The sequence below is a fragment of the Actimicrobium sp. CCI2.3 genome (assembly GCF_035019065.1).
Taxonomy (GTDB): Bacteria; Pseudomonadota; Gammaproteobacteria; order Burkholderiales; family Burkholderiaceae_D; genus Actimicrobium.
In genome coordinates, this window is sequence record NZ_JASJWR010000020.1 from 1 (window position 1) to 57,671 (window position 57,671).

Sequence of the window (57,671 nt, forward strand, 5' to 3'; positions counted from 1 at the left end):
AGTAGCTCAGTTGGTAGAGCGCAACCTTGCCAAGGTTGAGGTCGAGAGTTCGAGCCTCTTCTCCCGCTCCAGATTAAAAGGGAAGCCGTTAAAAGCTTCCCTTTTTATTCTCGAAAAATGCAATCAAGCTTTTTCCGAGAAAACCAGGTCGAAAGCAGCATGCATCCGATTTGGTGGTTACAATATCGACCACGGCGGGGTAGCAAAGTGGTTATGCAGCGGCCTGCAAAGCCGTTTACGCCGGTTCGAACCCGACCCCCGCCTCCAGTTTTTAAGATTTAAAATCGACGACTTAGCCCTCCACTGCGAGGGTTTTTTATTGCCCAAAATAAACGAAAAAGTGTCTAGAAGTGACTCGTGTTGCGTGCACCGCCTGCGGCAAGACCGCGCAATTCGATGTGCCTTGGGCACTGCCTGGTAGCGGTTTCACTTTGCTGTTCCAAGCACTGGCATTGTCGCTGTGCCAGAGCTGGCCGGCGGCGCAGGCGGCTGCGCAATTGCGGGTCGCCTCGAAATGTTTGTGGCGAGGTATTGCTCACAATGTACCTGCGTCGCGCGAACAGGAAATCATGACGGATGTACATAGTGAGCAATGCGTCAATTCAAGGACGACCTGTCGGCCCATGGCGGCAATCCGGATGTGATTAATCACGTCGTCATTGACATGAGCGCGGCGTATGCAAATGGTGTGGCGGAAGCGCTGCCAAAAGTGCAGATCAGCTGCTGCGTATTCCGGTCAACGTGACCGCTCATTCTGGTCGAACATGACTGCGGTGCATGGCACGGAGTTATGCACAAACTTATTCATCTGACACAATGGCACTTGGTGAATGCGCGACGTTGACGTTGCCAGCTTAGAGAATGGACCGGGCATGACGACAGCATTGTTGGTCTGGGGCATGTTGTTTGGTGCAATAGGTCTCGGTTATTTTGTCTACGGAAAAAAGCAGGGCGCGCTGGTGCCGCTGTTCTGCGGGCTTGCGTTGATGATCTTTCCGTATTTCATATCAGATGTGTATCTGCTGGTAATCATCAGTGGCGTGATCGCAGTGTTGCCTTATTTCTGGCGAGAGTAGTCATTGTTTCGCGCATGGAAAAAAGTCAAAGACGCTGGGTTACCCCACTGACAAGAGGCGTCAATTCCGCGTAACGACGTGTCACTTGAAACGATTCTCAGCGCCGACGAACAATAATTTGGCAGCCTATTGCTGGTTCAGCATCCATTGCTTGAGGCCCGTGACCCAGCCCTTGGCCGGGAGGTTGAGACTACTCTTGATCGCGGCAGCCCGTTCGTAAAGCAGGTTGAATTCGAGCAGCGGCGATTGCTTGAATGCGATGACGACGATATTTTCATCCTCGGCTTCGGGCACCCAGACCACGGCATCAAAGATTGACGCGATCGTCTGCAGATTGCTGTCATAGCTGGAAAATTCACCAAAAACATTGGTGAGCATCATGCCCTCGGCGTGCAGACAGTCGCTGCAGGCCTGATAAAACTCGGGCGTGTCGAGCACCGGTCCACGCGCGTCTTCATCGTACAAGTCGACCTGCAGGATGTCGATGCTGTCTTGATTGACGGGGTCAAGCACGAAATTGAGCGCATTCATTTCGATGACGTTCAGGCGCGCATCGTTGGGCGGCAGTGCAAACTGGCTGGCACAGATCGCAATCACGTTCGGATTCAGTTCGATCGCGGTCACGCGTGCCTGCGGAAATCGCGCATGACAGAATTTTGTCAGTGCCGCGCTGCCTAGTCCGAGCTGCACGATATGGCGCGGTTGTGGCATGAACAGCAGCCACATCATCATCATCCGCACATAGCTCAGCTCGATTAGTTCGGGACGCTCGATGCGCATCGCACCCTGGACCCAGGGGGTTCCAAGGTGCAGGTAGCGGACGCCGCGGTGCTCGGTGATGGTTGCCGGTGGATGGCCGGAGATATTGAAGACGATGTCGCCGTAGGTTGGAACGGTGGCCAAAGGTGTGTGCATGTGGGGAGATTGGCTGGTGTGACCCTGAGTGTAGCAAATACGACGGTTGCCACCGCGACTTCCGGAGGCATGACGTGTGACGGATTGAAAATATGCGTCAGCAGTGGCCCAACCAGAGGCGCGGGGTTGCTTTCGGCACCAGTCAACGAGGTGGGAGACATCTTTTTCTTGTTATTACCCGTGACATGATTCGAAGGATGTGGTCCCGATGTCGATGCTGCGGTTGCTGGCTTTGGTCTCCTGGGTGCTGGTGGCGACGAGTTTTTGACCTGTGGCACGGACATCGACTGACTCACCTTGGTCTTTGGCAGGCTTTGCTGCGTTTACCTCTGCGCCAGTTCGGGTGGATCAGCGAAAATCGGTCCACGGACTGGTGGTGGACAAGTCCGGACAACGCGTACTCGGCATCAGCGATCCGGCGATGCTGCGGATTATTGACCCTGCCAACCGCAAGCAAGTCGCCTCCCTCACGCTACCTGGTGCCCCGCTCGGACTGGTCATTGACGAGGAAGGCGAACGGGCCTATGCGCTGACGACCGCACGCGTTCAGGTGATCGATACAACCAAAGGAAAACTGCTCAAGTCGATTCCGGTCGATCCCTCGGCCAATGCACTGGCGCTCGACCCCGATGGCAGAAAACTCTATGTGACGAGCAGCGGCAGCAATGGCGGGATCGCCGGGATCACGGTCGTCAACGCCCTGGCGCAAAGACTCGACAAGGTGATCCCGACTGCGACTCTGGCTCCCGATCTGCCACCGAATTCGCTGTGTGATCAGTCCGAATGGCGACAAAGTACTGGTATTTGGGGGCCCCAGCTCTGCCAAGTCAGTGCGCTATTTGCAATTTGAAAGCGCAACGCAGCAAGTGCGACTGGTCAATGTCGCAATCACACAATCACCGCAGTTTATCGCCACGCCATTTGACAGCAATCAGTTGTTCGGGCCAGTCGGCAAGAAATTTTATATTGGTGGCGGCTCAACGGGCGGTGCCAGCGTTGTCGCTGAAATCGACACGTCCAGCGATACCAATTCGCGCGTTCTGGTACTGCCAAGCAATGGTGCCGAATACCATTACCTGACATCGCTAAAAAGTAGTGTGGTCGATGATCGGTTTGTGTTGGTGGCGTTTCTCTTCGAGCACCGTATCCATACTGCTAGCGAGCCGCACAGCGTCGGCTTCATTGACGTATCCAGCGGCACGATCCTGGCAAATGTCTCGTTCCCGCAGGGCATGTTCCATTCAACCCTGTTTGGTGACGTGCTGGATCCTTGTGACCACGGCAAAAATTCGACGACCGCTGCGTTGATCCTGCCGAGCGGTTCGGTAGCGCTGGATCAGCCATTAGTGCTGACCGCCCGCATCAATTGCATCGATGCCACCGGGCACGTTCCGGCCGCTTGAGCCACGACCGCATTCCTGACGTACTCTACGCCCCCACCATGCCCTCAGAATTCTGCATGCGTGCGCACGCCGAATAGTGACACCGGCCCGCGATCCCGGTTGTACGCCGGATTATTGACACGCTGATAATTCACAGACAGCGTCATGTGGGAAGTGACCCGCATCGCATAATAGGTTTCTAGTATCTTCTCGGTACCATAGGTCTGCCGACCGTCGCCGATCAAGATACCGATGCCACCTGCGGCAAAGTATCGGCGTGCGTCGCTGGACAGACCGTTGATTGCGACGGCCACGCCAAACGTATCGTCGTGCCGCCCCCATTGATTTCCTTTCCATGCCAATCCGGCAGAAATGGATCGGTTGATTTCGGTAAATTCGTAGGCTTCCTTGGTGCCGTTGTTGACGCTGGCACGTGCGAACAAGCCCAGATCCGCCGCCAGTTCCTGTTCGATGTTGATCGCGGCACCCGGGCGGTAGCTCCACCGCCGTACCACGGCGGTGTCCGGCGTCTCGTTTGCCAGCAGGGCACGCTCGACAGCATCGTGGTAGGACCCCATACGGCCGCGATTGACGAAGCCCAGCAACTTGACCTTGCCGTCATGCCCGCTCAGTTGATAGCGTTGTTCCAACTCGGTGACCAACATGTACTGGCTGAAATCCACGGCGACAATTTTGCCGTTCGGGACCTTGGAGAGCTGAAAGGCGCCACCACGCAGCGTCCACGCATCCTGCGTCCATTCTGCGGCAGCACCATAGGTGAATCCCCAGGCGTCAGCGGCGTAGTCGAATGCGCCGGCATCAATGACAGACCAGTTCAGAAAATCGCTCCTGGGATCATGAGCGTACCTATTCGTATCGAAGATATCGGTGACAGATAATTTGCCGGCAGTAAGGGTGACGTTATTGGCGGCTCTGGTGCCCCCCAGTTGATTGGCCGTAGCCTCGACCGGAACCTGCGCTCCGGCGAGAGGAATGACTTGCCGCAGGAACGCCCGGGGCAGCCGAAGATACGGTGTATTCGCGCCGACTTTGTACGCTTCGCCGCTCGGAAAGCCCGCCATGCCGACTGTATTGCTCAACCCAAAACCCTGATCGATCTCGGGGTTGATCCAGAATTCGGCACCACGCCACAGCTTTATCCCGGCATACAGCGTCAGATCCGTCGTTTCCTCGGTACGTCCGTTGGCGATCAGGCTGTTGGTGCCACTATAGGTTGAGGCGAAATGCGGATGACGTTGTGTGACGTTGGTGACTTGGCCATGCACTGCCCAGTTTTCCGGTGCTGCAGCAGCATCGGAAAAGGGTGATTCCGGTGCCGTGATCGTCGGTGCAGCCTGGTTTTTTCGCGGTTCCTCGTTGGCGGCAAGCGCCGTACTTGAGCTGGTTTCCAGAAGAAAAACGGACGCCAAGGCGAGCAGTACGATCGTGGCGGGAGACAGTAAGGCTTGCTTGAAACATGTCGTGCTGTGGTGCGTCGCAATCATCGTGTTTCCTGTTGAGTAATTTTTTTCGACCGATTACGCATCGTAAAGTCACCAGCCACGCGACACCTGCCGCGGCCAGGACCCACGTTCACAGCCAACTTGGCAGCTTCATCCGATGACGCATCACAAGCGCCCCATCATGGCTTGGCCTCTACGTAATAAGCAGCTTCGGAATAGTACTGTTCATCACCACGCCATCGGACGGTCTTTTTAAGGATTGGTTGGCGCAAAAGAGGGTATTCCGATTAGCAACATCATCGCGAATGGGCAGCTATTTTCCGTGGCATTACTTTAATGCCTGTAATCAATATAAGTGGGTGTATTTCACTCGTCTCATGGCCATCCGCTCCAGATTATTGCCTCTACGCCTATTCGGCACATGAAACTAAAATGCGTACTTTTTGCTGTGATGCGGCATCGTTGGATGGAGAGCAGCGCATCACTGCTCCAACAATCTGCAAAACGAAACCTTGCGCTTCCGTTCCCAGGGTATCTTCGTTTTTTCTGTGCCATCAACGGCTCGAAACTCAATATGCCCAGCGGCTTGCTGATTTACGGCTACAAAACACCGCAGGATACGACCCGACATTATCGTTGTGGAATGATGAGTTGCCTGTACAACCTGCAGGAACAATTGATCTGGTCATTTTTGACCGGGATTATTTTAGCTACGCGGCATCGAGGAGCTTGGCTGGACAGGGCATTGGTGGCGGTGGCCAGACTCAGACAACGCAACCGGCCAGGTCGCAGTTAGCAGCGGCATTCTTTCCAGCCATGCACTCAATGGAACTCATTAAGTGCAGCTTCCGGCTCTCAGCCAAGTGCCATACCCAGGCTTAGACCGCAACTACGTGGTTAAACGCGCCGTCGCGTCCCATGCGTGCACAGTTTTATTTTCATCGTTGACTATTGGGTACTTTTAAATAAAAACCAATTGTTGGTTTAGTGTGGCCTGTGTATATTTTCCCAAGGAATAGTAAAACCGAGCACAAGCGCCAAGCACAAGCGGTCCGGTGCGAATACCTGATTACCGGGATTTCACAGGACGTGCCGTGAAATCCCGGTTTTTGTAGCAACCGTTTTATTTTAGAAGTTCACAACAGCCTCTTGATGGGAGATGCACGTGGAAATAAAAAATATGAAAATCGGTACTCGGCTCTGGCTCGGGTTTGGCGTCGTCATTGGGTTGTTGGTGGTGATCGTGCTGCTCTCGATATCACGCATGCGTCAGGCGGAACACAGGATGGACGACATGCTGGAAGATCGTTACAAGAAAGTTGCGTTAGCGTCCGAAATAAAATACGACGTCTCCGTGATTCACCAGCATGTCCGCGGCGCGTTGATCGCGGGCGATGCTGATGGGGTTAAGCGGGAAGCAGAAGCAATAAGTGCTATCAGCGTGAAAAACAAGGACTTGCTGGATACCTTCGACAAAAGCATCAACGTCCCAAAAGGGCGGGAATTGTTCACCGCCATCACGCAGGCACGCAGCAAGGATCTGGCAAGCCGTGCGGAGCTTTTCGCACTGTTGAGCGACGGCAAGTAGTCGGAAGCAAAGAACCTACTCAATGGCAAGATGCATGACACAGAGCAGTCTTACGTCAAGGCACTGACCGAAATGCTCGATTTCCAGGTCGGGAAAATGGGAGAAGAAGCCACCCTCAGTAAAGCTGAATTCGCCAGTGCGGAGATGTTGATGCTCGGCATCGCCTTCGCAACCTTGATGTTTGCGGTTAGCGTTGCCCACTTCATCACGCGCAGTATCACCAAGCCGATGAATGAAGCCGTACGGATGGCCAGACGAGTAGCGGATGGCGACCTTACTTCTGACATCCAGATCAACTCCACATGCGAAACAGGCCTGTTAATGCAAGCGCTGAAAGACATGAACAGTAGCCTGGTCAGGATCGTCGGCGAAGTACGGACTGGCACCGATGCCATTGCCACCGCGTCAAGTCAGATTGCCGCCGGCAACATGGACCTTTCATCACGTACCGAGCAACAGGCCGCGTCGCTCGAAGAGACCGCCTCCTCGATGGAAGAGTTGACCTCGACGGTCAAGCAAAATGCCGAAAATGCCAAGCAGGCCAATCAGATGGCGTTGTCGGCCTCGCAGGTGGCTCTCAAGGGTGGCAACGTGGTGTCACAGGTGGTTGAGACCATGGGCTCTATCAACAATTCGGCGCGCAAAATTGTCGACATTATCGGCGTCATCGACGGCATCGCTTTTCAGACCAATATTCTGGCGCTCAATGCTGCTGTCGAAGCGGCCCGAGCTGGTGAGCAAGGACGCGGCTTTGCGGTAGTGGCCTCGGAAGTGCGCAGTCTGGCGCAGCGCTCGGCCGCAGCGGCCAAGGAAATCAAGATCCTGATCGATGATTCTGTCGAGAAGGTCGACAACGGCTCCAGGCTGGTCGATCAAGCGGGTGCGACCATGGCCGAAGTGGTTGACAGCGTTAAACGCGTCTCCGACATCATCAGCGAAATCACCACTGCCAGCCACGAACAGACGGTCGGCATCGAGCAGATCAACCAGACCATCACACAGATGGACGACGTCACGCAAAAAAATGCTGCGCTGGTCGAAGAAGCCGCAGCAGCGGCCCAATCGCTACAGGATCAATCTGCCGAACTGGCCCATACGGTCGGCGTGTTCAAGCTGAGCGGCACGACAAAGTCCGGAGTAATGGTATCTCGCGCAACGGCCAAACCGCCTTCCGCTCAAGTAAAGCCGACAGCGCGCGCCCTCGTAGCAAGGCGTGATCCAGTGACGAAGTTGGCTTCCGTACCGATCACGAGCGGCGCGGACTGGGAGGAGTTTTAAATCGGCGATTGTCGATGACAGTGAAGTCGGCGTTGACCGAATCGACAGCCTATTTCGATTTGCCAGCGCCGTCTGTAGCAGGCCACGCTATCGGCGGTACGTAACGTGGTGCCATCCATCGCCCGCAAGTGTGGCCCGTGGAACAGTTAAGCCTCTTTGTCCTGCGCGCGCCATGCCTGTGCCGAGGCATGAAAGAGTGATTCGAGCGTAGCAGGTCCAATCCGTTCGCGTGTTTGTGCGACCGCACTTTTACTCGCGAAACACGACACGACATTCGGCAGCGCCAAATCAACGCCAGATCAACACAAAATCGTCGACCACTTCGCTGATCGGTTGATGACGACACAACCGTGTCACGCAGAATAAATCCCATCCAGCGCTCAACTGAACGGCATTGCCGGCTGGCTGGAACTTTGCGTGTCTCTCTGCTACTGTGTTGACGGTTTCTTCGATGCAATGTCCGCAGCATCGAAGCACAATCACCACAATAAAAACCCTGACTATTCACGGAGAGAGACCATGTCCCGACAAACAACGCCGCAGCGCTCGCTGCTCAACCGTACGTTGATCGCCCTGCTATTTGGCACCGCCAGCACCCTGGCGTTTGCCCAGACTGCGCCCGACGTCAAACCGAAACGATTTCCTCAATTGACGATGGAAAATCTGCCGCCACAATCGATCCCGCTGGCGAAAGAAATCGTGAGCATCTCCAGCGTTGGATTGGCCGGCCCCTACAACGTGATGCTGCGCAGTCCGGTCTTTGCCGATCGCATGAAACGCTTGCTCGACTACCTGCGTTTTGAAACCTCCTTACCCAAGCGCCTCAATGAGTTTGCCATTCTGATCCAGGGCCGGCTGTGGACGTCGCAAGTCGAGTGGTACGCGCACTATCCACTGGCGCTGAAGGCCGGCTTGCCTGCCTCGGTCGCCGACGATCTAAAAGCAAATATCCGTCCGCGCAACATGCAACCGGATGAAGCAGCGGTCTATGACGTCAGCATGATGATGAGTACGGAGCATGCCATCAGTGATGCATTGTTCCAAAGCGCCAAAGCCGCTCTTGGCGAACAGCAACTGGTTGACTTGATCGCCGTCAGTGGCACCTATGTCACGGTAGCGATGCTGCTGAGTCTCGGGGAGGAATCATCGCCTGCCGACAAGCCATTACCCTTTCCGGAAAAAGGTCGCTAAGCCAGCCCATCCGGAACGACACCAGGTGCACTATCAGGTGGATATCGTGATGCAGGAAAATTCATGGCGCCGATATTTTCCTGCGACCGCCGTCAGTCCGCCGACCCCGCACCCACCATCTTGCGCAATGCGCTGATCACGTTGGTATCGATGAGATACAACGAGCGATCCTACGGCCGACTTGAAACTCAGTCGGCAACCGTGCCGACATCGAGCATGCCGAGCAGCACCCCGTCAACCCAGCCTCCTGTCAATCGAATGGCGTATTGAGAAATCGCAGTATCGACAACCATCCAAGCTGCAGCATGGTCGATACGGTCATCTTGATCGGTGGTGTATTTGGTTAATGAAAAAGGAGGGGGAAAATGAATGCAATAAAACGACTATGGAGCCGGATTGGCTGTCCCGGCATGCGGGGACTCACGTTTGCGTATCAAAAGCAATCTGCATCGCGACAAATTCGCCACACTTTCTGTCTCGGTGTGTTCAGTCTAATAGTCCTGCTGGTGCCTGAGTTGGCCACGGCGTCATCGACTGTCTACACGGGTGGCGCACCAACGCCCGGAACCATTGGCTTGCTCTTGCCTGGCGGTGTTCTGCAATCCAATCCCTTGGTTACCGCCTGGATCGATGCAGCAGATGAAGAGGGACTGCGTATTGAAACGCTGACTGATGCACAATTCCTCGCCCTCGGCACAGGCACCAATGCCTATCGCGGCGTGATTTTGCCAGATCAGGTGCACGTTACCGCGTCTGACGCATTGATTACGGCGGTGCAGGGATATGTCACGCGCGGCGGTCAAATCATGCTGGTCTACGACTTTGGTGCACTGACATCCGCCGGCGTCTATGCGCCGCAGAAGTCCCGCCTGAGCGGCCTCGCCGGGGTCGATTACATTTTGTACGATACCTTGCGCGACCGCACCACAGGCCTCGGTCCGATCACCGGTTTTGAAAGCAGGCTGCGCCAATGGCAGGTCCCACCCGGCAAATCCATGCTGTTCACGTCTTCCAGCGCGACTCCCGCTGCCGCAATCAACATCTCGACTGGGAGTGCTGCCGTACCAACATTGGCTTCCCAACTGGACCCTGGCATCGCGAAAGCCACAGCCAGTCAGATCGGCGTACTCAAGTCAGTTAATCTGGCTGCCTCGGAGGCACTGTATTTGCCTGTGAACGCAAAGAACCCGGGTGGTCTGCAAGGACACGATCACGCACAGCAATTTCGCAGTGATCCATTCGACAAGTACGTCTCCGTAAGGACAGCAACGGGCATAAGAGCGATACCGATCAGCACCAATCTACCGATCACTGGCGGCTCGAAAACACCGGCCATCAAGGCCCTGACGTTTGACACGGCGCGCAAACTGCCGCTGGCCCAGCAGACGACGGTCTTGACGAAGGCTTCGGTTGGCAGCATCCAGGCGCTGACTGCTGCCGCTGCCGTCGTCACCGATCCGGTACACGTCGTCAGTGGCTATATTTATGGTGCGCTAGCCTATCCAACGTATGTCACGCAGGGCAGCTATGCCGGTCTGCAGCTAGCCAATTCACCACAGTTCGGTCTGGCGGCAGGTGTTAACACGGTCGGCACTGGCAAGGTGCTGTTCGTCAACCTGCCACTGACCTATCTGAAAGGCAGCTCCGACGGCATGCTGATGCATGGATTTTTGCATTATTTTGGCAATACCATGCTCGGTTTGCCGCACCTGTCCAGCGTGCCGTACGCCCAACCTGGCATGACCCTGAACTGGCACCTGTGCTCCAACTTCACCACCGAGATGGCCCAGTTAACCGGACAAGGGGTGTTCAACAACGGACCGTTTTCGGTGCACATCACGGCCGGTCCGGACACGGTTGCCTTTGGCGATGGCCTGGGATGGAACTTGCCGAACAATGTGCCGGCCCAGCAAATGCTGCGCACGCTAGAGACGCAGGGCCATCAGATCGGTAATCACGGTGGCTGGATTCACGATTACTACGGCGACAATGTGTCAGAAACCAATCAATCAACATTCCAGCAATATCTGGAACTCAACAGCACCGCAGTGCGTTCGGCGATGGGCCATGCATCGCTGGAATATGCGGCTCCGCAAGGTAACAGCCCAACCTGGGCGACAAACTGGATCGAGCAGAACGGTGTCACCGGCAGTTACTCGCTCAGCCATACGGGATTGGGACCGACCCGTAATTATCTTAACGGCAAGGCCAGCAATCCGGACCTGTGGCTGGACCCCGTGATGCCGCTTGGATTGTTTGCGACTTTTGAAGAATTCATTTTCTATGGTGTTCCGAAACAGGACGTCACCAACTGGTACAAGGCGCTCATCGATTTCAGTGTCACGAACCGCACCAACCGCTTGATCTACATGCATCCTCCCGGCGCGGCGCAATGGTCGGATGTGGTGTTGATGATGCTCAACTATGCCAAAACCCAGCAACAGGCCGGTAAATTCCGCTGGTACACGATCGCTGACATGGCCTACTTCATGGATCTGCGACGCGATGTCAGGTGGAACGAAACAGCAGGCGTCAGCGGTAGCCGGCAATACACGGCAAGTCATCCGCTCAACCTGGCGGCAATGAGCTGGATTTTTCCGAAAGTAAAATTTGCCAAACCAATTATCACCAGTGGCAATGCCACTGTCTCCGACGGTGGCGATGGCAACTGGCTAGTGGTGGCTAACGGCGGTACGGCACTTGGTTTCCGGGCGGTGCCGTTGTAATTGGCGTCGGGGCACGTCAGAGGTCAGGGCCCGTGGAAGGCACGATGCGGGCCTGCTTCTACTTGATTGTGGAGGCAGGTCATGCATGACACCGGTCAAAAAATCAGGTTGCTACGCCTCAGCAGTCCTAATTCCTGGCTTGTCACCATGCCCTTCGCCGCCAATCAAACCCGCCGTGCTTCGGCCAGCACGCGCTCGCGCAGTCCGGCGGGCAGATCAGCCGGTCGCCATACCGTGACGGTCACGCCGAGGCGGGATTCCAGTTCGGTTTGAAGACCACCGAGGTCGGCGAGCGTGGCACCGGGCAGGGCGTCGACGAGCACATCAAGGCCGGCACCGTTGAAGGTCGTGCCATCCTCGGAAGCCCAGAAAACACGCGCATTGGTGGCGCGAAAGCGGGCCGCAGCTTCGCGGATGAGGGGGCGGTTCATTTCGAGGACAGTGGAGGGTCGCATTCTTGCTGTTCAACGCTCGCGCGAAGCCAATTCATTTAACGCGTAATTATTTCATTGAATCAAGATGCCTGTCGGATGACCACGCGCGTCGCTTCGCATCGTCGGCTTGCAGGGTTAGCCCGGTCCCCAGCCAACGTGGCGCCAGACGATGTCCTGCGTCCAATGCGGATAGGCCGTCGCCAGGGTTTGTTCGTTGCCGTACAGACGGGTCACATCGCACTGCGTAGCGTCCTGCAATCCCACACAGTGCGCTCCCGCCTTTACCCATGACCAAGACACCTCCCAGCCAGCTCACTCCCCCCGTTGTTCGCAGCGGCTACGTGCAAGTGCGCGGTGCGCGTGAACACAATCTCAAGGATGTCGATGTCGATATTCCCCGTGATGCACTGGTGGTGTTCACCGGCGTCTCCGGTTCGGGCAAATCGTCTTTGGCGTTCGGCACGCTCTATGCGGAAGCGCAGCGGCGCTATCTGGAGTCGGTGTCGCCGTATGCGCGGCGGCTGTTTAACCAGATGGCCGTGCCGGATGTCGATCGTATCGATGGCTTGCCGCCCGCCGTCGCGCTGCAGCAGCAGCGGGGTTCGCCAACTACCCGCTCGTCGGTCGGCAGCGTGACGACCTTGTCGAACCTGTTGCGCATGTTGTACTCGCGTGCCGGTGACTATCCGGCAGACCAGCCGCTGCTGTATGCCGAGTCGTTTTCGCCGAATACACCGGAAGGTGCTTGCCCCGAATGCCATGGCCTCGGTCGGGTCTATGAAGTGACCGAACGCTCGCTGGTTCCGGACGATCGCCTGACCATCCGCGAACGCGCCATCGCCGCCTGGCCCACCGCCTGGCATGGCCAGAACTTGCGCGACATCCTGACGACACTCGGGATTGACGTCGACACGCCGTGGCGCGACTTGCCGAAGAAGGAGCGCGACTGGATTCTGTTCACCGATGAACAGCCGACCGCCCCGGTGTATTCCGGTTTTAGTGCAGCCGAAGTGCGCGCAGCCATCAAGCGCAAAGCGATGCCCAGTTATCAAGGCACCTTCACCGGAGCCAAAAAATATGTGCTGCAGACGTTCGCCACCACGCACAGTCCGCTGATGAAAAAACGGGTGGCGCAGTACATGATCAGCTCCGACTGCACGCTGTGCCAAGGCAAGCGGCTGCGACCCGAATCGCTGTCGGTCAAATTTGCCGGTTGTGATATCGCCGAAATTTCTCGCTTGCCGCTCAATCGTCTCAGTGCGTTACTGGCACCTTTCGCTGACGGCTCGGCCAAGATCGATGCCAGACAACAGCGCGAACATCCGGAAAAAGTCCTCGTCACCCAGCGCATTGCCGCCGACCTGATCGAGCGGGTTGCCGTGCTGCTGGAGTTGGGACTGGGTTATCTGGCACTTGAACGCAGCACACCTACACTGTCACCCGGCGAATTGCAGCGTCTGCGACTGGCGACGCAAGTGCGCTCGAATCTGTTCGGCGTGGTGTACGTGCTTGATGAACCATCGGCCGGTTTGCATCCGGCGGACACCGAGGCACTACTGACGACTTTGGCCCGGCTCAAGGCCTCCGGCAATTCGCTGTTTGTTGTCGAGCACGATCTCGACATCATTCGCGGTGCCGACTGGATTGTCGACGTCGGTCCCGGCGCGGGCGATCAGGGTGGCTGTGTTCTGTTCAGTGGTCCGCCGGCAGGATTGGCCGATGTCGCCCAATCGCAAACCCGGCGCTACCTGTTTGCCGGACCGGCCACGGCACGCCGCACGCCGCACGCCGCGCGACCCCGAGCGCTGGCTGCGCCTGGAGAATGTGACCCGCAACAATCTGGATCAGCTTGATGTCGCCTTTCCGCTCGGCGTACTGACCAGTGTGACCGGCGTCTCCGGTTCCGGAAAATCGAGTCTGGTCAGTCAGGCCTTGGTCGACCTTGTCGCCGTCCAACTGGGCCACGAGATCACGCAAGAGGAGGAAGAAGGCGATGCGCTGGAACAGCGCGCGGTTACGGCGACCGGCGGACATATTGCAGGTGGCATGGACGCGATCAAACGGCTGGTGCAAGTCGACCAGAAACCGATAGGACGCACACCCCGCTCGAATCTGGCGACCTACACCGGCTTGTTCGATTACGTGCGCAAACTGTTTGCTGCGACCGAGGACGCCCGTGCCCAGCATTTTGACGCTGGCCGGTTTTCGTTCAACGTCGCCAAAGGACGCTGCGCCACCTGCGCCGGGGAGGGCCAGGTCATGGTCGAGTTATTGTTTTTGCCGAGCGTGTATGCGCCTTGTCCGACGTGTCACGGCGCCCGCTATAACGAAGCTACGCTCGCGATCCGTTACCGCGAGCGCAACATCGCCGAAGTGCTGGCGATGACCGTCGATACAGCGTGGGAGTTTTTTGCCGACGAAGCACCGTTGCGGCGACCTTTGTCGGTCTTGCGCGAGGTCGGCCTCGGGTATTTGCGTCTCGGTCAGGCAGCCACCGAATTGTCTGGCGGCGAAGCCCAGCGCGTCAAACTGGCCACCGAATTGCAGCGGCCGCAGCGCGGCGACACGCTGTACATTCTCGATGAACCCACCACCGGCCTGCATCCTTCCGACATCGATAAACTGATCGCGCAACTCGATGCGCTGGTCGCGTCAGGCAATACCGTGATTGTGGTCGAACACGACATGCGCCTGGTCGCTGCGAGTGACTGGGTGATTGACATTGGCCCTGGCGCGGGTGACCAGGGTGGTCGAGTGGTGGCAAGCGCGCCACCCGATCAGGTCGCGCGCGCGGCAGACAGTCGTACTGCGCCGTATCTGGCGCGGGCACTGGCGTGAGGAGATCAGTAGTGGTTTTTAACGCGTACTGGAAAGAAGCCAATAAAGCGCCCGTGAAAATTACCGGAATAACTATTCGTTAAATTTCTCAATTAACTTTGGTTAAAACGATTACACTCAATTTTTATACGAGTGATCAACTAGGTACATCATCTCCATGAATCAAGAGTGCACAACGCGAAATGCTGCGAAGATTTTAGGTATTTCGGTGACATCCGTTCAAAAGCTTGTCGAGTCCGGCACGCTTGCCGGATGGAAAACAAAGGGTGGTCACCGTCGCATTCTTCTCAGCGCAGTCGATGCCTACAAGCTCTCTCGCTCTACCCTCGAATCTTCTTTAGCCAGCGGCTCCGGTCCATCATCGTCCACGATTCTAGTTCTCGCAAACAATGTAGAGAGGCGTGAATTTTATAGTCACCTCATTGAATCCTGGGACTTCAGTGCGGCACTGGTCTTTTGTAAAACGGGCTATGACGCACTGATTCAAATTGCTCTGCACAAACCGGACATTTTTCTCGCCGATATGACCATCGCTGGTGTGGAGAACTTCCAATTGCTCAAGGCAATCCTGACGTATCCCGATCTCAGCAACATGCACATGGCGGTGCTCAGGGAGATCAGTCAAGAAAGTAATAACAACGATATCGATTTACCTGAGGAGGTCGTGTTCCTCAGGAATAATGATGAGCTCCGGGGCTATCTCAGTGCTTGCTGTGCAAAGCAAATCCGTCTTAAAAAAGTGGCGAATAACGAATGAATCGCCGCCAGCGGTAGCCGCCTCGATCGTCCAGGCAGAGCGTTGTTGCGGACCGTGCCGGCAACCTTGCCGGGCTTCTGCAAAAGTCGTTGGTGCAAGGTCTGCGGTGGTGGCGGTCGTTGCTGCTGAAACTGCACGGCGAAATGGTTCAGTCCCTACGGCAGCAACCGGCTAATCGCCAGCGCGATCAGGATGCCGGTGACGACACCGCCGCAAATCTCGATTTTGGTGTGGCCCATGCGCTCACGTAGCGGTTTGTGCTCGACACCTGCCTTGCCGGCATCGAGTGCATTGATGTGTTCTGCGTGCTTTCCGACATGCTGACGCAAGCTGTTGGCATCGATCATCACAATCACCGCGAGGGTCACCGCAACGCCGAATGCCGGATGCGAGATGCCTTCGCGCAGCGCGATCATCGTCGCCATGCTGGTCACAACGGCGCTATGGTTACTCGGGAAGCCGCCATTGCCGACCAGGTCAAATGCCCAGCGACGCGTGCGCGCGCTATTAATCAGAAATTTGATCGGACCGACCAGGGTCCAGGTAAGTAATGGGGTTACAGCATAGACAAGTGTCATCGGATTTCATTTTCAAGGGAGGTTGTGTCCATGCGCTGATCTGCGCGTGCGACACGATAAACCTTTCGTCGACGGCGTGGGCCGGAAATGCATGATGCGGTGGTGTTGGTCTTCCTTTGTCAGGTATTGACCATCTGTACCGCGACCAGTTTTCAACCCTTTTATGTGAATCGGCAACGGCAACATCGTTTGCGTAGGGTGCAATAACCGCAGGGCATTGCACCCAACGCGACCAGTACGATATTACGATGGGCGGGACTTTTTTTTCTATGCGGCTGATGGAAAATTACTGCGGCGGGGTGATTGCTTTTCGCTCGGTACGTGGCTCTTCAGGCAGGGTGGCGAGTCGTGTAGCGAGTTTGGCGAGGCTGGTTCCGAAGTTGGTTTTCTGGTAGCCCATCGCCAGTTGCGCACCGGTCGTTTGAATCGGCGTGCGGCGTGTCTGGAACAGTCGCTTGTCGTACAACATGACAGCGAGCATGACTTCGTAGGAACGCCGTCCGAACCGGCTGACCAGATGCGACGCAATCTGCGTCATCTGAAGATCGCAGGCCGAGTCGCTGCACTGCATGTCGTCAAAACAGGTTGGCCCTAGCAGTTGCACCGATTGCAGCAGGGGCTGCATGGCCGACTGCATCGCTGCTGGCGGTTCGAGCAGGGTCTGCCATTGCCGGGCGGCCTCATCCGGCGTTTCGGTGGTGACAAAAAGAATTAAGCGTTCGATGTAATCGCTCACCGTTTTGACTGCGCTAAACAGCGTAATTTGCTTGCGGCAGGCGGCTCGCAGTGAGGGACCGTGCAAACGGATTTGCCGTGGAACTGCCTCGGCGATCGCCGCGATGATCTCGGAAACGGGCGGCAGATACAGCAGCTCGGCGCCATTCCCGGTGAGTTCCCGTACCGCCTCGACGAGTGTGGCCGCGCTCGTATCGGCATCTACGCGAATCAGCGTTCCTTCGCCAGGATTGACCCAGGCAGCGCGCATCTTGCCCTGAATAAGCGGTAGCCACAGCAGCACGTCGGCCGGATGGTGCGGGCGGGAGATCGTGCGCAATATCGGCAAGCGCTCATTGAAAATCGCGCGTACCGTTTTTTCGTCCAGAAATAATTGCCGGGCAACGCTGAGAAACGATTCCGACAGGACCATCTTCGCCGCCAGTGCGACCATCCGCCCGGTGGCACGGTGACGCTCCGAGACACCCGCTACAGGTTCGTTGAATGTCTTCAGACAGACATTGCAGCGCAGGCGTGCACGCTTGATATCGAGATCGATGCGCGCTCCATCGAAAGCCAGGTCGCGCACGCGCAGCGTCGTGCGGCCATAACGGACTGTGCTGGGTGACTGGCAATGCGTGCAATGGCAAGGTCGACTGTCTGTCTCCAGACTGATCACCATGCCGTCGGCGGACTTTCCGATCGACGTCAGACGGACGTCCACCAACGGCTGCAGCCAGAGTGCGTTGTCGGTTGTCATCAATGGGAAGGAAATCTCAGAATAATGTTCTTTTTCATACGGATTTATTTATGGACTTGAAAAAGAGATAGTACACACCAACTGTAGATTTCGGTTGGTAATCAATTGAGTTTATTTGGTATTAATCGTTTCTCTCATAGACAAGCATGACGTTGAAGGCTATTGTCGGCTCGTCAAAAGTGGTACATAAAATATTCTGCGACTGAAGTTTTAAAACAGCAGGTCGGATACCGAGCAAAAGCAACTATCAACATGGGAATTTCATGAAGCATTTTCGAATATCGTTTGTCGTAACGATTATCTGTTTGTCGTTGGCCGCATGGTGGGGTTACACCCACGGCGGCGTCAGCACGATGTTGTCGGCGCTCGGTATCGCCGTCATCCTGAGCGTGATGGAAGTCTCGCTGTCCTTTGATAACGCGGTGGTCAATGCCTCGGTTCTGAAGACCTGGAACAAGTTCTGGCAGGACCTGTTTCTGGGAGTAGGAATCATCATTGCCGTGTTTGGCATGCGCCTGCTTTTCCCGCTCGTCATCGTTGGTGCTGCCGCCGATCTGGGTATCGGCGAGGTCTGGACGATGGCATTGAATGATCCCGCGCAATACGCGATGCATCTGACGAATCATCATGCGGAAGTAGCGGCCTTCGGCGGTGTTTTTCTGCTGCTGGTGTTCCTCAACTTCCTGCTGGACGATGAAAAAGACGTGCACTGGCTCGGCGTTGTCGAGGAAAAGCTCGGCGCGTTCGGAAGGATTACATCGGTCCCGGTACTCATTGCGCTCGTGGTGGTACTGAGCATGGTGGGCATCGTCGAACCGGCCAAGCAAGCAGTGGTCCTGACGGCTGGCATGTGGGGAATCGTGACGTACGTCGGGGTGGATGTCCTCAGCAAGCTCCTTGAAAGCAAGGAAGAAGCCAGTGTGGATGTCGGTGCCATCGTCAAGCGTGGCGGCATCGGTGCCTTCCTGTATCTCGAAGTGCTCGACGCATCCTTTTCGTTCGACGGTGTCATCGGTGCGTTTGCGATTACCAATGACGTGATCATCATCATGCTGGGGCTGGCAATTGGTGCGATGTTCGTCCGGTCAATGACGGTGTATCTGGTTCGTCAGGGCACGCTCGACGAATTTATCTACCTGGAACATGGTGCCCATTACGCCATCGGTATCCTCGCCCTGATCATGTTGGCCAGCATGAAGTATCACGTCTCGGAAATCTTTACCGGACTGATCGGTGTGGCATTCATCGCTGCGTCGCTCTGGTCATCGGTCAGATACAAACGCCAGGCAGCCCTTGAAGAAGCCAAGGGCAACGCATAACGCAACAGGAGAACGGTGTGGCAATCAGCTTGCAAAAAGGTGGCAACGTCAACCTGACAAAGGGTGATCCGAATTTGAAACAGGTGCTCGTCGGCCTGGGCTGGTCAGCCCGGTCTTCCGATGGGGCCGCGTTTGATCTGGATGCCAGCCTGTTCATGGTGCAGGAGAACGGCAAGGTACGTGGTGACCACGATTTTATTTTTTACAACCAGCTCAGATCGCTGTGCGGTTCGGTCGAACACAGCGGTGACAACCAGACCGGCGAGGGCGACGGTGACGATGAGGCCCTGAAGGTCCTGCTCGACAGCGTGCCCCCCGAGATCACCCGGCTGGTGGTCGCCGTGACGATTCACGATGCCGATTTGCGCAAGCAGAATTTTGGCATGGTCGAGGATGCCTACATCCGGATTGTCAATCTGGAGACCAGGGCCGAGATCGTCCGGTTTGATCTGTCCGAAGATTATTCGACGCAGACCGCCATGGTCTTTGCCGAAGTCTACCGGCATCAGGGTGAGTGGAAATTCAAGGCAGTCGGCCAGGGTTATGCGGGCGGGCTTGAAGCGGTGGCGAAGCAATTGGGCGTACAGATTGCGTAAGTAGTTGGCAGCATCGGCTGTGACGTGATGGACTGTCCATCGTCACTTTTGATTTATTTTAATAGGAGAAATTCAATGGCAATCAGCTTGCAAAAAGGCGGCAACGTCAACCTCAGCAAAGAAGCACCAGGCCTGAAAAAAATCATCGTTGGCCTCGGATGGGATCCGCGCGCAACCGATGGTTCAGCGTTTGATCTGGACGCCAGTGCGTTCATGCTGAAAGCAGATGGCAAGGTACGTGGCGATCTGGATTTTATTTTCTATCGTAACTTGAAGGCAGCCGATGGCTCCGTGGTCCACGCCGGTGACAACACCGACGGCAGCGGCGACGGCGACGATGAAAAGCTGACAGTCGATCTGACACTGATCCCTGCCGAGATCGACAAGATCTCGTTCGGCGTCACCATCCACGAAGCCGAGCAGCGCAAGCAAAATTTCGGCATGGTGTCCAAAGCCTACATCCGTTGCGTCAATGCCGAAGGCAATGCCGAGCTGACACGTTTCGACTTGTCCGAAGACAGCTCGACCGAAACCGCGATGATCTTCGGCGAGCTCTATCGCGCCGGTAGCGAATGGAAATTCAAGGCGGTGGGTCAGGGCTTCAAAGGCGGTCTGGGTCCACTCGCCCAATCGTTTGGCGTCAACGTCTGATCCAGTAAAAAAGTGCGTTTTAGCGGGAGGAGTCTGCATCGCAGGTCCTCCCGGATCCGCTTATCAGGTAGGAAGCTGTCAACACCTGTTGCTGCACGCCGGGTCAATCTGTTTTTCATAGCAAAGTTCAGGCGTCATTTGTGGCATTCGCGTCGCGCCAGCGTCGACGTCTGTGCTGTCTTTTCTGTCCAATCCCAAAGAGGTCTCAATGCCGATTTTTACAGTCACAGGTGATGTCGATCCGTTTTTGCATGTCGCCTTCCGGCAGGGTGAAAAAATCTACTGCGAGTCGGATTCGATGGTGATGATGGAAGCCAATCTTGATCTGAAGGGCCGCATGACCGGTGGCGTCGTCGGCTCGCTGATGCGTCGCATGGCCGGCGGCGAATCGTTTTTTCAGCAGCACGTCGAAGCCGTGCGCGGCGATGGCGACTGCCTGCTGTCACCGACCTTGCCGGGCGCAATCGAGCTCGTTGATATCGGCACCACCAAATACCTCCTCAACGATGGTGCTTTTGTCGCAGCAACCTCCGGTGTCGAAATGAAGTCGCGCCTGCAAAGCATCGGCAACGCCTTGTTCGCCAAGTCCGGTGGCTGGTTTGTCATGGAAGCATCGGGCAGCGGCAAGCTGGCGATCTCTGGTTTCGGTTCGCTGTTCCAGCTTGATGTCGTCGCAGGCAAGGACGTCATCATCGACAACTCGCATGTCGTCGCCTGGGACAGTACGTTGAAATACGAAGTCAGCGTGACGACCACCGGGGGTGGCGGTATCGGCGGCATGATCGGCGGGATGATCAACTCGCAGACCAGTGGCGAAGGCATCGTCCTGCGCTTCAAGGGCAATGGAAAAATTTACGTCTGCTCGCGCAACCGCGACGGCTTTCTGGAGTGGATGAAGAAAGAACTCGCTGGCTCCAAAACCAGTCGCTAAGACTGCGCGCTTTGTACTTTGCTTTGCACTGATCATCACTCACCAACAAGGAGTTGAACATGGCTATTAATCTGGAAAAAGGGCAAAAGATTTCGCTCGAAAAAGAAGCAGGTACCACGCTGACGAAGATCACGATGGGCCTTGGCTGGGACGCCGTGAAGTCCAAGGGATTTCTGGGTTTCGGCGGCAAGTCGCAAGACATTGATCTCGATGCCTCCTGCCTGATGTTTGACGACAAGGGCAGCCTGGCCGATTCGATCTGGTTTCGCCAGCTCGAATCCAGGGATGGCTCGGTCAGGCATACGGGCGACAACCGCACCGGTGCCGGTGATGGCGATGACGAGCAAATTGTCGTCGACCTCACCCGCGTACCCGTCGGGATCAAGAGCCTGATATTCACGGTCAACAGTTTCACTGGCCAGGACTTCTCGAAGGTAGAAAACGCAACTTGCCGGATTCTTGACGGCACCAACAACAAGGAAATTGCCCGTTTCAACTTGTCGACGCTCGGTCCGCATACCGCGCAAATCATGGCCAAACTGTACCGCCACAACGGGGAATGGAAAATGGCAGCGATTGGTGAATCGTGCAGCGGACGTACCTTTGAAGAATTGTTGCCGCGTATTACGCCGCACGTCTGACGCTGCCATGCGAGTCTGGTTCAACCGAACGTTTTCGTCTGTCCACGCCGCCATCAGCCTCATTCGTGAGGCCGATGTTGCAGGCGAGTTTCATCTCATCTACAGCAACACCAATCCGCTTGCCATCGCCGGTCGGGCAGCGCATCAGTTCAATGAAGAACCGACCGGGCTGGACGATGCGGCGTATGCCGACTGGTGCCTCGATTTTTGCAAGACGCAGCACGTCGATGTGTTCTGGCCCGGCCGCGCGGCAGGGTTGCTGAGTAGTCAGCACGCCCGCTTTGCCGATATCGGCACCCGCATCGTCAGCGTTGCCACGACGGCGATGCTCGACCTGCTGCATGACAAGGCGCGGTTTTATGCGTCGGTGGATTTGCCTGATGCAGTGCCGGCGCAGTCGCTGACGTTTTGCAACATCGCCGAGTTCGATGCCGCGTTCGCGCACTTGCGCCCGCTGCACGCCACGCTGTGCGTCAAGCCATCCAGCTCGGTCTACGGACTCGGTTTCAGTGTGCTCGATGACACGCGCAACACCGCGCAACTGCTGATGGAAGGCTTGCCGTACCGCGTCAGCCTGGCGGATTTTCGCGCCGGTCTGGCCCTGCAGAATGAATGCCGGCCAATGCTGTTGATGGAGTATCTGGACGGTCAGGAATACAGCGTCGATTGCATCGCCGACTACGGCGTCCTCAAGTGCGCGATCCCGCGTCGCAAACCGGTCAGTGCCGGCAGCGGTCAGCTGATCGATCTGCGTGCCGATGTGTTGAAGGCCACCGCAAAGCTGACCAGTGACTATGGCCTCAATGCCGTTTTCAATGTGCAGTTCCGTGAACAGGAGGGCGCGTTGCGCATTCTTGAGATTAATCCGCGCATGTCGGGCGGTATCGGCATGGCCTGCGTGGCCGGACCAAAGCTGCCGTATCTTGCCTTGTGCGGATTTGTTCATGGCTACGATCAGGTCGTCATTCCCGCTGTGCGGGATGGCATTCGCGTCGGCGAAGTGGCTTGTGCGGTGGCGCTGTGATGAGCGCCACGATCGACACGCCGCCGGCAGGCTTTATCGCCGAACACCGGGTCAGCATGCCGACCGGGAAACTGGTTGTGCGGGTACGCCAAAGCCATCTGGCGCTGGACCAGCTGATCGGTTTCGCTGCACGCAACAATGCCAGACGCGGCTTTCTGTTTCTGAGCAAGGTGCTCGGCAAGCACTGGCCGGTGCGCCCGTCTGTCATGGCGGCAATGCACGAATTGCTGGCCGGTCAACTGCCGCCGCAGTCGGGCACGGTGGTCTTTGTCGGCATGGCCGAAACTGCCATCGGACTGGGGCAGGGCGTCTTTGAAGCATGGTGCCGACGCCATCCAAATCAGCCCGCGCTGTACTTGCCGACAACCCGCTATCGCGTCGGCAGCGGTGACGTGATGGTGTTTCAGGAAACGCATAGTCACGCGCCGCATCAGTATCTGCATGTACCGGCAGAACCGTTGCGCAGGTTGCTGAATGACGCGACGGCGCTGGTGCTGATCGATGATGAAGTCAGTACCGGCAATACGTTTGTCAATCTGGTCGAGGCATGCCGCGTGCACAGTCCGCGTCTCGCCTCGGTACATATCAGCACGATCACCAACTTCATGGGCGAGGGCGCGTCGATGGCACTGGCGCAGCGCTTCGGATTGCCGGTGACCCATGCGGGCGCGCTCGATGGCGAGTACGAGTTCGTGGCGAACACGCCGCCCGCTGTGCAGGCGCGCACCAACAGCAAAGAGGGCGCACCCAATACGGCGCTGACGGACACATTTGGACGGCTCGGAATTGCGCGCCCGCTTGCTGCACCGGTCGCCCTTGCCCAGGAAATTTTTGCCAGCGTGACAGCAGGCCAGACCGTGCTGGTTCTGGGCACCGGTGAATTTTTGCATCCGCCCTTTTTGCTCGCGCATGCGCTGGAGCAGCTGGGCGCTGACGTCACTTTTCAGTCCACCACCCGCTCGCCGATTCTGCAATGGGGTGCGGCAATGCACGTGTTGCAGTTCGCCGATATTTACGGCGAAGGGGTGGACAATTTTCTCTATAACGTCAAACCGGGGCAGTACGATCACGTCCTGATCTGCCATGAAACGGCATCCGGCCAGGGTTTGACGCAGCTGGCGCAACTGCTTGACGCTCGCCTGCTGCATTTCAAAAACGAAGGTGGTCGCTGATGATCAAAGTCCTGTTTGCGGATCTCGATGATTCGCTGTTTCAGTCGCGCGAAAAATGTCCCGAAGGAGTGCTGCTTCAACCGGCGGCGTTCCTGAAGGACGGTGCCGCGATTTCGTACACCACGCCGTCGCAGCGCGATTTTCTGGAGCTGGCCCTGACGTCGATGACGGTCGTGCCAACCACGGCGCGCAATCACAATGCGTTTCGCCGTGTCGATATCTCGTTTTGCAGTTATGCGGTGCTCGATTACGGTGGCGTCATCCTGCACCCGGACGGCTCGGTCGATGCCGTCTGGCAGCAGGAGATGCAGGACGCGATGGCGTTGTCGCATGCGGGCTTGCAGCGCGTGATGGCGGTCATGAATACCTACGCCGTGTCCTGTGGTTACGCCGCGACCGCCCGCATCATCGAAGATTTCGGCACGCCGTTCTACGTGGTCATGAAAGACCCGGATAAACGCAGCGATCGGCTCGCGCACATCGAACAGCAGGCCGTCGCTTCGTGGATCGCTACCGAAGGCACGGACTTCACGATTCATCGCAACGGCAACAATCTCGCCGTCCTGCCGAAGGCACTCAACAAGGCGCACGCGGTGCAGCGGGTCGCGCAATGGTTGCGCGCACAGCACGGCGAGATCATCACGTTCGGACTCGGCGACAGTCGCTCCGATGCGCGTTTCATGGCCGCTTGCGACTACGCCATCGTGCCGTCAGGCACGCAACTGAGTCACAGTACGCTGGGGGCGCTTTGATGTTTGCCGGCAGTTACCGGGCCGGGGATGTGACGTTTCTGCTCAAGCGCTTGCCGATGGCCGACTTCGTCAACGTCGCCGAGAAGGAGCGATTGATTCAATCCGGTCAGCGGCATTACAGCGAAATGCTGTCGCCGGAAGTGCTGCCCTCCGCCCACTATCTGGCCCTGTTTGCGCAAGCCGAAACAGCCAATCGCGAACAGATGGCGCAGGATTGCCTGCGGCTTGCGGCGCTTATCCATGCCCGTCGTCGGGACAGCATCACGCTGGTGTCACTGGCGCGTGCGGGCACGCCAGTCGGAGTCATTCTCAAGCACATTCTGTCGCGCGTTTTCGGGCGCGACGCCGCGCATTTTTCAGTCTCCATCGTGCGTGATCGCGGCATTGATGCGGTCGCGCTGCGGCATATCCTGGCGCAGGGATACGCGCCGGAATCGATTGTGTTTGTCGACGGCTGGACCGGCAAAGGCGTGATTTCACGCGAGCTGACGAGCGCCGTGACAGCGTTCAATGCAGCGCACGATGTCGCGATCGATCCGGGACTGTTTGTGCTGGCCGATCTGGCCGGAACAGCCGCTTGCTCGGCGTCGTGTGCCGATTATCTGATCCCGTCGAGCATACTCAACGCGACCGTTTCCGGTCTGGTCAGCCGCTCGATTCTCAATGCGCAGATCGGCCCGGATGACTTTCATGGCTGCGTGTATTACGAGAGTTTCGAGCCGCAGGACATGTCGCGTGATTTTGCCGACCGGATCATTGCGGCAGCACAAGACATGGCTGGGCTGTACGGTCTTCCGGCAGCGATACCGGCTGACCGCTGCGCGGCAGCGCAGACCTCGCAACGGTTCATGCAAGCCTGCATGCAGGCCTACCGGATCACCGATCCCAATCTCATCAAGCCCGGCATCGGCGAGGCGACCCGCGTGCTGTTGCGGCGTATGGCCGAACGCGTGATCGTGCGCGATCCTGCGGCGGCGGCGGTGGCCCATCTGATCGCGCTGGCCGCAGAAAAAAACGTGTTGGTCGAACACGACCCGGCATTGCCGTATCAGGCAGTCTCGTTGATCAGGAGTGAAAGCGAGTGAACGCGATGTTCAATGACAAGTTACCCGGGGCCTCACTGTATGTGCCCGCCAATCATCCCGACCTGACGGCGGTCGCCAATGGCGAAAAGCTGGCGCAGGCGCGCTCCCTGATTTTTTGTACCGAAGATGCGGTCGCCGAAAAAGACCTCAGCTATGCGCTGTTCCAGCTCGGCGTCGCGCTGCAGAACATGCCGGTCACAACGCGGTCCGAGCGCTTCGTGCGGGTGCGTAATGTCGAGGTGCTGGGGCGCGTGCTGGCGATGCCGGGGGCCGACAAACTGACCGGCTTCGTGATTCCGAAAGCGAGCCGGCACAACATGCCGTCGTATCTGCGTCATGTGCGCGACACGCGCCATGTGCTGATGCCGACACTGGAAACGGCCGACGTGTTCGACGATGCCGAGATGCGCGAGTTCCGACTGTTTCTGGAGTCGCCCGGCGTGCGTCCGCGCATCCTGGCACTGCGTATCGGCGGCAATGATCTGTTCGCCTTATTGGGATTGCGCCGGCCGCGCAACATGACCATTTACCGGACCCCGCTGGGGCCGGTGATTGCCCGGCTGGTGACGACCTTTCGGCCGTACGGGTTTTGCCTGACGGCGCCGGTTTTCGAGCACCTCGATTTGCCGGACTTGCTGGCGCAGGAGGTCGAAGAAGATCTGGCCCATGGCATGGTCGGCAAGACGGCGATCCATCCCGACCAGATTGCGCAGATCGAGCGCCACTTCATGGTCATGCCACGCGATCTGGCATCGGCTGAAGCGATTCTTGCCGCCGACAGTCCTGCCGTCTTCAAGCTCGACAACTCGATGTGCGAAGTAACGACCCATCGCGCGTGGGCACAGCGCACGATCGCACAGGCAAGTCATTTTGGGGCTTACCCATCAGTCGATCCGGTCGATCCGGTCGACAAGTAATCGGCCAGCAGCACACCATCCGGTAGTCATCGCACTTAACAGGAGAGAACTTGATGAACACATTTTCACGCGGGCAAAAAGGCAAACTGACAGAGCTGGGTTGCCAGGAACAGTTGACGGTCACGCTTGATGTGACCTTACCCGGCGCGTCGATTGACGTGTCCTGTTTTGGACTCGATGGCAATGACAAATTGTCGGACGACCGCTATCTGGTTTTTTTCAATCAGACCGCTTCGCCGGATAACGCGATCCTGCTCGATCAATCGTCGGGCAAGGCGGTGTTCCGGATTGATCTTGCCAAACTCCCGGCATCGATTGCGAAGCTGGTGTTCACCGCAGCCATCGACGGTCCGGGTGCCATGAGCCACATCGCTCCCGGCGCGCTGGTGCTGGGTGACGCGGTGACGTTTCCATTGAACGGTGCCGATTTCAATACCGAAGTGGCCATGATCGCCGGCGAGATTTATCGCAAGGACGGTGTCTGGCGATTCGGTGCGGTGGGGCAGGGCTTTGCGGGTGGGTTGTCGTCGCTGCTGGCGCATTTTGGTGGCGAGCAGGCGGCGGCTTCGCCGTCTGCTGCACCCGCGCCCGCACCCGCACCAGCACCCGCACCAGCACCAGCGGTCTCGCTATCAAAAATCACGCTGGAAAAACAAGGCGACAAGGTCAGTCTTGAAAAAAAGGGTGCGCAAGGTTACGGCCGGGTGCGTGTCAATCTGAACTGGAACCAGAACCCGTCGGCCGCTGCGCCCGAGAAGGCCGAGAAGGCAGGATTCTTTAGCCGCCTGATGGGTGACACCAAGAAAAGCGGCGGGATTGATCTTGATCTGGCGTGTCTCTATGAACTGACCGATGGCAAAAAAGGCGGCATCCAGGCACTCGGAAAAGCGTGGGGAAATTTTGAAGCGGCACCGTATATTGCGCTCGAGGGCGATGACCGGACCGGCACCAGCACCGATGGGGAGAACATGATCATCAACGGCGATCAGTTCGCCCACATCAAGCGCGTGCTGATCTTCACGTTCATTTACGAAGGCGCCGCCAACTGGGCGGCGACCAATGGCGTGGTCACCATCGCCGCACCCAATCAGGCCCCGGTCGAGGTCAAACTGGACAATGGCAACAACGCGCAAATGATGTGCGCGATCGCGATGATCGAGAATGTCGGCGGCAAATTTCAGGTCACCAAGCTGGCAGAATATTTCGGTGCCGAAGGCGGCGTCGGTGCGCATGAGATGATGGACCGCCGTTACGGTTTCGGGATGCGCTGGAAGACCGGCCGTAAGGATTAAATCAAGGAGTTTCCACTCATGGAACCAGCACGTTTGCTACGAAAAATGTTTGAAGCGGCGGTCGAAGCCGCGCAACCGACACACTGCATTCCGTTATTCCTGCCCGCAGCACCAAGCGGAAGAACCATCGTGATCGGTGCCGGCAAGGCCTCGGCCGAAATGGCGCGGGTGCTTGAGTTGCACTGGCCCGCGCCACTGACCGGACTGGTCGTTACCCGCTACGGTTACGCCGCGCCGTGCACACGCATCGAGATTATCGAAGCCGCTCATCCGGTCCCCGATCAGGCCGGCATGGAGGCCGCGCAGCGCATCCTGCAACTCGTGCAGGGATTGACTGCCGATGATCTGGTGATCTGCCTGATCTCCGGTGGCGGCTCGGCGCTGATGCCATTGCCTGCTGCGGGCATCACGCTGGCCGATAAACAGGCCATCAACAAGGCCTTGCTGCAGTGTGGCGCGAGCATCACCGAAATGAATTGCGTACGCCGCCATCTTTCTGCGATCAAGGGTGGCCGGTTGGCTGCCGCGTGTTTTCCGGCGCGCGTGGTCACGCTGCTGATCTCGGATGTGCCGGGTGATGACCCGATCGATATCGCCTCCGGTCCGACCGTGGGCGACGCGACGACCTGCGCGCAAGCACTCGACATCGTCCGTCGCTATGGCATTACGCTGCCCGCCGCTGCGCGTGCGGTGCTGGAATCGGGTAACGGGGAATCGGTCAAGCCCGATGATGCACGGCTGGCTCGCTGCGAGACGCATCTGATTGCCACGCCGCAGATGGCACTGATGGCGGCTGCGGAAGTAGCGCGCCAGAACGGGGTCGCCGCGCATGTGCTGGGCGATGCGATCGAAGGCGAAGCCGCCGATGTGGGCCGGGTCATGGCCGGGATCGCGCTGCAGGTTGCCACGCGCAACATGCCTTTTACGCGGCCGTGTGTTTTGCTGTCGGGCGGCGAAACCACCGTCACTGTCAAGGGAGATGGCAGCGGCGGTCGCAATGTCGAATTTCTGCTCTCGCTGGGTGTTGCGCTCAACGGCCACGCTGCCATCCATGCGCTGGCGGCAGACACCGACGGCGTCGACGGCATGGTCGATGTGGCCGGTGCCCTACTCACGCCGGATTCACTGTCACGCGCCTGGGCGCTGGGCATCCGGCCCAGAGACAGCCTGGACAACAACGACGGTCACGGGTTTTTTGGTGCGCTCGGTGATGCGGTTATCACCGGTCCGACTAAAACGAATGTCAATGATTTCAGGGCGATACTGATTTCCTGATCAGGGCACTAGCGTGAATATTCGTGCGCAGGCATTTCGGCATGTTTTCCTATCGCCATCGCTGCTGCAATGAGGTTGAAGAAATATCAGGCATGACTAGCCCCTCTCATACGCAATGTGGGTTGTGTTATGCGTGAAGCGGCAAGATGGTTTGAAGCGAAAGAGGCATGGTCGATTCTTGGCGCGATCCGACGTGACACGATCAGGACGAGTTGAGGATGGCTGCTGGTCATGGATATTTACAGCCGTAAAATCGTCGGTGGCCAAGTCTACGACGACGAAAGCAGCGAGCTGGCAGGAGAAGTACTGCGCGACATCTGTGCGCGGGAGCGCATCGCGCCGAATCAAGTTGAACTGCACTCCGACAACGGAAGTTCGATGAGAGGTGCTTCAATTCTGGCGACCTTGCAGGAACTCGGTGTCCGGTTGTTATTGATCAAAACGCCCCTGCATGTCGCTACTCAACGGCTTGAGTTGTATTGCAGTTGCATGCGCGGTACCATGTAACCAAATAGGCAACCAAGGGAGGGTATCATGTCATCAATCCACGAATCAACCGGCAAGGTAGCGCGTCACCGTGAGCGGATGCGTGCTGCTGGGCTGCGGCCTGTGCAGTTTTGGGTTCCGGACACCCGGTCGCCTGAGTTCACGGCGCAGGTGCGCCAGCAATGCCTAAAGCTAAATGGCGACCCGGCAGAAGCAGAGGTTTTGCGCTTTACCGAAGATGCGGCATCCCACGTTGAGGGTTGGGAATGACGCAACGAGGCGACTTAGTGACGGTTTCTCTGCAAGGTGACTATGGCAAACCGCGACCAGCCTTGGTTATTCAATCAGACCTTTTGACGGATTTGGAAAGCGTTGTACTGTGCCCGGTAACAAGCGATCTGCGCAATGCCGCATTTCGTGTGACCTTGGAACCGAATCCCGGCAATGGGTTGCGCACGCTTTCGCAAGTCATGGTGGACAAACTCACGACGCTGCCGCGCACAAAAATCAGCGAACCGTTTGGCCGTCTCGATGAAGAAAAGTTGAAGATGGTCGATCGGGCATTGCTTCTGGTCGTTGGTGTGATCTGATTAATCACTGGCGACATTCTTGCATTTTTATGCAAAATTCAGGCTGGTAGATTCGGCAAAATACGATAACGGCATGTCAGTGCAAACCGGCATGCCGTTTTTGCAGGTGCAGCGATGTGTCCTTCACAGGCCATCAGGCCGTGCGCCGCGCCTCTTTCAGCGCGACAGTCAACCCCACAATCCTGTCGGTCAATGCAGCATTCTCGGCAGTCAATTCGGCTACTCTAGCTAATAGAGACGCCGAATCGGTTGCCTCGCTGACCGATGCGCTTGCCTTTGGCGTGCGGTTCCCAGCCTTTAATTCGCGGACCTGTTTTGCTGCTTGCTGTAATTCCTTTTTACCACCGGCGACGGCAGCGACCTGCTCGGCAGCGGGCAGCGTTGCCACTGCCGCTGCGGCATTGATCGAAATGGTGCCGGCGCGTACTGCATTGACCAGTTCCGGCGTGGCGGCTTTCTGGATTTTTTCGATCTGCGTGATCGTATTGCTGCTGATGCCGGCAAGCCGGGCGACATCGTCGCGGGTGGCGATTGGCGTGCCGACGCTAGTGCTGGCCGGGGTGCCGGCGGGTGCATCCTGCAATTGCATCCGCTGGCGCGTCGCGACGATGTCTTTCTTGCGCAATGCCAGCACGCCACGCTGGAAATCCGACACGCTGCGCCGGGCCAGATGGTTATCGATCATCCACAGCATGACGTCGTCGATGGAGCCGAAGCTGGTGTTCTGCACGGTCTGGAAAGCGATTCCGTGCTGGCGACAAATCGCATAGCGGTTATGGCCGTCGATGAGGACATCGCCCCACAGGACCAGCGCATCACGACAGCCTTCGGCGAGCAGACTGCGCTCGAGCGCCGTGTATTCGTCGATGGTGAGCGGATCGATGTAACTGCGTAGTGCATCGTTGACGGTGATGTTCATGGGTGACCTTGATTTGTAGGGGGTGTTGAGTGATACCGGGGCCAACATGGTAAAGCAGTTGTCGAGGACGTGGTCTCTGCCGGCACGATACCGGCCCGCTTAAAAAGTAGGCAGTGTCGCCCACCCGCATGGCGAGTGCCTTGCGCGTCATTCCCACAGAGTTATGCACAAAGTTGTTCACACAATCCGGGTATAAGTTTTTTTGGTGGCCGCAGTTCGGCGGTGAAGCGGGCACCAACCCCGTGTACACTCAAGTCAGCCCTCCCGCATTCGCCCTCACCGACAGAAAAACATGCTTACCGTCCACCATCTCGATACCTCGCGCTCGCAGCGCATCCTGTGGTTGCTCGAAGAACTCGGCATTGCCTACGAGATCAAGCGCTACCAGCGCAACAAGACAACCCGGCTCGCGCCGCCTGAACTGAAAGCCATCCATCCGATGGGCAAGTCGCCAGTGATTACCGACGGCGGTATCACCGTCGCCGAATCCGGTGCGATTGTCGAATATCTGGTTGAAACCTATGGCGACAAGGGAGCGGGTGATCTCGCCGCGCTGCAACCACGGATAGGCACACCCGAACATCGCGAATGCCGTTTCTGGATGCATTTTGCCGAAGGCTCGCTGATGAACTGGCTGGTCATGAAGCTGGTGTTTACGAGTATCCCGACGCAACCGATGCCATTTTTCGTGCGCCCGATTGCGCGCAAATTATGCGAGCAGGTCCAGCTGAAATTGATCGACCCCAACCTTGCCACGGCGATGGCGTACATGGAACAGCACCTGACCAAACATGCCTGGTTTGCTGGCGACCAGTTGACGATGGCGGACTTTCAGATGAGCTTTGCGGTGGAGGCGGCACTGTCGCGTGCGACAGCAGGCAAGCAGTTCCCGGCACTGATGGCCTACAAAAAGAAAATGAATGCAAGACCGGCGTATCAGCGCGCCATAGTCAAAGGCGGTCCGGTGTTGATGGCGAGCTGACGACGCCTTTACGCTCCGGCGGTAGCGAACTTGCCCGTTTTTTTACAGGATAAAACCAGACTGTTGGAAGTCAAGTTATCGCAAAATACGATGTTAAGATCAGCAGGGTAAATATACCTACCGGAGAAAATATCTTGCTCAACAAAATCATTAGGGTCCTGCCAATCGAGATTCCCGATCCCGGTTGTGCCGTCTGCAAGGATCAACTGGATTTTGATTTCACCTTTGCATTCCAGCCTATCGTTGATGTTGAACAGCGCACTATTTATGCGTATGAAGCGCTGGTGCGTGGTGTCAACGGCGAAGGTGCTGCGCACATCCTCAGTAAGGTCAATGACGACAACCGCTACCGCTTCGACCAGGGCTGCCGTATCCGCAGTATTTTTCTGGCCCAGCAACTGGGCATGACCTGCAAGATCTCGATTAACTTCCTGCCCAATGCGATTTACCAGCCCGAACTGTGCATCCGCACGACGATCCTGGCTGCCGAAGCGGCGGGCTTTCCGCTGGACCGGATCATCTTTGAGGTCACCGAATCCGAACAGATTCTTGAGCCGGAAAAACTGCTGTCGATTTTCCGGTACTACCGTGATCGTGGTTTCGCCACGGCCATTGATGACTTTGGTGCCGGTTACGCCGGACTCGGTCTGCTGACCGATTTCCAGCCAACGCTGATCAAGATCGACATCAAGCTGGTACGCGACATCGACACCAATCCGGTCAAGCAAGCAGTGGTCAAAGGTATCTTGCTCACCACTGGATTGCTGGGTGTCGAAGTCATCGCCGAAGGCGTCGAAACCGAAGGCGAAGCACGCTGGTTCAAGGCCAACGGGATACGCCTGATGCAGGGTTATTATTTTGCGCGGCCGGGTTTCGAGTCGTTGCCAGTCGTCGAAAACTGGATTTAGTCCGTCTCAAAATCCCAGTTCGCGCCACACCAGCACCAACCCCGCACGCAGGAACGCCACCACCGGCGCTTCCCATTTCCCGTGGATCACGACGCGTCCGCGCCAGCTCTGTTGCGACAGGCTGGCCGGATCGTCGCCCGTCGTCAGCATGACCCGATAGACCGCGCGTTCCGGTACCTGCGTGCCGCGCTTGTCGCGGGTCAGCACCGAGCCGCCGAACTGCGCAGCCAGTTGGGTGGCCTGCAAGGTGCGGGTGGCGTCCGGCTCGATGGCACTGACCGTCAGGTGCAGCACCGGACCGGCCAGCCCGTCGGTATAAAACCGGGCGTGGTCGCCGATGGCAATGCGCTGCACATCGTCTTCGTCAAGATAGGTATCGACCTGCCACGTACCGGGTTGCACCAGCACCGCCAGCCGTTCGTGCTGGCTGACCCAGACGCCGGGAACCAGTTCCGGATCGATGTTGCGCAAGACGCCATCGAACGGCGCGCTGGGCGCATACAGCGCCAGTTCGGCCTCGATGCTGGCCAGCTCGGCCAATGCCGAGGCCTGTTCCTGTTGCAGTACCTGCAGGTTCTGGCGCTGTTCGGCATCGACCGCGGCATCGGCATTTTGCTGATGCAACTGGGTCACGCGTGCTTGCGCTTTGCGCCAGCGCAGCGGTAGCTCGGCCGAGGCCAGTTCGAGGAGTACGGCACCGGCCGGGACGACGCTGCCTTCGTGCCACGGCAAGCGCGTCAGTTGCGCGCCGGCCGGCGCATGGATCGGCAGCATGACGGCCGGTTTCAGCATGCCCGATGCGCTCAGTCGGGCCGGCCACGGCACCACCGCCAGCACCACTAACAGCCCGAGCAGCAGCGCGGTGCGGCGCACGCGCGAGGGCGTGGGACCGCTCGCGCCATCCTTGCGCAGCAGTGCCGGCCAGTGCCGGATTTCGTGCCACAGCGGCAGCACGATGAACCAGCCGATCTCGATGATGAACAGCAGGATGCCGATCGCCTTGACCACAAAATGATAGACCAGCGCGGCAATCCCGAGGAACAGCACCAGCCGGTAAATCCAGGTTGCCCAGGCAAAGGCAATCAGGCCGGCAGTGCGCCGGCGCGAAAAATATTCCGGTGGTTCCGCCGTCAGACCGAATAGCCAGCCGCGTAATTTCCAGCGTGCCAGCGCGAAGCTGCGGCCGTGCAGATTCGGCATGTCAAGCCAGTCCGAGAGCAGAAAATAGCCATCGAAGCGCATGAACGGGCTGGCGTTGATGGCTACTGTCGCGATCCATGTAGTGGTAGCGAGCAGGAACGCGATGGATTTCGGTACGCCTTCCGGTAGCAGGCACCAGGCCAGCGTGGCCCAGATCGCTACTCCTATTTCGGTGGCGATGCCGGCACCGGCGACGATCAGGCGTTGCTTGCGGTTGGCCAGTTTCCAGACTTCGTTGGTGTCGGTGTAGGCCATCGGCAGCAGCACCAGAAAGGCCACGCCCATCACCGGCACGCGGCAGCCGTAACGCTTGGCGGTGAACGCATGGCCCAGCTCGTGCAGCACTTTGACGAACACCACGGCGAGGCCGAGGCTGACAACGCTGGCGGGCGTAAAGGTATCGAGCAGCGTCGCAGAAAAATGCGTCCAGTCGCGGTAGACCATCACCAGCCCGAGCGCCAGTGCCAGCAGGGTGAGCTGTGCGAAAGCGCGGGTATAAAGTGGTGCTGCCAGCGCCGCGGAGCGCGTGAGCCAGCCATCCGGGCGCAGCAGCGGCACGCGAAAAAACAGGTAGTGATGCAGCAGCCATTGCTGCCAGCTGCCGCGCAGACGTGCCTGCCGTCCGGCCAGCTGCACGGCGCTGTCGGTGCCGCCGACTTGCACCAGCTGGTTATCGCGCAGGAAGGTGGCGACGGCGGCGATATCGTCGGTATCCGGTCGCAAAGTAGTCTCGGCGTGCAGCGACGCCAGCATGGTTGTCAGCGTCGACGCGCTCCAGCGAGCGAGGATTTCAAACGTCATCCAGTCGATCCGGAAAAACTGGTTGCGCACCGGATCATGCAGCGTCCAGCTGGGCTGGCCATCGGCCAGTGTCGGCCCGGCGAACAGGGCGATTTCTTCACGCAGCACCGGCAAGTCCATCGCTTAGAGTCCGACGCTCTGGCGCAGCGCGGCCAGCGGCCGGCGCAGAATCCAGTACACCAGCGCGACCCGGTCGCCACTGAGCTTGGCGCTGCCTTTCAGACCGATGCGGTGGGTGGTGCTGGCGCTCAGCGTGGCGCGGACGCGATAGGCATAGCTGCCATCGGGACGCTGGACGGCATCGTGTGCCATGTAGCGCAGTCTGGCCGCCACCGGCGACAGCGGACTGGCATTGAGGTACAGCTGCACGGGGGTGCCATCGGCCAGCGGGATCGCGTCGGCCAGCGGCAGCCAGACTTCGATCTCGACATCGCCAGCAGTGGCCAGACGCAGGATGCGTTCGCCGGTGACGACCGGTTTGCCAATCCATTCGCCCGGATCATCGAACAGTGCGATGCCGTCCTGCGGGGCGACCACATGGGCGCGTTCGCGTTGGCCGCGCAGGTAATCGGTTTCGGCGCGACGCTCGGCGAGTTTGCCGGTCAGCAGTGCCAGACGACTCTTGATCTTGCCGTCGGTCACCGCCAGTTGCGCGGCTTGCCGGTATTCGGCTTCGGCACTGGCCTGCGCCTGGAGGGCGACCTCGAGCTTGCTGGTCAGCGTCACGTCGTCGAGGGCAAACAGCGGCTGACCGCGCTCGACCAGCTGGTTCGGCTTGACCGCAAAGGTACTGACGACGCCATCGAGCGGGGCGCGGATCACGGCCGGATTGGCCGGCACCAGTTCGCCCGGTGCCAGGACGCTCAGGCGTACCGGCAAGGCCAGCACGACCAGCGTGCCGAGCAGCCAGCCCAGGCGCTTTTGCTGCCACCACGGCGTGCCCGGTGGCGGACGCAAATGGACCAGCCAGCGCTGGCTGGTCCACGGTGAGGGCACATGCGTCGCCTGCCACGCATGTCGCCAGCTATCCATCCATTCGGCCAGCAGCACCTGTTCCTGTTCCTGCCACGGCAAGTCGCGCGCCAGCAAAAGACCGCCGGCCGGCTTGCCGGACCGGGCCACGAAGGGCAACCAGAGTCCGTGCGCCGGCAGCCAGTCCGGCCACTCGCTGGCGACCTCGGGTGCCAGCGTGTCCGGTCCGGTCAGCACCGGCTGCGGCGCATCCACCGGCAGCGTTGCGCAGACCCGGTTCAGCCATTGCGCATACGGTGCGTTGGCTTCGAGCTGGACCACGCCGGACAGCGCCGTCACGCCGCCATCGGCCAGCCACAGCGCGGCTTGCCGGTATGGTGCCAGCGCATGCGTATCGTTGACCGCCATGAAGCCGAGCGCCGTGCTGTCATCGAGCTGGCGCGCGCGCCGTGCCAGCTCGAACAGCGCTGCGGCAGCCGGGTTCGTCATGCCGCCCGGCGCGTGGCGAGCCTGGCCAGACGCAATTGTTCGGACAGACCGGCGCGACCCGGTGCCGGTTTGCTGTCGAGCTGGAGCCGAAAGGTCGTGACGGCTTCATTGCCGTTAGCGTCGCGCGCAGTGATCTTGATGACCAGTTCGCCGCGGGCATCAGCCGGTGGCGTGCCGTTGAACTGTCCGGTTTGCGGATCGAAGCGCAGCCATGTGGGCAGGGCGGTGCCGCTGGTCAGGTCGGCACGCAATTGCACGGTGACGTTTGCGCTCGAGTTGACGAAGGCGTCGACCGGAATACTGAATGCGATGCGGTTGTCGATCGTGCTCTGGTCAGGCATGCCATTGAGGACGCGCAGGCCGGACGTGTCCGCGCTACTGACAACCATCCGGAAGCCGTTGGCGACATTGGCCGGTTCGGTGTAACGGACTTCGGCCATGCGCGGTTCGGATACCGGTTGTGCGGCTTCAATGACGATGACGACCGGTGCTGGCGCGACCGTGGCGACCGGTGTGGGGGTGGCGCTGCGTTCGGCGATGGCAACGACCGCTGGTGCTGGCGACACCACCACAACGGCTTCATCCTTGCCGCTGATCGTCACGACGAACTGCTTGCTGGTGCCATCGGCAGTGACGACGGTGAAGCGATCGCTGACGCGCTCGCCGCTGTTGAGGGCTTGCACGCTGGCAGCGCCGTTGTCGAGCTGGTAGGTCCACGCGCCACTGGTAGCGAGCGTGAACTGGCCATACGTGCCGGTGCTGGCGCGTTGCGCCACAAAGCCGGACTGGGCGATGTCGGCATCGGTCATTGTCAGCGTGCCGCTGGCCGACGTCGGGCCATCTTCGCTGACGCTGGCGACGGCATCGCCGATGACGGCGGCGTCATTGACTGACCGGATCAGCACCGAACTGGCCGTATCGGTGATGACGCCATAGCCGTCATTGACACTGATAGTGAAGGCGACAGTCTCGCTCTGGCCCACCGCAACGCGGTTGCTGACGGGCTGGTAGACCAGCGCACGCAGCGCCGCTTCGATGACGGCCGGACTGTCGGTGACGTGGACATAGCTCAGCCCGCCATCGCTGGTGGAAAATCCGGACACAGCCAGCGACGCGTCAGTAAAGCGGCCCCGGTCGGCATGATCGAGCGCGATGCGGACCTGTTCCTGCGCACCCGGATCGGTGTCGGTTATGACGATGCCGGCGAATGGCTGCAGGCTGGCGTTGTCGTCGACGGTCTGTCCGGTGAGGGTGCCGGAAATGGTTGGCGCAACGTTGGTCCTGCTGACCACGATCGCGTTGCCGCTCAGGTCGGCGTCGGCCCCCGCCGTGATGTTCCAGTTGGCCGATGCACCGAGGTTGAACGGCACGCCGTCGATGGCGCTATTGCCATCCTTGTTGAGCAAGGCATTGACCGCAAGCCGGTCGGCTTCGGCCAGCGTGACGGCAAAGCGCGTTGCGCTGCTGGCAGTGATGCCGGCCGAACCGAGCAGCGCCGTGCTGCGACCACCTTCGCCGGTGACGATCAGGTTGCGATAAGCGATCGCATCGCCGGCCTGCAGGTTGATGCCGCTGACGACCAGTTCGCCGCTGCGGGCATCGTAGGTCGCGCCGGAAATCAACGGTCCGGTATCCACCTTGAAATTGTTCGAGTCGGTCGTGCCGCTGCCACTGTTGCCCGCTGCATCGCTCACGCCGTCGCGCGCTAGCGTGATGACGTTGCTGGCGTTGATGATGCGCGCCGCGGGAGTCAGCAGCGCGGTCCAGGTCGTTCCGCCATCGACTGAACTGGCCGTGCTGAGGGTGCCGTTAGCCACGCTCAGATCGGCATTGGTGAAGCCGGTGACAGCTTCCGAAAACGTCATCGTCACCAGCGAGGTTTTGCCGATGGTCAGCACCTGGTCGGCGACCACGATGGTCGCGGTGGGTCGCACGGTATCGACGGCGTAATTGCCGGAGCTGGCGATACTGCTGCCCGCATTGCCGGCTAGATCAGTGATGCCGCTCAGGTCCAGCGTGAGGGAGTTGACGGCACTGGTCGTGCTGGCTGTCGGTGTCAGCGTAGCGGTCCAGGTAATGCCGCCATCGCCGCTCATGAGGTTCGACAGCACGCCGTTGGACACGCTGACGTCAGCGGTGCTGAAGCCCTCAATAGCTTCGGTAAAGGTGAACGTGACGGTTGCGCTGTCGCCGATTTTTAGCGCCGTGTCGGAAATCGTGATCGCGGAAGCCAGCGCGGGACGCACGGTATCGACGGCGTAATTACCCGAATCGCTTGTACCACTGCCGGCATTGCCGGCAAGATCAGCGATGCCGGTTTTGTTCAGCGTGATGACGTTGCTGGCATTGCTGACGCTAGCCGTCGGTGTCAACGTGGCGGTCCAGGTAATGCCGCCATCGCCGCTCGTGAGGTTCGACAGCACGCCGTTGGATACGCTGACGTCAGCGGTGGTGAAGCCTTCAATAGCCTCGGTGAAAGTGAACGTGACGGTGGCGCTGTCGCCGATCTTCAGTGCCGTATCGGAAATCGTGATCGCGGAGGCCAGCGCGGGGCGCACGGTATCGACGGCGTAATTGCCCGAAGTGCTCGTGCCGGACCCGGTATTGCCGGCCAGATCGGCGATGGCGGTTTTGTCCAGCGTGATGACGTTGCTGGCATTGGTGACGCTGGCCGTCGGTGTCAACGTAGCGGTCCAGGTAATGCCAGCATCGCCGCTCGTGAGGTTCGACAGCACGCCGTTGGACACACTGACGTCAGCGGTGGTGAAGCCCTCAATAGCCTCGGTGAAAGTGAACGTGACGGTGGCGCTGTCGCCAATTTTTAGCGCTGTGTCGGAGATCGTGATCGCGGACGCCAGCGCCGGACGCACGGTATCGACAGCGTAATTACCCGAAGTGCTCGTGCCGGAGCCGGCATTGCCAGCCAGATCGGTGATGCCGGTTTTGTCCAGCGTGATGACGTTGCTGGCATTGGTGATGCTGGCCGTTGGTGTCAGCGTAGCGGTCCAGGTAATGCCACCATCGCCGCTTGTGAGGTTCGACAGCACGCCGTTGGACACGCTGACGTCAGCGGTGGTGAAGCCCTCAATAGCCTCGGTGAAAGTGAACGTGACGGTCGCGCTGTCGCCGATTTTTAATGCCGTGTCGGAGATCGTGATTGCGGAGGCCAGCGCCGGACGCACGGTATCGACCGCGTAATTACCCGAAGTGCTCGTACCGGAACCGGCATTACCAGCCAGATCAGCGATGCCGGTTTTGTCCAGCGTGATGACGTTGCTGGCATTGGTGACGCTAGCCGTCGGTGTCAGCGTAGCGGTCCAGGTAATGCCACCATCGCCGCTCGTGAGGTTCGACAGCACGCCGTTGGACGCGGTCACATTGGCGGTGGTGAAGCTCTGAATGGCTTCGGTGAAGGTGAACGTGACGGTCGCGCTGTCGCCGATTTTTAGCGCCGTATCGGAGATCGTGATCGCGGAGGCCAGCGCCGGACGCACGGTATCGACGGCGTAATTGCCCGAAGTGCTTGTGCCACTGCCGGCATTGCCGGCCAGATCGGCGATGCTGGTTTTGTCCAGCGTGATGACGTTACTGGCATTGGTGACGCTAGCCGTCGGCGTCAGCGTAGCGGTCCAGGTAATGCCACCATCGCCGCTCGTGAGGTTCGATAGCACGCCGTTGGACACGCTGACGTCAGCGGTGCTGAAGCCCTCAATAGCCTCGTTGAAAGTGAACGTGACGGTGGCGCTGTCGCCAATTTTTAGCGCCGTGTCGGAGATCGTGATCGCGGAGGCTAGTGCCGGACGCACGGTATCGACCGCGTAATTACCCGAATCGCTTGTACCACTGCCGGCATTGCCGGCTAGATCGGCGATGCCAGTTTTATCCAACGTGATGACGTTGCTGGCATTGGTGACGCTGGTCGTCGGTGTCAGCGTGGCGGTCCAGGTAATGCCACCATCGCCGCTCGTGAGGTTCGACAGCACGCCGTTGGACGCGGTCACATTGGCGGTGGTTAAGCTCTGAATGGCTTCAGTGAAGGTAAACGTGACGGTCGCGCTGTCGCCGATTTTTAGTGCCGTATCGGATATCGTGATTGCGGAGGCCAGCGCTGGACGCACGGTATCGACGGCGTAATTACCCGAATCGCTTGTGCCACTGCCGGCATTGCCGGCCAGATCGGCGATGCCGGTTTTGTCCAACATGATGACGTTACTGGCATTGGTGATGCTGGCCGTCGGTGTCAGCGTAGCGGTCCAGGTGATACCGCCATCGCCGCTCGTGAGGTTCGATAGCACGCCGTTGGACACGCTGACGTCAGCGGTGCTGAAGCCCTCAATAGCCTCGTTGAAAGTGAACGTGACGGTGGCGCTGTCGCCAATTTTTAGCGCCGTGTCGGAGATCGTGATCGCGGAGGCTAGTGCCGGACGCACGGTATCGACCGCGTAATTACCCGAATCGCTTGTACCACTGCCGGCATTGCCGGCTAGATCGGCGATGCCAGTTTTATCCAACGTGATGACGTTGCTGGCATTGGTGACGCTGGTCGTCGGTGTCAGCGTGGCGGTCCAGGTGATGCCGCCATCGCCGCTCGTGAGGTTCGACAGCACGCCGTTGGACACGCTGACGTCAGCGGTGGTGAAGCCTTCAATAGCCTCGGTGAAAGTGAACGTGACGGTGGCGCTGTCGCCGATCTTCAGTGCCGTATCGGAAATCGTGATTGCGGCGGCCAACGCCGGACGCACGGTATCGACCGCGTAATTACCCGAAGTGCTTGTGCCACTGCCGGCATTGCCGGCCAGATCGGCGATGCCAGTCTTGTCCAGCGTGATGACGTTGCTGGCATTGGTGACGCTAGCCGTCGGTGTCAGCGTAGCGGTCCAGGTGTTGCCGCCATCGCCGCTCGTGAGGTTCGATAGCACGCCGTTGGGTACGCTCAAATCGGCAGTGGTAAAGCCGGTGATGGCTTCGGTAAAGGTGAACGTGACGGTCGCGCTGTCGCCAATTTTTAGTGCCGTGTCGGAGATCGTGATCGCGGAGGCCAGTGCCGGAGGCATGGTATCGATGGCGTAATTGCCGGAGCTGGCGATACTGTTGCCCGCATTGCCGGCCAGATCGGTCAGGCCGCTCAGGTCTAGCGTGAGGGCGTTGGTGGCGCTGGTCGTGCTGGCGTTTGGTGTCAGCGTTGCGGTCCAGGTGATGCCGCCATCGACAGACACGACGTCACTGAGCGAGCCATTGGCGATGGTCACGTCGGCATTGCTGAAATTGGTGACGATTTCCGAGAACGTGACCGTGACCAGCGAGGTTTCGCCTGTCGACAACGCGATATCACCGACCGATATGGTTGCCGTTGGTCTGACGTTATCGATCGCGTAGTTGTTTGAACTCGTCGTCCCGGACCCGGCATTGCCGGCCCAGTCAATCACACCGGACTTGTCGAGCGTGATCAGGTTCGTGGCGTTGCTCGTGTTGGCCGTCGGCGTGAGGGTGGCGGTCCAGGTGATGCCGCAGTCGGTCGAGCCGACCGCCGTCAGCGTGCCGTTGGCAATAGTCAGGTCATCATTGCTGAAGTTGAAGACGGCTTCCGAGAACGTGATTGTGACCAGTGAGGTTTCGCCCGCCTTCAGCGCAGAATCGGCGACGACGATCGTGACGGTTGGCCGGATGGTGTCGATCGCGTAGCTGTTTGAATTTGTCATCCCGGACCCGGCATTGCCGGCGAGATCGATCACCCCGGCATTGTCCAGCGTGATCACGTTGCTGCTAATGCTCGTGTTGCTGTTCGGCGTCAGCGTGGCGGTCCAGGTGATGCCGCCATCGCCGCTCATGAGGTTGGACAGTGTGCCGTTGGCCACGCTCACGTCGGCGGTGGTGAAGCCGGTGATGGCTTCAGTGAAGGTGAACGTGACAGTGGCGCTGTCGCCGATTTTCAGTGCCGTGCTGGAGAACGTGATCGCGGAGGCCAGCGCCGGACGCACGGTATCGACGGCGTAATTACCCGAATTGCTCGTGCCACTGCCGGCATTGCCGGCCAGATCGGTGATGCCGGTTTTGTTCAGCGTAATCACGTTGCTGGCAGCGCTGGCATTGCTGTTCGGCGTCAAGGTCGCCGTCCAGGTGATGCCGCCATCGCCGGTCGTAAGGTTCGACAGCACGCCGTTGGATACGCTCACATCGGCGGTGGTGAAGCCGGTGATTGCTTCGGTAAAAGTGAACGTGACGGTGGCGCTGTCACCGATTTTTAGTGCCGTGTCGGAGATCGTGATCGCGGAGGCCAATGCCGGACGCACGGTATCGACGGCGTAATTGCCGGAATCGCTCGTTCCAGAACCGGCATTGCCGGCGGCATTGGTGACGCCGCTGTTATTGAGCGTGATCAGGTTGTTGGCGTCGGTGATGCCGGTCGTCGGCGTGAAGGTGGCGGTCCAGGTCGTGCCGCCATCGGTTGAGCCGACCGTTGACAGCGTGCCGTGGGCGATACTCAGATCGTCATTGGAGAACCCGGTGACAGCTTCCGAAAACGTGATCGTCACCAGCGATGTTTCGCCGATGGCCAGCGCATTGTCGGTGACGACAATGGTCGCGCTGGGCCGCGCCGTATCGATCGCATAGTTATTCGAATCGGTTGTGCCGGTGCCGGTATTGCCGGCCGCATTTGTGATGCCAGTGTTGCTAAGCGTGATCAGGTTGGCCGCATCGATGGTGCTGGCGGTCGGCGTGAGGGTCGCGGTATAGGTCATACCACCGTCCATCGAGCCGACGGCGCTCAGCGTGCCGTTGGCGATGGTCAGGTCGGCATTGGTGAAGCCGGTGACGGCTTCCGAAAACGTGATCGTGACCAGCGCCGTTTCGCCGGCCTTCAAGGCATTGTCGGAGACCACGATAGTTGCCGTTGGCCGCACGGTACTGACTGCGTAGTTATTCGAATCGGTGCTGCCGGAACCGGCATTGCCGGCAGCATCAGCCACGCCGGTGTTATCGAGCGTGATCAGGTTGGCGGCATCGGTAACGCTGGTCGTTGGCGTCAGTGTGGCGGTCCAGGTGATGCCGCCATCCATCGAGTTGACCGAAGTCAGCGTGCCGTTGGCAATGGTGAGGTCAGCATTACTGAAGCCGGTGACGGCTTCCGAAAACGTGATCGTGACCAGAGACGTTTCACCAGCCAGCAGTGCGTTGTCGGCAACGATGATGCCTGCTGTTGGACGCACACTATCGATCGCGTAGTTGTTCGAATCAGTCGTGCCGGAACCGGTATTGCCGGCCGCATCAGTCACGCCGGTGTTATCGAGCGTGATTCGATTGGAGGCATTGGTGACGCTAGCCGTCGGTGTCAGCGTGGCGGTCCATGTGAGACCGCCGTCCATCGAACTGACCGAAGTCAGCGTGCCGTTGGCGATGGCCAGGTCGGCATTGGTAAAGCCGGTGACGAGTTCCGAAAACGTGATCGTGACCAGCGAGGTTTCGCCGATGGCCAGGGCATTGTCGGCGACGACAATGGTCGCGGTGGGGCGCGCCGTATCGATGATCAAACTCTTTTGTCCGGCGATCGAATTGACTCCGCCGACCGTGGGCAGGGTCAGCGTCGCATTGTTGCTGCCGCCGTCGCGAATGGTGCTGCCATTGAGCGAGAGCGCGGCAGTATCGTGGTAGTCGAGATCGGCGCTGGTGTCGCCGGTCTGTACCGTGTACGAGAAAGTGAGGGTGCCGGTACCGGAACCCGAGACATAGGTCGCGTTGCGGTCGGTGCTACCAGTTTCCAGCAGTAGCGTCGGTATGCCGCCGGTGGTGTTGACCGTGACGGCAGTACTGAATGTCACGGTGACGGCGATCGTGTCGCCGGCCATGTAGCTGCGATTGGCGGTACTGGCGCTGACGCTGGTGACCAGCGTGCTGACATTGCTGGCGTTGATACCGTTGCTGGTCAGGTCGGCGATCGCGACGGCGGCATTGGCACCGGTATTCCAGTCTTCGGCGGCTGCGATGTTGTACGTATCCTCGCCGGCCGAAAAGCCATTGGCCGTGATGCGCGTGGCGACCGCCGTCTTGTCGGTGTCGCTCAGAATGACCGTGAAACTGGTGCCGCTGGTGATCTCGACGCTGCTGCTGGTGAGGCTGTAGCTGGTTGATCCGCCGCTGATGGTGAGCTTGCTGACATCAATGTCATTGGTCGCGCCTGAGCGTTTCAGGAAACCGGTGCCGGTAACGACCAGCGTGCCGGTGGCGGCATCGTAGGTTGATGACGTGATCGTCGGCACCGCGACATTACTGATGGTGATGCCGTTGCCGGTCAGGTCGGCGACGACGACTGCGGCTTCGGCACCCGCAGTCCAGTCCTCGGCGGCGGCCAGATTATAGGTCGTGCTGCCGGTGCTGCTGGAGCCGTTCTTGTTGGCGATCTGGTTGAATGCGGCCTTGTCGGTGGCGCTCAGGGTCAGGCTGAAGCTGGTGGCTGAGCTGATCTCGACATTGCTCGTATCGGTCAGCGTGGTGGTGCTGCCGCCTTCGCCGGTGAGCGTGAACTTGTTGGCGACGATGTCATTGCTTGAACCGGTCAGCGCCAGAAAGCCGCTGCCGGTGACGACCAGCACGCCGCTGGCGGCATTGTAGGTCGAGGACGTGATCATCGGCACGGCGACATTCGAGACCGTGATGGCATTGCTGCTGTCGGCAATATCGCCGCCGGTGATGACGCTGTTCCAGTCATCGGCAGCGGCCAGATTGTAGGTGGTTGCGCCAGTCGAACTGGTGCCGTTCTTGTTGAAGATACTCGCCAGGTTGCCGTAGTCGGTGGCGTTGAGCGTGACCGAAAAACCGGTGGCGCTGGTCACCTCGACATCGGTACTGGTCAGCGTATAGCTCGTGTTGCCTTCGCCACGCAGGGTCAGCTTGCTGATGGTGATGTCGTTGGTGGCACCGATCGTGCCGACCAGTCCGGTGCCGGTGACCGTCAACACATGGCTGTTGGCATCGTAAGTCGCCGAGGTGACCGTCGGTGCACTGACGTTGCTGACGGTCACACTGTTGCCGGTCAGGTCGGCCGAGGCGCTGGCCGTGCTGTCCCAGTTGGTGGCGGCAGCCAGATTGAAGGTGGTGCTGTCGACCGCCGAGGTGCCGGTCTTGTTGAGCAAGCCATTGATGGCCAGTTTGTCGTTGGCATTGAGCGTGATGGCAAATGCCGTTGCGCTGCTGGCCGTGGTGCTGGCGCTGGTCAGCGTGTAGGTGTTGCCGTTATTGCCGGTGAGTGTCAGCTTGCTACTGTCAATGGTGTCGCCGGTGGTCATGCCGCTGGCGGTGACGCTGATGAGGCCGGAGCTGGCGTTGTAGGTGGCGCTGGTGATACCGGCGGTGACTGCCGTGCCGAAGGTGCCTTTCTTCTGGGCGTACGCGGTGCCATTTGCGCCCGAGCCGGAGCTGCCGTAACCGCCAGTGCCGCCTGCTGCTGCATTGCCGGTTGCCAGAGTGGTGCTGGTAGCAGAGTCAAGCAGGGTCGTGCCACCGTTATTCCAGATTCCGGCGATACCGTCGCCGCCGACACCGCCGGGATTCCGGGCCTCTGCATACCCGCTGGAACCGCCGCCACCGCCACCGCCTGCTGCAATGTTGTTGGTGATGCTGCTGTTAGTGATTGTCAGGGTGCCGGTATTGTAAATAGCACCCACCGCGTTGCCACCGGCGCTGCCGGCCTGATCGTAACCGCCTCCTCCGCCGCCGCCTATCGATATTGTGCCGTTATTGGCTGTGCCTCCGTTGCCACCATTGCTGAAGTACCTACCGCCAGAAAATGCGCCGCCACCGCCGCTAGTGCCGCCACCGGTGCCGCCCGGAGCACCACCGCTCGACGCGCCATCACCGCCTTTGCCGGCCGAAGGCGACGAAGGACCAATGCTGCCACTGCTGCCGCCGGCACCGCCAGATGTCGTGCCGAATCCGCCGCCACCACCGCCGCCGCTGCCGGCTCCCTGGTAACTGCTGCCCGCGCCACCGCCGGCAGCGGCCTTGTTGCCAGTAATCGTGCTGCCGGAAATGACCAGTGTGCCGGTGTTGAAAATCCCGGCACCCAGCGCATCGCCGCGTACGGATGAATCGCCAGTGGTGCCAACCCCACTGAGCAGGCCATTGCTGATCGTCAGGTTCTGGATTTCAATCGACGATCCGGTCCCGCTCGACGCAATATTCAACACGCCGGCCTTGTTGTTGGCATCCAGCTTAAAACCGCCACCGACGATGGTCATCTTGTGGCCATCGGTGACGCTGATCGCAATGGTATCGGCCGCCTGGGTGAATGTGATGTCGCCGGTCAGCGTGATGATGTCGTCGACGCCATCGGTATTGCCGGTGGCGATGGCTGCTTTCAGGTCGACGATGTTATTGACGCTCCTGGTTACCAGTAAGTGATCGTAGTCGCCCAGTTGCGCCGTATCGAAAGCGGCCGTGCTGTGCAGCGTGCCGGTGGCAATTTCGAGGTCCCAGTTGCCGCCCGCCGCCGTGCCGCCGGTGGCATCGGTGGAGGCCGCCACGACTGCGCCGGTGCGTGCCGACAGGCTATCGATGAAGGCGCGTCCCGCGCTGCCCTGGCCGACTTCGCAGCCATACAACAGGATGTCGCCACCCGGTTTCAGGGCGGCACCGATGTCCTGCAATTGGGTCTGGTAGCGATCGAGGTCGGCGCTAAATAGCGCTGCGTTGCCGAGCAGCAGCAAGCCGCTGTCGCCATGCGAGACGATGCTGATCGAGGCAATGTCATGCATGCCCTTGAGCGCAGTGGCGATCTGCGTCATGCCGTCCTGATTCACGTCCAGCACCACGACCTTCACGCCGGCCTCGGCGCTGTCGACGATGCGCTGGTAGTCGGGGACGCGGGCGTCAACAATCAGTACTTTCTGGTTGGCCGGGATACTGTCGATTGCGCGTTCGGCCAGCTTCTGCACTTCGGCAACGGGGGCGGCTTCGACGATGCGCTGGACCACGGGCGCTTCGACGTGATGCACCGCATCGACCACCGTGTGCACGGCCGCACCATCAAACATGATGCGTGCTTCCAGCGCCAGCATGCCGGGGCGTGCCTGCCGCAGTCGCTGCTTCGGACCCGCCACGACGACGGTATCACTTGCGCCGGCGCTGCTGCCACCGCTGCGCTTGCCACGCCCGCGGACATGTTCGCCGACTGCCACGAAGGTGTGCGTAAGGTCGTTCCAGACTGTATTGAAGATGCGGTTCATGGGGCTTCCTGCGACGGTGAAATAGTTTTTTTTGCGGTAATGACGCTGGCCGTGCTGTTGGCTACGTCGTGCCAGAAACTCATGTCCTGATATTGCGCAAACAGGTCGGGCGGCAAGATGGTCCGGCGCGGTTCGAGTGCTACGCGGGGGCGCACCTTGTGCAGGCCGGACAGGCCCAGTGCGCTATCGAATTCAGGGGCGTCGAATTCCAGTTGGCCGAAATCATGGCCGTCAAACCACGGCTCGCCGATGAACTGATAGACCAGCGGCAGGACTTTTTCCGGTGCCTGGGCAAGCAGGTCGTAGTCGACCAGCAGCAGCGATCCGGCCTGTTCGCCGTAGAACGCTTCCTTGATCGCGGTCCATGAAAACCCGACCAGCCGGTTGCGCTGACCGAGCGTGTCGACGCGGCTGTAGACGGTGTTGCGCTCGACGGCGTCGTTGAACAGGCGGGTGTTTTCAAACGGATTGGCGCGGTACAGGCGCTCCAGACTGTCCATCACCCAGGCCACATTACGCACGCAGGCAATCACCTTCGATTGCGGGAACAGGTCTCGCAGCGCTGGCAGTCTGGCCGACCACAAGCGGTTGGTGTCGAACACCACGCTATCGTCAGGCTGGTCGGCGTAGTAGCTGTCGAACAGGCCACGCAACAAGCGCCGGCGCTTGTCCCGACTGATCACCGTGCCGAACTCGGAACCGGCGCTGACCTGTTCGAGCAAACCATTGAACAGTGCGCCGACCGGACTGGTCATGCCGGCCCGGAAGCGCGGATTCTGGCGCAGGATGGCGGAGAGCAGCGTCGAGCCGGCGCGCGGCAAACCGGAGATGAAATGGAATTGCTGGCCGCTGGTCATCGCTGCCTCACTTGCCGGCCGGCGGCGTCAGCGCGACCCGTCCGCTCATGCCGGTGATCAGTTCCGGGAATTGGCCGTCGATGGCCGCGACCAGTTTGACCGACTGGCTGACCGGATCGACCCGCGCACCGACACGCTGCACCCTGGCCGGATAGCTCTTGCGGGTTTCGTCGATGCTGACCTGAAACGCCGTGCCGGGCTTGATCCACGCCAGCCATTTGCTGGGCACCAGGAATTCGATCTCCAGCACGCTGTCGTCGATGATGTCCATGATGGCCTGGCCGGGCTGGACGTATTGCTGCTCCTGCACCTTGCGCTCGGCTACGCGGCCGGAAAACGGCGCACTGATGCTGCACTTGCCGAGCATGGTTTGCATGTAGGCGACATCGGCGCGGTTTTTCAGGACTTCGGCTTCGGACAGATTCAGCTCGACCTTGCCGATCGAATTGAGTTCGGCTAGCCGCTTGTTGGCGACCCAGCTTTGATCGGCGGCAGCGAGCGCGGCTTTGGCCTTGTTCAGTTGCGCCTGTTGCAGCGAGCAATCGAAGGTGATCAGTTGCTGGCCGGCCTTGAAGCGGCCGCCATCCTGCACCGGCAGGCGATTGATCTTGGCACCGATTTCTGCGGCCAGCGAGGTGAAGCGGTGCGGTGTCAGTTGCGCGCGGATTTCCTGCTGCTCCGGCGCTGGCTTGACGGCAACCGCCAAGGGTGCTGCCTTGACCGGCGCGGCTTGCGCCATCACGGCTGCCGGACTGCGCGGTGCATCGGCTGATTGCGCCATCGTCGTTGCGAGTGCAGCCAGCGCCACCACGATGTGGCGCGCGGTCATGGCTTTGCGGTTCCGGCCAGTTCGCCATCGGACCACTGCTTGAGTGCGGCACCGACTTCGCCGGTGAGTTGCGCTAGCGGCGTGGTCTGCACATCACCGATGGCCGGTTCCATGCCGAGCGTGGCTTGCAGGCGGCTGGCGGCGGCATTCAATTGCGCCAGCGTCTGATAGCGGCGCAGCTGGCTGAGGATGGCGGCGGTGTCGTTCGAGACGGCGTCGAGCTTGCTCTGGGTTTGCACGCTGGCGCGGTTGGCGACATGCTGCTTGATGCGGTCGTCGACGCTCCAGATCGTGTCGGCACGCTGGTACTGGCGCACCGCGCTGGCGTACTGCAAGCGGGCTACGTGCATCTGCGTGAGCACCGCCATTTGTGTGGTCACACGACGCTGGTCGGCCAGCGCGATGCCGGCTTCGGCCAGCCGCATTTGTGCCGGTGCACTGAACAGGTTGAACAGGTTGAACGACAACTGCAGACCGGCTTCATTCCAGTGGTTGTTGATCATGTACTTGTCGGAGTCGTAGCGCAGCGAGTCATTGAAGCTCAGGTTCGGGAACAGCCGCACCAGCGTCTTGCGCGTCTCGATGCTGGCAATGCGCACGTTGTAGTTTTGTTCGCGCAGATCGGCGTTCTGGGCCAGCGCAGTGTCTTCCATCGCGGTGACGGACCAGCTCAACATCTGTTGATTCATCAGGTCGGTCGGTTCGATGACAGTGAGTTCGCTGTCGAGCGGTGCATTGATCAGGCCGGCCAGATCAATGCGGGCAGTCGACAGTTCCTGATCGATCGCTTCGAGCTGACGCAGGTTGTCAAGCAACTGGCGCTGGAAGCGCAGCGCATCGATTGGCGAGCGCAGTCGTTCGCTTTCCGCCTGACGCGAATCGACCAGTGCCGATTCGGCCAGCGTGATCGTAGCGGTGATATCGCCGCGGAGTTTCTGGGCGCTGGCAGTGCGCCAGAACGCGGTACGGACATCCTGGATCAGGATGTGCATGGCCTTGCGTCTGCGTTCGGTAGCGATCAGGATGCGGTCGGCATTTTGCTGCGCGCCGTAGTAGCTGAGGCCAAAATCGAGCAGGCTCCAGGTCAGGCCAAGGTCGGCATTGCTGTGATTGCGTTCGCTCGAGATGGCCGGATTGGCCAGCGACGGGGCACCGGTGACCGAATCGATCGAGCGGGTGACCAGGTCCTGATTACGGCTGCGATAACCGGCCGAAGCCACCAGTTTGGGCAGCATGTCGAACTTGCCGGCTTCAAACGTGTTCAGCGCCAGCGCCTCTTCCATCATCCGTGCGCGGCGCTCGAGGTTGTACTTGAGGGCGCGGGCAATGGCTTCTTCGAGGCTCAGTGCGGCAGTGATCGGTGGCACGTCGCGCCGGGCGGTGGCGCGATCGGCTTCGGCTTGCTGCTTCAGGTCGGCGCTGGACAGTGCCACCGGCGTGATGCTTGCGCAGCCGGTAAGTACCATCGCTCCCAGCAAAACAGTCAATTGAAAAGTGGTGCGCAAAGCAAAACGGGCAGAGGAGACGGACATGGCAATTCCGAAAGTGAGTGACGATCAGCACTTTACCTTCAAGAAATGAATTAAACAAATAATTTATTAGTTTACTGAATTTGCCATTTAAGTTGTTTTTAAATTCTTATCGAAAGTCTTTTTAAATTAATGGTTAAAGTTGAAAATACGTCTTCCAGAAAAAATAGGCTGTCATGCCGACCGCCACGACGATGACGATGGACCGGATCACCCGAGGCGATGCCTTGCGCGCCAGTCGTGCGCCGATATAACCGCCGATGACCGCGCCGCCGCACATCACCAGCGCCCAGTGCCAGACGATGGCGCCGGCAATCGCAAACGGGATCACTGCGATGCCGTTCATGCAGGAGGTCAGCAAGGTCTTCAGTCCATTCATCTGATGGATACGGGTAAAGCCGATTTGCCCGAGCAAGGCCAGTGTCGCAATGCCGACGCCGGCCCCGAAATAGCCACCGTAAATCCCCAGAAAAAATTGTGCCGGCATGGCCCAGCGCGGCAGGATCATCACGTCCGGTTGCGCGCCGTGACGGCGTGACAGCATGGGTCCGAGGATGAACAGCAAGGTCGCCGCCAGCAGCAGGAACGGCACCGCCTTGTTGAAGGCGACTTCCGGCGTCCACAGCACCAGCAGCGCGCCGATGATGCTGCCCAGTCCGCTCGACACCACCAGACGCAAATTGACTGCGCTGGTCTGGCGCAATTCTTCGCGATAACCATGCGCACTGGCTGCCGTGCCCAGCCACATTGCCGTGTTGTTGGTGGCATTGGCGGCGATCCCGGGCATGCCGGTCAGCAGCAGGGCCGGGAAGGTCAGGAACGAACCGCCGCCGGCGACCGCATTGATGCCACCGGCCAGCATCGCCACGCTGAACAGGGTCAGGCCTGTGGTCAGCGTCGTCATGGTTGGCACCGCACAGAAAGATTGCTGCCGCGCGCGCATTTGGGCCATTGATGGTGGTTGTACCGTATTGCCGTGCGGGGTAATTTTTGGCAGACTTCGGGCAAACACAAATTGCAATATTTGGCTGAATTGTTGATAGTTTTGATAATTTCACCATGACATGGTTTGACTACCAACGAGTATACGGCAGTTTTTTCTTGACATTGCATACGATAAATATATTCTTGTATGCATCAAAAGAGTAGTCATCGCCAACATAGGCACTCACCATCCCATTGAGGAGACATCATGTTTTCAAGTACGCGCAGAACATTACTGGGCGCAATCGCGGCCAGCCCTTTATTTTCCATCCCTTCCGCCTGGGCGCAAACCACGGTTTTCAAAATTTCACATCAGTTTCCTGGTGGTACTGCCACCGAAGGTGATTTCCGTGATCGCCTGTGCCGCCAGTTCGCGACCGAAGTCGAGAAGCGCAGCAAGGGCAGCCTGAAATTCGAGATCTACCCGGGTTCGTCATTGATGAAAACCAATGCGCAGTTTTCGTCGATGCGCAAGGGGGCGCTTGACCTGTCGCTGGTGCCGCTGTCGTATGCCGGTGGTGAAATGCCGGAAGTCAATATCGGCCTGATGCCAGGTCTGGTGACTTCCTACGAGCAAGGCTACGGTTGGAAAAATGCCGAAGTCGGCCGCGAACTCAATCGCCTGTTGCTCGACAAAGGCATTGTCGTCGTCAGCTGGATCTGGCAAGCCGGTGGCGTCGCTTCCCGCACGATCCCGATCATTGAACCGGAAGATGCAAAAGGCCTGAAAATCCGTGGCGGTTCGCGCGAGATGGACCTGATCCTCAAAGCAGCTGGCGCGGCCGTGGTGTCGCTGCCGTCGAATGAAATTTACGCTGCGATGCAGACCGGCGCGATGGACGCCGCACTGACCTCCTCGACTTCGCTGATTTCGTTTCGCCTCGAAGAAGTCTCGAAGAGCCTGACCACCGGTCGCGGCAAGGCTTACTGGTTCATGTTTGAACCGCTGATGATGTCGAAAGTTGTTTTCGACAAGTTGAGCAAGGACCAGCAAGCCATCATCATGGCCGTCGGTGGCGAGCTGGAAACGCTGGCGCGCAAGTCGGCGCAAGCCGATGATTCGCTGGTGGCTGCGGTCTATCAGAAAGCCGGCGCAAAGGTGGTGGACCTGAGCGAGGCCACGGTCAAGAAATGGCAAAACATCGCCCGCACGACCGCCTGGAAAGATTACGCCGAGCGCAATGCCAATTGCGCCAATCTGCTCAAGCTGGCGGAGAAAACTCTGTGAGTCACGGCTTTGAACTGGAGCCGGCGAAAGGGCCGGCAATTCCCGATCATCCGTTGGTGGCAAAGCTGTCGAAGGCGCTCGATGCGTTCAATCAGGGTTTGCTGATGCTGTCGATGGGGGCGTTGATCCTCACTGCGCTGGTGCTGACGTATTCGGTGGTGTCGCGCTATTTTTTCAAGTTGCCGACCGACTGGCAGGATGAAGCGTCGGTCTTCATGCTGGTTGGTGTCACGTTCTTTTGTTGCGCGTATGTGCAAGCGCTGCGCGGTCACATCGGCATCGAAGCCTTGGCGTCCATCCTGTCGCCACGCGTCAATGCGGCGCGGATGATGTTTGTCGATGTGCTGTCACTGCTGTTCTGTGTGTTCTTTTCGTGGAAGTCGTGGTCGCTGTTTCATGAAGCTTACACCGAGGGCTTCACGACCAGTTCGACCTTTGCACCACCGTTGTGGATTCCGTACGGGATGATGGCGTTTGGCATGAGCTTGTTGTCGGTACAAATTGCAATGCAGGTACTGGTGCGTATCACCAATAAATCGGACAAGCGGAGCGCAGCATGAGTGAATTAACCCTGGGCCTGATGTATGGCGTGGCCACGCTGGTCGTGATGTTTTCCGGAATGCCGATTGCGTTTGCGCTGGGTATTGTGGCAGTGAGCTTCATGTATTTTTTCATGCCGGCATCGTCGCTCGATACGGTCACGCAAAACGTCTATGAAGAGATGGCGTCGATCACGTTGCTGTCGATTCCGCTGTTCATTCTGAAGGGGGCGGCGATCGGCAAATCACCTGCCGGTAAAGACCTGTATTCGGCCATCCACACCTGGCTGCACAAGGTGCCGGGCGGACTGGGAATTGCCAACGTGTTTGCCTGCGCGCTGTTTGCCGCGATGGCCGGTTCGTCGCCAGCGACCTGTTCGGCCATCGGCTCGGCCGGGATTCCGGAAATGCGCCGGCGCGGTTACTCGCCCGGCTTTGCCGCCGGCATCATCGCCGCCGGTGGCACGCTGGGTATTCTGTTGCCACCGTCGATCACGATGATCTTGTACGCGGTCGCCGCCGAGCAATCGCTGGGCCGGTTATTCCTCGCCGGGATCGGACCGGGCGTGTTGCTGGTCGGGCTGTTCTCGGGTTATGCGGTCTATCGTGCACGCAAGGAATACCGGCTTGCCCATGCCGCCTTTCTGAATAATGGTACGGCGTCGGCTTACCTCGAAGTCGAACATTTCACGCTGGCACAAAAAGTCGAAATGCTACCGCGCGTGTTGCCGTTCATCGTGCTGTTGCTGGGTGTGATGGTGGCGCTGTACGGTGGATATGCAACGCCGTCCGAGACCGCCGGTCTCGGTGCGATGCTGGCACTGGTGCTGATCGCGATTGTCTACGGCATCTGGAAGCCGCGCGACCTCGCGCCCATCCTCAGTTCGACCATCAAGGAATCGTCGATGCTGCTGCTTATCATCGGCATGTCGCTGCTGTACTCGTATGTGATGAGTTATCTGCACATCAGTCAGTCAGCGGCGCAATGGGTGGTGGCGATGGCTTTGTCGAAGTGGGTGCTGCTGTCGGTGATCTTGCTGATGGTGATTGTGTTCGGCTTTTTCCTGCCACCGGTCTCGATCATCCTGATGACCGCACCGATCATCTTGCCGCCGCTGAAAGCTGCCGGTTTCGACTTGATCTGGTTTGGCGTCGTGATGACCATCGTGATGGAAATGGGACTGATTCATCCGCCGGTTGGGTTGAATATTTTCGTCATCAAGAATATCGCACCGGATATTCCGCTCAAGGATGTGATCGTCGGCGTGATGCCGTTCGTTGGCCTGATGTTTGTCGCCGTGATCCTGCTATGCGTGTTCCCGGGCATCGCCACTGAATTGCCGGCAATGCTGATGGGCGCGAAATAGTCGCAGCAGTCAAAGCGCGTCCGGGAGTGACACTGTCGTTCCCATGACGCGCGAGTCGGTGCGCAATCCGGCAGCAGCGTTCGGGAGAGCGCTGTTTGCCAAAGGATAGGGATCGTATTTGCAGGGCGATCGCACGGTAATAGCGAAAAGGTGACGGGCTGTTGCGGGTCGCTGATTCTGTTATCAAAATGCTGGCCGAACAGTGCTACGATTCGCATCCCGAATGGATGTACACCGTCCCGAATAACGTTACCGGCTCTCAATGACGACCTCGACCTCTTCCAAAAATCTCGCTGGCCTGACACTGGGCGCTATTGGCGTCGTCTACGGCGACATCGGCACCAGTCCCCTGTATGCACTGAAAGAAGTATTTTCCGGCAGTCACGGTGTGCCACTCAACCACGCCAATCTGTTCGGCATCGTATCGCTGATCGTCTGGGGCCTGACCATCATCGTTTCGCTCAAGTACGTGACATTGATCCTGCGCGCCGACAACCGTGGCGAGGGCGGCATCATGGCACTGATGGCGCTGGCCTTGTCATCGGTCACCAACAAGTCGGCCTGGTACCGCCCGTTGACGATTGTCGGCTTGCTGGGTGCGGCACTGTTTTATGGCGATAGCGTCATTACTCCGGCCATCTCGGTGTTGTCGGCATTTGAAGGACTGGAGCTGGCTACGCCGGCGTTCAAGGCCTATGTGGTGCCGTTGACCGTGGTCGTGCTGGTCGCACTGTACCTGGTGCAATACAAGGGTTCGGCCGGCATCGGCAAGTGGTTTGGTATCGTGATGCTGGTCTGGTTTGCGGCGCTGGCGACGATGGGTGTGATCAATATCGCCCGGGTACCGCAGGTCTTGCTGGCACTCAATCCGATGTATGCGCTGGCCTTCCTGGTCGGCAATCCCTGGATGGCGTTCATTGCGCTGGGTGCGATCGTGCTGGCGTTCACCGGTGCCGAAGCGCTGTATGCCGACATGGGGCACTTTGGTCGACGGCCGATCCGGCTGGCCTGGGCGCTGATCGTCTTTCCGGCACTGGCGCTGAATTATCTCGGGCAGGGCGGCTTGCTGCTGGCGAATCCGGAGATGATTACCAATCCGTTCTACAGCCAGCTAGGTGCCTGGAGTATTTATCCGCTGGTTATCCTGTCAACGATGGCCACCGTGATCGCGTCGCAAGCGACCATTTCCGGTACGTTCTCGATGACCCAGCAAGCGATCTCGCTGGGGTTCTTGCCGCGCATGCGGGTTGACCATACGTCCGAGCGTGAGATTGGCCAGATTTACATTCCGACCGCCAACTGGATACAGCTGGTGGTGGTCATCCTGGCCGTGGTCGGTTTCGGTTCCTCGACTAACCTCGCTGCGGCGTACGGCATTGCAGTGACGGCGACGATGACGACGACCACCATCCTGACCTTCTTCGTCGTGCGCTATGCATGGCGCTACAATTTCTGGATCTGCATTTTGGCGACCGGATTTTTCTTTGTTATTGACAGCGCGTTCTTCTCGGCCAACTTGCTCAAGGTTGCGCATGGCGGCTGGTTTCCGCTGGTGCTCGGGGCAATCATGTTCACGACCATGATGACCTGGAAGCGTGGTCGGCAGTTGGTGTTTGATAATCTGCTGAAGCACGCGATTCCGCTAGAACAGTTCCTGATCTCCCTGTTCATGAGTCCGCCAACGCGGGTACCCGGCACCGCCATTTTTCTGCGCGGTGAAGGCGATGGCGTACCGCACGCGATGCTGCACAATCTGGCTCACAACAAGGTACTGCACGAACAGGTGTTGTTCCTGACTATCCATAATCGTCACATCCCGCGCGTACCGGAAGCGGAACGGGTCGTGGTGCAGCCGTTGGGTCATGATTGTTATCAGGTCAATGTCAGTTACGGCTTCAAGGACGACCGCGACATTCCTGCTGCGCTGCAGGCTTGCCAGCATCTTGGCGTCGAACTCGACATGATGGAAACCTCGTTCTTCATTTCTCGTCAGACCGTGATTCCGACGGTGGGTAATGGCGGCATGGCGCTATGGCGCGAAAGACTGTTTGCGACGATGTCGCGCAATGCGCGTGATGCGGCAGACTATTACCGGATTCCGAGCAATCGCGTGATTGAATTGGGGACGCAGGTCGAGATTTGAGGTTGATTTTTTCTCTTGCATGTCGCGAGAGTTGCCGGTTGCGTGCGACCGGTAGCGGTGCACCATGCACGCCAAGTCCTCTGCCACTCAAAAAAAACCGCTCGCCCTCGCCAGGAACGAGCGGTTTTCAATTGGCGACGCCGGTCAATCGGCCTTGCCAAATCCCCCGCCACCCGGCGTTTCAATGACGAATACGTCACCGGGTTCCATCTCGGTACTGGCAACAAAGCCCAGTTCTTCGGTGCTGCCATCGCACCGCATTACGTAGTTTTTT

46 protein-coding genes, 1 tRNA gene and 2 pseudogenes (1 of these 49 running past the window's edge) are annotated in these 57,671 nt (G+C 58.9%); 34 read left to right on the plus strand and 15 right to left on the minus strand.

The window, feature by feature from the left end; genetic code table 11:
- The first annotated feature begins 193 nt into the window (after positions 1-193).
- The 4 genes from QN370_RS12185 (at position 194) to QN370_RS12195 (ending at position 1,076) form a co-directional block, all read left to right on the plus strand.
- A tRNA-Cys gene (locus QN370_RS12185) sits at positions 194-267 on the plus strand.
- Between the two features lie 131 nt (positions 268-398).
- Positions 399-644, plus strand: coding sequence for a transposase family protein (locus QN370_RS20705; protein ID WP_416347707.1), 246 nt, complete (start codon positions 399-401; stop codon positions 642-644).
- Positions 593-745, plus strand: coding sequence for a transposase (locus QN370_RS12190; protein WP_322127812.1), 153 nt, complete (start codon positions 593-595; stop codon positions 743-745). Before QN370_RS20705 ends, QN370_RS12190 begins: the two co-directional genes overlap by 52 nt.
- Before the next feature lie 85 nt (positions 746-830).
- Complete coding sequence (locus QN370_RS12195) at positions 831-1,076, plus strand: hypothetical protein (protein WP_322127811.1); 246 nt, start codon at positions 831-833, stop codon at positions 1,074-1,076.
- A 126-nt stretch (positions 1,077-1,202) separates the two neighbouring features.
- Here the strand turns inward: QN370_RS12195 and QN370_RS12200 are convergent, their stop codons facing one another.
- Positions 1,203-1,991, minus strand: a complete 789-nt coding sequence (locus tag QN370_RS12200; protein ID WP_322127810.1) for a spermidine synthase — start codon at positions 1,989-1,991, stop codon at positions 1,203-1,205.
- A gap of 343 nt (positions 1,992-2,334) precedes the next feature.
- On the opposite strand from QN370_RS12200, the gene QN370_RS12205 reads away from it, so the two are divergent.
- Together QN370_RS12205 and QN370_RS12210 are read left to right on the plus strand one after the other, a co-directional pair.
- Positions 2,335-2,841 (plus strand): YncE family protein, encoded by a 507-nt coding sequence (locus tag QN370_RS12205; protein ID WP_322127809.1) that lies wholly within the window; start codon positions 2,335-2,337, stop codon positions 2,839-2,841.
- Positions 2,822-3,394, plus strand: a complete 573-nt coding sequence (locus tag QN370_RS12210; RefSeq protein ID WP_322127808.1) for a hypothetical protein — start codon at positions 2,822-2,824, stop codon at positions 3,392-3,394. Before QN370_RS12205 ends, QN370_RS12210 begins: the two co-directional genes overlap by 20 nt.
- A 44-nt stretch (positions 3,395-3,438) precedes the next feature.
- On the opposite strand, the gene QN370_RS12215 is transcribed toward QN370_RS12210, so the two are convergent.
- On the minus strand, positions 3,439-4,878 hold the full coding sequence (locus QN370_RS12215; RefSeq protein WP_322127807.1) for a carbohydrate porin: 1,440 nt from the start codon (positions 4,876-4,878) through the stop codon (positions 3,439-3,441).
- 390 nt (positions 4,879-5,268) lie between these two features.
- Between QN370_RS12215 and QN370_RS12220 the strand changes: the two genes are divergently transcribed.
- The 5 genes from QN370_RS12220 (at position 5,269) to QN370_RS12240 (ending at position 11,619) form a co-directional block, all read left to right on the plus strand.
- Positions 5,269-5,718 carry a hypothetical protein gene (locus tag QN370_RS12220; RefSeq protein WP_322127806.1) on the plus strand — a complete coding sequence of 150 codons (450 nt, stop codon included), beginning with the start codon at positions 5,269-5,271 and terminating at the stop codon, positions 5,716-5,718.
- Positions 5,719-6,016: 298 nt separating this feature from the next.
- Entirely contained in the window at positions 6,017-6,424 is a 408-nt protein-coding gene (locus QN370_RS12225; RefSeq protein ID WP_322127805.1) for an MCP four helix bundle domain-containing protein, read from the plus strand.
- Positions 6,425-6,454: 30 nt separating this feature from the next.
- Entirely contained in the window at positions 6,455-7,702 is a 1,248-nt protein-coding gene (locus tag QN370_RS12230) for a methyl-accepting chemotaxis protein (protein WP_322127804.1), read from the plus strand.
- Positions 7,703-8,221: 519 nt separating this feature from the next.
- Positions 8,222-8,893 carry a carboxymuconolactone decarboxylase family protein gene (locus tag QN370_RS12235; protein ID WP_322127803.1) on the plus strand — a complete coding sequence of 224 codons (672 nt, stop codon included), beginning with the start codon at positions 8,222-8,224 and terminating at the stop codon, positions 8,891-8,893.
- A 365-nt stretch (positions 8,894-9,258) separates the two neighbouring features.
- Complete coding sequence (locus QN370_RS12240) at positions 9,259-11,619, plus strand: hypothetical protein (protein ID WP_322127802.1); 2,361 nt, start codon at positions 9,259-9,261, stop codon at positions 11,617-11,619.
- Positions 11,620-11,783: 164 nt separating this feature from the next.
- Here QN370_RS12240 and QN370_RS12245 read toward each other — a convergent pair whose 3' ends face one another.
- Both QN370_RS12245 and QN370_RS12250 read right to left on the minus strand, forming a co-directional pair.
- The gene (locus QN370_RS12245; RefSeq protein WP_322127801.1) at positions 11,784-12,074 is read right to left on the minus strand and encodes a nucleotidyltransferase; all 291 of its coding nucleotides are present in this window, start codon (positions 12,072-12,074) and stop codon (positions 11,784-11,786) included.
- Positions 12,075-12,188: 114 nt separating this feature from the next.
- The gene (locus tag QN370_RS12250; protein ID WP_322127800.1) at positions 12,189-12,317 is read right to left on the minus strand and encodes a hypothetical protein; all 129 of its coding nucleotides are present in this window, start codon (positions 12,315-12,317) and stop codon (positions 12,189-12,191) included.
- A 23-nt stretch (positions 12,318-12,340) separates the two neighbouring features.
- Between QN370_RS12250 and QN370_RS12255 the strand changes: the two are divergent.
- Positions 12,341-14,891, plus strand: a pseudogene (locus QN370_RS12255) (excinuclease ABC subunit A).
- Positions 14,892-15,048: 157 nt separating this feature from the next.
- Positions 15,049-15,648 (plus strand): helix-turn-helix domain-containing protein, encoded by a 600-nt coding sequence (locus tag QN370_RS12260; RefSeq protein WP_322127799.1) that lies wholly within the window; start codon positions 15,049-15,051, stop codon positions 15,646-15,648.
- Between the two features lie 155 nt (positions 15,649-15,803).
- Here the strand turns inward: QN370_RS12260 and QN370_RS12265 are convergent, their stop codons facing one another.
- Both QN370_RS12265 and QN370_RS12270 read right to left on the minus strand, forming a co-directional pair.
- Complete coding sequence (locus QN370_RS12265) at positions 15,804-16,226, minus strand: divergent PAP2 family protein (protein WP_322127798.1); 423 nt, start codon at positions 16,224-16,226, stop codon at positions 15,804-15,806.
- Positions 16,227-16,512: 286 nt separating this feature from the next.
- Positions 16,513-17,664, minus strand: coding sequence for a helix-turn-helix domain-containing protein (locus QN370_RS12270; RefSeq protein WP_322127797.1), 1,152 nt, complete (start codon positions 17,662-17,664; stop codon positions 16,513-16,515).
- A gap of 299 nt (positions 17,665-17,963) precedes the next feature.
- Between QN370_RS12270 and QN370_RS12275 the strand changes: the two genes are divergently transcribed.
- The 15 genes and pseudogenes from QN370_RS12275 (at position 17,964) to QN370_RS12345 (ending at position 30,431) form a co-directional block, all read left to right on the plus strand.
- On the plus strand, positions 17,964-19,019 hold the full coding sequence (locus QN370_RS12275; RefSeq protein ID WP_322127796.1) for a DUF475 domain-containing protein: 1,056 nt from the start codon (positions 17,964-17,966) through the stop codon (positions 19,017-19,019).
- A 17-nt stretch (positions 19,020-19,036) separates the two neighbouring features.
- Positions 19,037-19,615, plus strand: a complete 579-nt coding sequence (locus tag QN370_RS12280; protein ID WP_322127795.1) for a TerD family protein — start codon at positions 19,037-19,039, stop codon at positions 19,613-19,615.
- Positions 19,616-19,690: 75 nt separating this feature from the next.
- Positions 19,691-20,266 carry a TerD family protein gene (locus QN370_RS12285; RefSeq protein WP_322127794.1) on the plus strand — a complete coding sequence of 192 codons (576 nt, stop codon included), beginning with the start codon at positions 19,691-19,693 and terminating at the stop codon, positions 20,264-20,266.
- A 208-nt stretch (positions 20,267-20,474) separates the two neighbouring features.
- Complete coding sequence (locus QN370_RS12290) at positions 20,475-21,197, plus strand: TIGR00266 family protein (RefSeq protein WP_322127793.1); 723 nt, start codon at positions 20,475-20,477, stop codon at positions 21,195-21,197.
- A 59-nt stretch (positions 21,198-21,256) separates the two neighbouring features.
- On the plus strand, positions 21,257-21,838 hold the full coding sequence (locus QN370_RS12295; RefSeq protein ID WP_322127792.1) for a TerD family protein: 582 nt from the start codon (positions 21,257-21,259) through the stop codon (positions 21,836-21,838).
- 7 nt (positions 21,839-21,845) lie between these two features.
- The gene (locus QN370_RS12300) at positions 21,846-22,862 is read left to right on the plus strand and encodes an ATP-grasp domain-containing protein (RefSeq protein ID WP_322127791.1); all 1,017 of its coding nucleotides are present in this window, start codon (positions 21,846-21,848) and stop codon (positions 22,860-22,862) included.
- Positions 22,862-24,034, plus strand: a complete 1,173-nt coding sequence (locus QN370_RS12305) for a phosphoribosyltransferase domain-containing protein (RefSeq protein WP_322127790.1) — start codon at positions 22,862-22,864, stop codon at positions 24,032-24,034. Before QN370_RS12300 ends, QN370_RS12305 begins: the two co-directional genes overlap by 1 nt.
- Positions 24,034-24,786, plus strand: a complete 753-nt coding sequence (locus tag QN370_RS12310) for an HAD hydrolase family protein (protein ID WP_322127789.1) — start codon at positions 24,034-24,036, stop codon at positions 24,784-24,786. The genes QN370_RS12305 and QN370_RS12310 overlap by 1 nt, the downstream gene beginning before the upstream one ends.
- Positions 24,786-25,871, plus strand: a complete 1,086-nt coding sequence (locus QN370_RS12315) for a cysteine protease StiP domain-containing protein (RefSeq protein ID WP_322127788.1) — start codon at positions 24,786-24,788, stop codon at positions 25,869-25,871. Before QN370_RS12310 ends, QN370_RS12315 begins: the two co-directional genes overlap by 1 nt.
- Before the next feature lie 5 nt (positions 25,872-25,876).
- Positions 25,877-26,788 (plus strand): HpcH/HpaI aldolase/citrate lyase family protein, encoded by a 912-nt coding sequence (locus QN370_RS12320; RefSeq protein ID WP_322129150.1) that lies wholly within the window; start codon positions 25,877-25,879, stop codon positions 26,786-26,788.
- Positions 26,789-26,841: 53 nt separating this feature from the next.
- On the plus strand, positions 26,842-28,080 hold the full coding sequence (locus QN370_RS12325) for a TerD family protein (RefSeq protein WP_322127787.1): 1,239 nt from the start codon (positions 26,842-26,844) through the stop codon (positions 28,078-28,080).
- Between the two features lie 18 nt (positions 28,081-28,098).
- On the plus strand, positions 28,099-29,355 hold the full coding sequence (locus tag QN370_RS12330; protein WP_322127786.1) for a glycerate kinase: 1,257 nt from the start codon (positions 28,099-28,101) through the stop codon (positions 29,353-29,355).
- A gap of 225 nt (positions 29,356-29,580) precedes the next feature.
- A pseudogene (locus QN370_RS12335) lies at positions 29,581-29,778 on the plus strand (IS3 family transposase); the annotation flags it as partial.
- Between the two features lie 111 nt (positions 29,779-29,889).
- The gene (locus QN370_RS12340; RefSeq protein WP_322127785.1) at positions 29,890-30,111 is read left to right on the plus strand and encodes an antitoxin MazE family protein; all 222 of its coding nucleotides are present in this window, start codon (positions 29,890-29,892) and stop codon (positions 30,109-30,111) included.
- Complete coding sequence (locus tag QN370_RS12345) at positions 30,108-30,431, plus strand: type II toxin-antitoxin system PemK/MazF family toxin (protein WP_322127784.1); 324 nt, start codon at positions 30,108-30,110, stop codon at positions 30,429-30,431. Before QN370_RS12340 ends, QN370_RS12345 begins: the two co-directional genes overlap by 4 nt.
- A gap of 133 nt (positions 30,432-30,564) precedes the next feature.
- Here QN370_RS12345 and QN370_RS12350 read toward each other — a convergent pair whose 3' ends face one another.
- Positions 30,565-31,350: a hypothetical protein gene (locus QN370_RS12350; protein ID WP_322127783.1), complete on the minus strand. Its 786-nt coding sequence runs from the start codon at positions 31,348-31,350 to the stop codon at positions 30,565-30,567.
- A 292-nt stretch (positions 31,351-31,642) separates the two neighbouring features.
- Between QN370_RS12350 and QN370_RS12355 the strand changes: the two genes are divergently transcribed.
- Complete coding sequence (locus tag QN370_RS12355; RefSeq protein ID WP_322127782.1) at positions 31,643-32,332, plus strand: glutathione S-transferase; 690 nt, start codon at positions 31,643-31,645, stop codon at positions 32,330-32,332.
- Between the two features lie 134 nt (positions 32,333-32,466).
- Entirely contained in the window at positions 32,467-33,240 is a 774-nt protein-coding gene (locus tag QN370_RS12360) for an EAL domain-containing protein (RefSeq protein ID WP_322127781.1), read from the plus strand.
- 6 nt (positions 33,241-33,246) lie between these two features.
- Here QN370_RS12360 and QN370_RS12365 read toward each other — a convergent pair whose 3' ends face one another.
- From QN370_RS12365 to QN370_RS12395, 7 genes are all read right to left on the minus strand, one after another.
- Positions 33,247-35,361 carry an HlyD family efflux transporter periplasmic adaptor subunit gene (locus QN370_RS12365; protein WP_322127780.1) on the minus strand — a complete coding sequence of 705 codons (2,115 nt, stop codon included), beginning with the start codon at positions 35,359-35,361 and terminating at the stop codon, positions 33,247-33,249.
- A 3-nt stretch (positions 35,362-35,364) separates the two neighbouring features.
- Positions 35,365-36,702, minus strand: a complete 1,338-nt coding sequence (locus QN370_RS12370; protein ID WP_322127779.1) for an efflux RND transporter periplasmic adaptor subunit — start codon at positions 36,700-36,702, stop codon at positions 35,365-35,367.
- On the minus strand, positions 36,699-47,921 hold the full coding sequence (locus QN370_RS12375) for an Ig-like domain-containing protein (protein WP_322127778.1): 11,223 nt from the start codon (positions 47,919-47,921) through the stop codon (positions 36,699-36,701). The genes QN370_RS12370 and QN370_RS12375 overlap by 4 nt, the downstream gene beginning before the upstream one ends.
- Positions 47,918-48,778 carry a sulfotransferase gene (locus tag QN370_RS12380; RefSeq protein ID WP_322127777.1) on the minus strand — a complete coding sequence of 287 codons (861 nt, stop codon included), beginning with the start codon at positions 48,776-48,778 and terminating at the stop codon, positions 47,918-47,920. Before QN370_RS12380 ends, QN370_RS12375 begins: the two co-directional genes overlap by 4 nt.
- Before the next feature lie 7 nt (positions 48,779-48,785).
- The gene (locus QN370_RS12385) at positions 48,786-49,607 is read right to left on the minus strand and encodes an efflux RND transporter periplasmic adaptor subunit (protein ID WP_322127776.1); all 822 of its coding nucleotides are present in this window, start codon (positions 49,605-49,607) and stop codon (positions 48,786-48,788) included.
- Positions 49,604-51,139, minus strand: a complete 1,536-nt coding sequence (locus QN370_RS12390; protein ID WP_322127775.1) for a TolC family protein — start codon at positions 51,137-51,139, stop codon at positions 49,604-49,606. Before QN370_RS12390 ends, QN370_RS12385 begins: the two co-directional genes overlap by 4 nt.
- Positions 51,140-51,272: 133 nt before the next feature.
- Positions 51,273-52,040 carry a sulfite exporter TauE/SafE family protein gene (locus QN370_RS12395; protein ID WP_322127774.1) on the minus strand — a complete coding sequence of 256 codons (768 nt, stop codon included), beginning with the start codon at positions 52,038-52,040 and terminating at the stop codon, positions 51,273-51,275.
- 288 nt (positions 52,041-52,328) lie between these two features.
- Between QN370_RS12395 and dctP the strand changes: the two genes are divergently transcribed.
- The 4 genes from dctP to QN370_RS12415 all read left to right on the plus strand — a co-directional run bounded on the left by dctP (position 52,329) and on the right by QN370_RS12415 (position 57,397).
- A complete protein-coding gene (gene dctP, locus QN370_RS12400; protein ID WP_322127773.1) occupies positions 52,329-53,348 on the plus strand; it encodes a TRAP transporter substrate-binding protein DctP in 1,020 nt (339 codons plus the stop codon).
- Positions 53,345-53,908 (plus strand): TRAP transporter small permease, encoded by a 564-nt coding sequence (locus tag QN370_RS12405; RefSeq protein WP_322127772.1) that lies wholly within the window; start codon positions 53,345-53,347, stop codon positions 53,906-53,908. The genes dctP and QN370_RS12405 overlap by 4 nt, the downstream gene beginning before the upstream one ends.
- A complete protein-coding gene (locus tag QN370_RS12410; RefSeq protein WP_322127771.1) occupies positions 53,905-55,254 on the plus strand; it encodes a TRAP transporter large permease in 1,350 nt (449 codons plus the stop codon). The genes QN370_RS12405 and QN370_RS12410 overlap by 4 nt, the downstream gene beginning before the upstream one ends.
- 262 nt (positions 55,255-55,516) lie before the next feature.
- Positions 55,517-57,397 (plus strand): potassium transporter Kup, encoded by a 1,881-nt coding sequence (locus QN370_RS12415; RefSeq protein ID WP_322127770.1) that lies wholly within the window; start codon positions 55,517-55,519, stop codon positions 57,395-57,397.
- Positions 57,398-57,541: 144 nt separating this feature from the next.
- Here the strand turns inward: QN370_RS12415 and QN370_RS12420 are convergent, their stop codons facing one another.
- On the minus strand, positions 57,542-57,671 hold the 3' end of the coding sequence (locus QN370_RS12420) for a hydantoinase B/oxoprolinase family protein (RefSeq protein ID WP_322129149.1). It continues 3,503 nt past the right edge of the window; the window shows 130 of its 3,633 coding nt (coding positions 3,504-3,633); its start codon lies beyond the right edge, outside the window; the stop codon is at positions 57,542-57,544.

Excerpts from the sequence above, each read along its gene's own strand:
- QN370_RS12190 (WP_322127812.1), top strand. The coding sequence starts at position 593 with ATGCGTCAATTCAAGGACGACCTGTCGGCCCATGGCGGCAATCCGGAT.
- QN370_RS12195 (WP_322127811.1), top strand. The coding sequence starts at position 831 with ATGCGCGACGTTGACGTTGCCAGCTTAGAGAATGGACCGGGCATGACG.
- QN370_RS12200 (WP_322127810.1), bottom strand. The coding sequence starts at position 1,991 with ATGCACACACCTTTGGCCACCGTTCCAACCTACGGCGACATCGTCTTC.
- QN370_RS12215 (WP_322127807.1), bottom strand. The coding sequence starts at position 4,878 with ATGATTGCGACGCACCACAGCACGACATGTTTCAAGCAAGCCTTACTG.
- QN370_RS12220 (WP_322127806.1), top strand. The coding sequence starts at position 5,269 with ATGCGTACTTTTTGCTGTGATGCGGCATCGTTGGATGGAGAGCAGCGC.
- QN370_RS12225 (WP_322127805.1), top strand. The coding sequence starts at position 6,017 with ATGAAAATCGGTACTCGGCTCTGGCTCGGGTTTGGCGTCGTCATTGGG.
- QN370_RS12230 (WP_322127804.1), top strand. The coding sequence starts at position 6,455 with ATGCATGACACAGAGCAGTCTTACGTCAAGGCACTGACCGAAATGCTC.
- QN370_RS12235 (WP_322127803.1), top strand. The coding sequence starts at position 8,222 with ATGTCCCGACAAACAACGCCGCAGCGCTCGCTGCTCAACCGTACGTTG.
- QN370_RS12240 (WP_322127802.1), top strand. The coding sequence starts at position 9,259 with ATGAATGCAATAAAACGACTATGGAGCCGGATTGGCTGTCCCGGCATG.
- QN370_RS12245 (WP_322127801.1), bottom strand. The coding sequence starts at position 12,074 with ATGCGACCCTCCACTGTCCTCGAAATGAACCGCCCCCTCATCCGCGAA.
- QN370_RS12260 (WP_322127799.1), top strand. The coding sequence starts at position 15,049 with ATGAATCAAGAGTGCACAACGCGAAATGCTGCGAAGATTTTAGGTATT.
- QN370_RS12265 (WP_322127798.1), bottom strand. The coding sequence starts at position 16,226 with ATGACACTTGTCTATGCTGTAACCCCATTACTTACCTGGACCCTGGTC.
- QN370_RS12275 (WP_322127796.1), top strand. The coding sequence starts at position 17,964 with ATGAAGCATTTTCGAATATCGTTTGTCGTAACGATTATCTGTTTGTCG.
- QN370_RS12285 (WP_322127794.1), top strand. The coding sequence starts at position 19,691 with ATGGCAATCAGCTTGCAAAAAGGCGGCAACGTCAACCTCAGCAAAGAA.
- QN370_RS12290 (WP_322127793.1), top strand. The coding sequence starts at position 20,475 with ATGCCGATTTTTACAGTCACAGGTGATGTCGATCCGTTTTTGCATGTC.
- QN370_RS12295 (WP_322127792.1), top strand. The coding sequence starts at position 21,257 with ATGGCTATTAATCTGGAAAAAGGGCAAAAGATTTCGCTCGAAAAAGAA.
- QN370_RS12300 (WP_322127791.1), top strand. The coding sequence starts at position 21,846 with ATGCGAGTCTGGTTCAACCGAACGTTTTCGTCTGTCCACGCCGCCATC.
- QN370_RS12305 (WP_322127790.1), top strand. The coding sequence starts at position 22,862 with ATGAGCGCCACGATCGACACGCCGCCGGCAGGCTTTATCGCCGAACAC.
- QN370_RS12310 (WP_322127789.1), top strand. The coding sequence starts at position 24,034 with ATGATCAAAGTCCTGTTTGCGGATCTCGATGATTCGCTGTTTCAGTCG.
- QN370_RS12315 (WP_322127788.1), top strand. The coding sequence starts at position 24,786 with ATGTTTGCCGGCAGTTACCGGGCCGGGGATGTGACGTTTCTGCTCAAG.
- QN370_RS12320 (WP_322129150.1), top strand. The coding sequence starts at position 25,877 with ATGTTCAATGACAAGTTACCCGGGGCCTCACTGTATGTGCCCGCCAAT.
- QN370_RS12325 (WP_322127787.1), top strand. The coding sequence starts at position 26,842 with ATGAACACATTTTCACGCGGGCAAAAAGGCAAACTGACAGAGCTGGGT.
- QN370_RS12330 (WP_322127786.1), top strand. The coding sequence starts at position 28,099 with ATGGAACCAGCACGTTTGCTACGAAAAATGTTTGAAGCGGCGGTCGAA.
- QN370_RS12340 (WP_322127785.1), top strand. The coding sequence starts at position 29,890 with ATGTCATCAATCCACGAATCAACCGGCAAGGTAGCGCGTCACCGTGAG.
- QN370_RS12345 (WP_322127784.1), top strand. The coding sequence starts at position 30,108 with ATGACGCAACGAGGCGACTTAGTGACGGTTTCTCTGCAAGGTGACTAT.
- QN370_RS12350 (WP_322127783.1), bottom strand. The coding sequence starts at position 31,350 with ATGAACATCACCGTCAACGATGCACTACGCAGTTACATCGATCCGCTC.
- QN370_RS12355 (WP_322127782.1), top strand. The coding sequence starts at position 31,643 with ATGCTTACCGTCCACCATCTCGATACCTCGCGCTCGCAGCGCATCCTG.
- QN370_RS12365 (WP_322127780.1), bottom strand. The coding sequence starts at position 35,361 with ATGGACTTGCCGGTGCTGCGTGAAGAAATCGCCCTGTTCGCCGGGCCG.
- QN370_RS12370 (WP_322127779.1), bottom strand. The coding sequence starts at position 36,702 with ATGACGAACCCGGCTGCCGCAGCGCTGTTCGAGCTGGCACGGCGCGCG.
- QN370_RS12375 (WP_322127778.1), bottom strand. The coding sequence starts at position 47,921 with ATGAACCGCATCTTCAATACAGTCTGGAACGACCTTACGCACACCTTC.
- QN370_RS12380 (WP_322127777.1), bottom strand. The coding sequence starts at position 48,778 with ATGACCAGCGGCCAGCAATTCCATTTCATCTCCGGTTTGCCGCGCGCC.
- QN370_RS12385 (WP_322127776.1), bottom strand. The coding sequence starts at position 49,607 with ATGACCGCGCGCCACATCGTGGTGGCGCTGGCTGCACTCGCAACGACG.
- QN370_RS12390 (WP_322127775.1), bottom strand. The coding sequence starts at position 51,139 with ATGTCCGTCTCCTCTGCCCGTTTTGCTTTGCGCACCACTTTTCAATTG.
- QN370_RS12395 (WP_322127774.1), bottom strand. The coding sequence starts at position 52,040 with ATGACGACGCTGACCACAGGCCTGACCCTGTTCAGCGTGGCGATGCTG.
- dctP (WP_322127773.1), top strand. The coding sequence starts at position 52,329 with ATGTTTTCAAGTACGCGCAGAACATTACTGGGCGCAATCGCGGCCAGC.
- QN370_RS12410 (WP_322127771.1), top strand. The coding sequence starts at position 53,905 with ATGAGTGAATTAACCCTGGGCCTGATGTATGGCGTGGCCACGCTGGTC.
- QN370_RS12415 (WP_322127770.1), top strand. The coding sequence starts at position 55,517 with ATGACGACCTCGACCTCTTCCAAAAATCTCGCTGGCCTGACACTGGGC.